Origin of the sequence: Streptomyces sp. SID3343 (assembly GCF_009865215.1) — a bacterium.
GTDB lineage: Bacteria > Actinomycetota > Actinomycetes > Streptomycetales > Streptomycetaceae > Embleya.
This window is the reverse complement of record NZ_WWJX01000771.1, coordinates 1-48,103: the sequence shown is the minus strand read 5'-3', so window position 1 is coordinate 48,103 and position 48,103 is coordinate 1. Positions and strand designations below refer to the sequence as shown.

Here is a 48,103-nt window from a genome sequence, read left to right as displayed (position 1 = left end):
CGGGCCGCCCGGTCGAGAGCGCCCGTGCCGGCGCCACGCCCCGCACCCTGCACGGACGCTTCTTCGCCCACGCCGAGGCCACCCCCGACCGCGTCGCGGTGATCGACGGGGTCGGTGGCGAGAGCTGGACCTACGGGCGGCTCGCCGATCGGGCCCGGCGCCTGGCCGGCCGGCTGATCCGCGACGGGGTGCGGCCGGGCGACACCGTCGCCATCACCGTCCCCAAGGGCATCGCGCAAGTCGTCGCGGTCCTGGGCGTGTTGGCCACCGGCGCCGCTTACGTGCCGATCGGTGTGGACCAGCCCAGCCGGCGCAGGACGACGATGCGGAACACCGCCGGCGTCCGGGTGACGGTCACCGACCGCGCGCACACGCACCTGGTGACAACCGGGCCGGACACCGTGGTGGTCGACCTCGAGACAACCGCCGAGGACGCGCCGGCGCCGGTCGTGGACGGCTCACCCGACGACGTCGCCTACGTGATCTTCACGTCCGGATCCACCGGCGTGCCCAAGGGCGTGGAGGTCGCGCACCGCGCGGCGGCCAACACGATCGACGTGGTCGGCGACCTCTTCGACGTCGGGGCACACGATCGCACGCTGGCCATGTCCGCCCTCGATTTCGACCTGTCCGTGTACGACATGTTCGCGTTCCTCTCGGTGGGGGGTTCGCTGGTCACCGTCGCGGAGGCGCACCGCCGCGACGCCGCCCACTGGGCCGAACTCGTGCGGCGACACGGCGTCACCGTGCTCTCGTGCGTGCCCGCGCTCTTGGACATGCTCCTCACCGCCGCGGCCGACGACGGCCTCGGCGGTGACCTGCGCCTGGTCATGCTGGGCGGCGACTGGGTGGGCCTGGACCAACCCGAGCGACTGCGTGCCGTGGTGCCGGGCTGCCGTTTCGTGGCGTTGGGCGGGATGACGGAGGCGGCCATCCACTCGACCGTGTTCGAGGTGCACGACGTGGATCCCGCGTGGCGTTCGATTCCCTACGGCGCACCGCTGCCCGGCACCCGGGCCCGCGTCGTCGACGCGCGCGGGCGGGACTGCCCCGACTGGGTCGCCGGCGAACTGTGGGTCGGTGGCGCGGGCGTGGCCGCGGGCTACCGGGGGGATCCCGAGCGCAGCGCCGAGCGTTTCGTCGAGCACGACGGCGTGCGCTGGTACCGCAGCGGCGACCTCGCCCGCTACCGCGACGACGGCGTCCTGGAGTTTCTCGGACGCGCCGACCACCAGGTCAAGATTCGCGGCCATCGGATCGAACTCGGCGAGATCGAGGCGGCGTTGGAGAGCCATCCCGCCGTCCTTCAGGCGGTCGCCGTCGTCGTCGAAGGCCCGGCGCGCCGTCTGGCCGCAGCCGTCTCGGCGTCGGGCCGGGTCCTGCCCGACCCCGCCGCGCTGCGCACCCGGGTCGGCGAACGCCTCCCGCCGTACATGGTCCCCGAGCACGTGCACGCGTGGGAGTCCCTGCCGCTGACCGCCAACGGCAAACTCGACCGGCGCGCGGTACAACGCGCCCTCGACCGAGCGACTCGCGACCGGTCCGGCGGGGGAGCTTCCCCCGAGGGCGACATCGAGACGGCGGTCGCCAAGATCTGGGGCGAACTCCTGGACGTCGCGGCCGTCACCCGCGACGACGGCTTCTTCGAGCTCGGCGGGGATTCGCTCGTGGCGACTCGCATGCTGGGCCGGTTGCGGGCCGCCGGCATCACCGGAGCAACCGTCGCTGCCGTGTTCACCACTCCCCGGCTGCGCGAATTCGCCGCTCTGCTGAGCCCGGGTCGAGCCCCCTCGCGGGCGATCGTCGCGGCCGATTCGGAGCACCGCAACGACCCGTTCCCCCTCACCGAGGTGCAGGCCGCCTACCTGAACGGACGCGCCCCCGAGTTCACTCTCGGCGGGGTCGGCACGTGGCACTACACCGAGTTCGACGACACCGACGTCGACATCGAGCGGATGGAACGCGCCTGGCGCACCCTGATCCGGCGCCACGACATGCTGCGCGCCGTCATCGACCCGGACGGCACCCAGCGGGTCCTGGCCGAGGTCCCCGACTTCGTCATCGACGTCGTCGACACCGACGCCGCGGGCGCCGAGTCCGCCTTGGCCACGCTGCGCGCCGAAGGCTCCCACCGTGTCCTCGACCCGGGCAGGTGGCCGCTGTTCGAGGTTCGGGCGGTACGCCGCCCCGGCGCCGACGGCCTGGTGCACACCCGCTTGTCCGTCGGTCTCGACTACATCGTGTTCGACGCCCTGTCGATCATGACCCTGTACACCGAACTCGACCACCTCTACGCCGACCCGGCCGCCGCCCTGCCCCCCGTCGAGGTGACCTTCCGGGACTACCTGCGGCACGTCGGCACCGATCCCCAGGCCCAAGAGCGTTCGCACACGCACTGGCGGGCGCGGATCGCCGAACTGCCGCCGGCGCCGAGTCCGCCGTTGGCCAAGCCGCTGTCCGAGGTGCTCGCGCCGCGCTTCACCCGGCGCACCTTCCGGCTGCCGGCCCAACGTTGGCGGGCGCTCAAGGAACACGCCCGCGCCGGCGGACTCACCCCCTCCACCCTGCTGCTGGCCTGCTATGGGGAGGTGCTCGCGGCCTGGAGCGGGATCGACGCGGTCACCGTCACGCTGACCCTGTTCAACCGCCGCGAGACGCACCCGCACATCACCCGAGTGCTCGGCGACTTCACCGCGCTCGCGCCCGCCGACTACCGACGCGCCGACGCTGCCCTGCTGCCCGCGGCCGTGGAACTGCAACGACGGCAGGCCCTCGATCTCGACCACCGCGACGCCTCCCCCGCGTGGCTGCTGCGCGAACTGGCCCGACGCGGCGATGGCGAGGGCGCCGTCCCGGTGGTGTTCACCAGCGCGATCGGCGTCGGCGACGGCGTGTCCATGGACCTGTCCGACACCTTCCCCACCCGTACGTGGGGGATCTCGCAATCGCCCCAGGTCTGTCTGGACAATCAGGTCACGGAGGAGAACGGCGGGCTTCTGGTCACCTGGGACGCGGTCGAGGAGGCGTTCGCCCCCGGAGTGCCGGCCGCGATGCTCGACGCCTACGGGCGACTCCTGGAGCACGTCGCCGAATCGGGGCCGCAGGCACCCGTCGTGGACCTGCTGCCGGCGGCCACCCGCACCGTCCGAGAGGCGGTGAACGCGACCGGGACACCCGTTGCCGCCCGTGCGCTGCACGCCGCCTTCTTCGAGCAGGCGCGCATCCGGCCACAGGCGAAGGCGCTGATCGCACACACCGGTGCCGGCACCTCGTACGGTGAACTCGCCGATCGGGCCCTGCGGGTGGCCGCATTGTTGCGCGGCCGGGGGGTCGGTAGCGGCGACCCGGTCGCGGTCACCGTCCCCAAGGGCGCCGACCAGATCGCCGCCGTGCTGGGGATCCTGGCCGCCGGGGGCGCGTACGTCCCGGTGGGAACGGAACAGCCGGCGTTGCGCCGCCGGCGCATCCTGGACGCGGCGGGCGTGCGGATCGTGCTCGACGAGCGAACGCTCGGCGAGGCGGTGGTCGCGGCACCGCTGTCCGAAGCGGTGGAGGCGGATCCCGGATCCCTCGCGTACGTCATCTTCACGTCCGGTTCCACGGGTGAACCCAAGGGTGTCGAGATGACCCACGCCGCCGCGTGGAACACCGTCGTCGACGTTCGCGACCGGCACCACCTCGGCGCGGCCGACCGGGTCCTGGCCCTGTCCGCGCTGGACTTCGACCTGTCCGTGTTCGATGTCTTCGGGCTCCTGTCGGCCGGGGGCGCCCTGGTCCTGCCACACGAGGAGGACCGACGCGAACCGGCTCGCTGGCGTGCGCTCGTGCGCGAACACCGGGTCACCGTGTGGAACACCGTCCCGGTACTCCTGGACATGCTCGTGGACGCCGACGAGCGGGCCGCCGACGGCGACTTCGCGCTGAGCGGACTGCGTGCGGCGTTGGTGTCCGGGGACTGGATCGGCTTGGACCTGCCCGCTCGGCTGCGCGAACGCACCGGCGGACGCTGCCGGTTCACCGCCATGGGCGGCGCCACCGAAGCCGCGATCTGGTCCAACGCGCTGACCGTGCACGCCGTTCCGCCGCACTGGACGTCGATCCCGTACGGCCACCCGCTGGCCAACCAGCGCTATCGGGTGTGTGACCGGCACGGACGCGACTGCCCCGACCTGGTCGCGGGCGAACTGTGGATCGGTGGAGCCGGGTTGGCCGTCGGCTACCGGGGCGACCCGCAGCGCACCAACGCGAAGTTCGTCACGCGCGACGGCGAGCGCTGGTACCGCACCGGCGACCTGGGTCGCTACTGGCCCGACGGGACTCTGGAGTTTCTGGGCCGCGCCGACGAACAGGTGAAGATCGCGGGCAACCGGATCGAACCCGGCGAAGTGGAAAGCGCACTGCTCGGCCATCCCGGGGTCGCCCGCGCCGCCGTGGTGGCGATCGGCGACCGCGCGGCCGTTTCCCTGGTCGCGTTCGTCACCGTCGAGGGTGCGTCGGGCGCGTCCCCCGACGACCTGATCGCCTGGACTCTCGACCGGGTCCCGCCGTACGCCCTCCCCGGCCGCGTGATCGTGCTCGACACGCTGCCCCTGACCCCCAACGGCAAGGTGGACCGCGCCGCCCTGCGCACCCTGGCCCGCGACGCGTCCCCGCACCGCGGCGGAGGCGAACCACCCGAAGACGGCCTGGAACAGGCGGTGGCCGCGCTGTGGTCCGAGCACCTGGGCAGTGCCGTCACCGACCGGCACGCCAACTTCTTCGGCCTCGGCGGGGACAGCCTCACCGCCATCCGGGTCACCGCGGCCGTCGAACGACACTTCGGCGTGCCCCTGACCACCCGACACTTCCTCGCCGCACCGACCGTGGCCGCCCTGGCCACTCGCATCGCGGCACACGTCACGACCGGGCCGGCCGACACCGCCGCGTCCGAGCTCGAGTTCGAGAACGGGGTCCTGTGAACATCACCGACCTGCTGGCCGAGTACACCGACGCCGGCATCACCGTGTGGGCGGACGACGGCCGTCTGCGCTACCGGGCCAGTCCCGGCGCCATGACCGACGCCCGTAAAGCCACCCTGCGGGCCCACCGCGAGGACCTGCTCACCCACCTGTCCCCCGCCGGCGACCCGGACCGCATCACACCGGACCCCACCGCCCGGTACGAGCCGTTTCCCCTCACCGACCTGCAGGCCGCCTACCTCGTCGGCCGCGCCGACGTGTACGAGTACGGCGGCGTCGCGTGCCACGCCTACCTCGAACTCGCCTACCCCGATCTGGATCCCGCCGGGGTCACCGCGACCTGGCGCACCCTGGTCGAGCGGCACGACATGCTGCGCGCGGTCGTCCACCCGGACGGCTACCAGGAGGTGCCTCGCGAGGTGCCCGAGCCGGTCGTACCGATGGACGACGTACGCGGACACGGGCCCGAAGCCGGCGCCGCCGCGATCGAACGCACCCGCGCCGCCCTGTCCCGGCGCGACGGCCGCGCTCGCCCGGGCCTGCCCCACACCGCGCACGTGACGCGCACCGACACCGGCGCCGTGCTGCATCTGTCCGTCGACCTGATGACCATCGACCACGCGAGCCTGCGCGCCCTGCTGGCCGAATTCCATACCGAGTACACCGCACCCGGCACCTTGCCCCCGGCTCCCGAAGTCACCTTCCGGGACTACGTCCTGGCCCGCCGGGCACGAACCGAGACTCCCGCCTACGCCCGCGACCGTGCGTACTGGCTCGACCGGCTGGACGACCTGCCGCCTGCCCCCGAACTGCCCATGGCCGAGACCTGGGCAAAGGGCCAAGCCGAATCCGGGGCACAAGCCGGGAGCGAATCGCGAGGGGCCGTCGACGCGCCGAGTTTTCGTCGCTTGGAGACCATCGTTTCCGCGGCCGACTGGGCCGCACTGCGCACGCACGCCGGCAGTCACGGCCTGACGCCCTCCGGGACGCTGCTCACCGCGTTCGCCGAGACCGTCGGGCGCTGGAGCCGCAACCCGCGTTTCACGCTCAATCTCCCTGTCGTCGACCGACCGCCGTTGCACATCGAACTCGGCTCCGTCGTCGGTGAGTTCACCTCCGTGGAGCTCCTGGCCGTCGACCTCACCGCAGGGCGCACGTTCACCGAGCACGCCCGCGCGATCGCCGAACGCCTCCTCGACGACTTGGCGCATCCGCGATTCGGCGGCGGCGAGGTACTCGCCGAGATCTCCCGCCGCGCGGGATCGCGCACCCTGATGCCGGTGGTGTTCACCAGCGCCCTCGGCGGCGAGCCGACCCCCGACGTCGGGTACGCGCGCACCCAGACCCCACAGGTGTGGATCGACTGCCAGGTGATGGAACGCGGCGACGGCCTGGCCCTGTCGTGGGACGTACGCGAGGGCGTGCTGCCCGAAGGGCTCGCCGACGCCGCCTTCGCGGCGTTCGCGGCGCTCGTGCGCCGCCTGGGCACCGACGGGCAGGCGTGGGAGAGGGCCGCGGAGGTCGAACTCCCACGGGTCCAAACCGAGCGTCGAGTCGCGGTCAACGACACGGCGGGCCCGGTTTCCAAGGAGTTGCTGCACGACGCGTTTCTGACGCAGGCCGCCGTGAAACCGCACGCCGTCGCCGTACGGGCCGTCGATCGCGACCTGACCTATCGCGAACTGCTCGACGGCGCACGAGAGGTGGCCGCTCGACTCGTCGCCCGGAAGGCCACCCCGAACGCACCCGTGGCGATCCTGCTGGACAAGGGCTGGGAACAGATCGTCGCGGTCTTGGGCACGCTCCTGGCCGGCGCCGCCTACCTGCCGATCGACCTCGCCCAGCCGAGCCTGCGCCGCGACACGATCCTGCGCGACGCCGGCGTCCGCCTGGCGCTCACCCGCACCGACCTGATCGAGACCGCCCCACTGCCCGACGGCGTCACCGCGATCCGTCTCGACCTTCCCGTCGGCCCCGCGGCCGACACGACGACGAACGCGGCGGCCGAACCGGTCGAGGCCGAGCGCGCCGACCCCGAGGATCTGGCCTATGTCGTCTACACGTCCGGCTCGACCGGGACACCCAAGGGCGTGATGATCAGCCACCGCGCCGCGCTCAACACCGTCGGCGACATCAACCGCCGCTTCCGCGTCACCGCGGACGACCGGGTGCTGGGTATCGCCGGGCTGGGATTCGATCTGTCGGTATACGACATCTTCGGCTCGTTGGCGGTCGGCGGCACGCTCGTCCTGCCCGGCCCACAACGCCGAGGCGACCCCTCGCACTGGGCCGAACTCGTCGCCGACGCGGGCGTGAGCGTGTGGAACTCGGTGCCCGGCCAACTGCGGATGCTGCTCGACTGGCTCGGCTCGGACACCACCGCTCTTCGATCGCTGCGGCTGGCCCTGCTGTCCGGCGACTGGATACCGGTCACCCTGCCCGACGACGCCCGCACGGCGGTGCCCGGCCTCGAAGTCGTCGCGCTGGGCGGCGCGACCGAAGGGGCGATCTGGTCGATCTTCCACCCGATCGCCGACGTAGACCCGCGCCGCCCCAGCATCCCCTACGGGCGCCCCCTCACCAACCAGACCTTCCACGTCCTCGACGGGCACCTGCGTCCGCGACCCGACTGGGTCGTAGGCGAGTTGTACATCGGCGGCCTCGGCGTGGCGCAGGGCTACCTCGGTGACCCGCAACGCACGGCCGAGCGCTTCGTCGACCACCCCGTGACCGGGGAGCGCCTGTACCGCACCGGCGACCTGGGCCGGTATCTGCCCGACGGCGACATCGAGTTCCTGGGCCGCGAGGACGCCCAGGTCAAGATCCGCGGCTACCGGATCGAACTCGCCGAGGTCGAGGCGGCCGTGCACGCGCACCCCGCCGTGGGCGGATGCGCCGTCGTCGTGGACGACCACGGCGGTGACGGACGACGGCTGGCCGCGTTCGTCGAACCGGCCCGCCGCGACCGGCCGTCCACCCCGTCGGGCGGCGCCGAAGCGGCCGACCGCGCGGCGACCCGGGCGATCCGGGAGGCGTCGGCGGAGATCGACGCGGATCGGCTCGCGGCCTTCCTCGGCGACCTCGACGAAGTCGCCCTGGCCGTGATGACCCGCACCCTGCTCGGCGCCGGCCTGTTCGGGGGCAACGACGCACACACCTTCGACCAGGTGTGCGAGGGACTGCGTGCCACCGCCCGGCACCGCCGACTGGTCCGCCGCTGGCTCGACGCCCTGGTCGCCGAGCGCCGCCTGCGGCTCCGGGCGAACACGTACTCGCACCTGCTCGCGGTCACCGCCGACGACCTCGCCGCAGCCTGGCGCAGGGCGGCGGCCGGCGAGCGGGAGGTCGGCTGGAGCACCGAGTTGCTCGACACGATGCGCACCTGCGCCGACCGGGTCGACACCCTCCTGGACGGTTCGTCGGACATTCGCGAACTGTTGTTCCCGGGTGCCTCGCCCGCCGCGATCGAGTCCGCCTACCGCGACAATCTCGCCATCCGACACCTCGGTCACGGCCTGACCGCGGCGCTGCGCGCCACGGCCGCCGCCCACGTGGGCGAACGCCGCCTGCGCGTCATGGAGGTGGCGGGCGGCGTCGGCGGAACCACCACCCGGCTGATCCCGGCCCTGGCCGAGTACGGCGTCGACTACCTGTTCACCGACGCCTCTCCGTTCTTCCTCGCCGAGGCCCGCGAACGCTTCACCGACCACCCGTGGGTGCGCTACGGCCTGTTTGACATCGACCGCGACCCGCGCGGCCAGGGCCACGCGCCGAACAGCTACGACGTCATCGTGTGCGCCAACGCCCTGCACGCGAGCGCCGATGCCGCCACCGCGGTCGCCCGGCTGTGTGAACTGCTTACGCCGGGCGGGCGGTTGGCGTTCGTCGAGAACACCCGCGACGCGCACTACCCGCTGATGGTCTCGATGGAATTCCTCGAACTCACCGGTGCGCCGTGGACCGACGTGCGGGCCGACACCGGCCAGTCGTTCCTCACCCGTGACCAGTGGCTGGGGCTGCTCGCCGATCAGGGCGTGCACGACACGCTCGTGCTGCCGGCCCCGGGCGACCCCATGACCGCCACCGGGCAACAACTGTTCCTGGCCTCGGTCAAGACCGACCGCGTCCGCACCGACGGGGACGAACTCGCCCGACACACCGCCAACCGGCTGCCCGAGTACATGGTCCCGGCGGCCTTCCATCTCGTCGACGCGCTGCCGCACACCGCCAACGGCAAGGTGGACCGGACCCGGCTGCTGTCGTGGTTGCCTGCCGAAGCCACCGTCGCGCCGGCGACGTCGGCCGCGCCGGCCGACGGGCTCGAAAGCGAACTCGCGGAGCTGTGGCGCGAGTTGCTGAGCGTGGAGGGGATCGGCCGGGACGACGACTTCTTCGCGCTCGGGGGCGACTCGCTCCTGGTCGCGCGCATGGTCGGCCGGCTGCGTGCGCTCGTGGCCGGCGCGGCCGAGTTGGAATGGGAATCCGTCCTGCGGCACCTGCTGCTCCGCCCGACGATCGCCGGGCTCGCCGCGCACCTGCGCGCCGCGGGCGGCGACCGGGCGTCCACCCCCGACGAGGGCCCGCGCACGCCGCTCGTCCACCTGCACGGGCCGCCGGCAGGCGAGGGCCCGGTGACGGTACTCGTACACGCGGGCACCGGAACCGTCATGCCCTACCGTGCGCTGATCACCGAGATCCGCCGACGCTCCCCCGGCCGAGGCACCGTGCTCGGCCTGGAGATCCCCGGACTCGACCGCTACCTCGACGCACACCCCGAGGGCCTGATCGAGGCACTGGCCGCCGACTACGCCAAGGCCCTCGCGGACACCGGGGCCGACACGTTCCACCTGATCGGCTACTGCCTCGGCGGACTGATCGCCACCGAAGTCGCCCGCGGGCTCTCCGAATCCGGCGCCGACGTCGCGAGCCTGACCGTGATCAGCAGCCACAGCCCGCGCTTCCGCCTCGACGACGAACTCCTGTCCGAGTACTCCTTCGCCGTGATGATGGGCATCAACCCCGCCGACCTCGGCTTCCCCGCCGACGAGAACGCGGTGGCCGCGGCCGCGGACGCGGTGCTGGCCGACAGTCCCGGTGTCCTGCCCGACGGCGCGATCGCGGCCTCGACCGGCGAACACGCGCACGTCGGCGTCCGCTTCCGCGCGCTCGGGGAGGTCTCCCGACCCACCCGCGTGGCCCGTATGTGCGACGCGGTGCCCGCCGCGGCCGGCACCTACGAACCGGACCACATGAACCGGCTCTTCGCCACCTTCCGGCAAAGCGTCTTCGCGATCACCCGCTACCAGGCGGAGCCGTACGCCGGCGACATCACCTTCCTGCGACACAGCGGCGCCTACCCGTTCCCCGGCAGCCGCGACGCGGTCACCGAACACTGGCACGACCTCGCCCTGGGCGACCTGCGCATCCTGGACATCCAGGGCGACCACTTCAGTTGCCTGTCCGTGGACCACGCGCCGGGAGTCCTCAAGGTCCTGGACGACCTGACCGACGGCGCGGTGACCCGATGACCCGGCCGCTCATCGGCGTCCTGGGCGCCACCGGATCGGTGGGCAGCGCGGCAGTGCGCACATTGACCGATCTGGGTTACCCGCGCCTGCGGTTGGGCGGGCGGCGCGGCCACGCGCTGCACGCGCTCGCGTCCGCCGGCGAACCGACCCTGAACGCGGAGAGCGTCGTGGTCGACGCCGACGACCCGCAGGCCCTGCGCGCCTTCGCGAAGGGCTGCACGGTCGTCCTGAACTGCGCCGGCCCCAGTTACCTGCTCGGCGACCGGGTCGCCCGCGCCGCGCTCGCCGGCGGAGCACACTACGTCGACGTCGCTGGCGACGACCCCGTCGCGGAGCAGCTCTCCGCCCGCGGGCTGCCGCCGGACGATCGCGTCGTGGTCTTGTCCGCCGGAGCCCTGCCCGGACTGTCCGGCCTGCTCCCACGCCTACTCGCCGGCGACTTCGAACACGTGAGCCGGATGAGCGCGCACACCGGCGGCATGGAGGACTGCTCCGCGACGGTGGCCGCCGACATGATGCTGTCGCTGACCACGGGCGGAGCCGACGGCGCCTCCTTCGGGGAAGCGCTCGCCGGTTGGCGCGCGGGCCGCCGTGCCGCGCGCGTGCTGCGCACCGACGAACGGGGGCGGGCACCGCACTTCTCGGGGGAGGTCGCGCTGGTCCCGTTCCTGAGCACGGAGACCGAGCGCCTGGCGACGGCGCTCGCGCTGGAGGAGGCGGACTGGTTCAACGTCTACCCGGGGCCGCAGGTACGCGCGGTCCTGGGCCGGCTGCCCGGCCGGCTGGACGCGGGCGCCGACCCCGACACCCTCGCCGGCGAGATGATCCGGGCCGCCCGACTGGATCTGGCCGGACGCAGCCCGTTCTACACGATGACGTTCACGCTCACCGGCGTCGCCGAGGGCAGGGTGCGCTCGCGGACCCTGGTCCTGCACACCCCCAGCAGCTACCGGCTCACCGCCGCGGTCGGCGCCTTGGCCGTGGACGCCGTTGTGGCCGGTCGGGTACCACCGGGCGTCCATTTCGCCGCCGAGGTACTGGCGCCGGGGCCCGTGGCGGCCCGGCTGCGCGACTTCGGGATCTGTACGCGCCTGGAGATCCACGACACCGACGCCGCCGGCGCGAGCGAGGACGAGGAGGGCGAACTGTGAGCCCGCGACGCGTGGTGGTGTGTGGGACCAACTTCGGTCGGTTCCACGTCGACGCGATCCGGCGCCGCCCCCACGATTACGAACTCGCCGCGATCGTGGCCAAAGGCTCGGCCGCGTCGCGCGCCTACGCGGACCGGCTCGGCGTCCCCTTCCACACCGACGTCGACACTCTCCCGGACGACATCGACCTGGGCTGCGTCGCGGTGGGCTCCGCGATCTCCGGTTCCGTCGGGACCGAACTGGCCCAGGCGCTGCTGCGCCGCGGCGTCCACGTACTCCAGGAACACCCGCTTCACCTCGCCGAGTTCACCCAATGCCTGCGCGTGGCGCGCGCGAGCGGCGTCCAGTATCACGTCAACACCCACTACCGCCACGTCGAACCGGTGGCCCGATTCCTGGCCGCCGCACGGCGGTTGCGACAGCGGCAGGACCCGCTGTTCGTCGACGCCGCGACGCCCGTCCACCTCCTGCATCCGCTGGTCGACATCCTCGGCGCGGCCCTGGGCGCGGTCCGGCCCTGGCATATCGGCGACCCCGCACCCGCGCTGCCGGGGCATCCCTTCCGCAGTGTGCACGCGACCATCGCGGGCGTCCCGCTCACCCTGCGCGTCCATCACCAACTCGACCCGGCCGACCGGGACAACCACGCGCTGTTGTGGCATCGCGTGGCGATCGGCACCGAGGGCGGCGTACTCACCCTCGCCGACACCCACGGCCCCGTGCTGTGGCACCCGAGGCTGCACGCCGACCGCGACGCGCGGCACCGCTTCGTCCTGGACGGACCCGACACCGGGCACCTGGACCTGCCCACCGCGTCCGCCATCGGGGCTCCGAGTGAGGGCACCTTCCGGGACGTGTTCGCCACGCTGTGGCCCGACGCGATCGCGCACGCCCTGGACGGGCTCCGCGACGCGGCCGCGGCGAACGCCGACGTGCTGCGCAGTGCGCAATTCGACCTGACGGTATGTCGTATCTGGTCGACGATCGCCGAACGCCTGGGACCACCCGACATCGTTCGACCCCGCGCGCCCGAGCCGCTCGCCGTCTCCGCCCTCGAACCCCCGCCCCGGCCGGCCGGTGCCCCGCTCGGCACGGCCACGCCGATCGCTGCGGCCGGTCCCCACGCTTCCGTCGGCTACTCGGCCTCGGCGGAGTTCTTCGACCTGGTGGCCGCCCCGCACACCGCCTCCGGATCGGTGCCCGCGATCGTCGCGGCGCTCGCGCACGTCGATCCCACGCACGGGCCGATCCTCGACCTCGGCGCCGGTACCGGGTTGGTCACCGAGGCCATCGGGCGGGCGTACCCGCGGGTGGAGATCATCGCCGCCGAACCCGCCGTGGGCATGCGAGCCGCGTTGACCTCGCGCGTCTTCGCGGACGAGGACCTGCGCCGACGCGTCACCGTGACCGACGGCGCCGCCCCGGACCTCGACCTGCCCGAAACGTTGAGCGCCGCCGTGCTGTGCGGGATCCTGGGCCACCTCGACGCGGACGCGCGCGCGACCCTGTGGCGACGCCTGGACGAACGCCTGGCACCGGACGCCCCGATCGTCGTCGAGCTCATGAGTCTGGACCGGCCCACGACGCTGCCCGAACTCCGGCTTGCCCACGGCATGGTCGGAGGCCACACCTACGCGTGGTGGTGCTCCGGCGAGCCCGAGTCCGCCCCCGAGCCCGAGCCGCGATCCGGGCCCGGGTCCGATTCGGGACCCGGGTCCGAGTCCGGACCCGGGTCCGCCGGCGCGGACCGCATGCGCCTGTTCAGCCGCTGGACCGTGCACGACGGCGACATCCTCCTGCGCGAAGTCCACGACACGCACACCTGGTTCACCTTCGACCTGGACCGCATCGCCCGGGAGAGCGGACACACGCTCGAACACCTCACCACGCGCCCCGGCGGCCCGCCCCTGGCCGTCCTGCGCCGCCGCCCGGCCGACCACCCCTTGAGCACTGCCCCCCACCAAGCCGTCCCCCACTGCGTAGAGGACCCCACGTGAGCACCCCACCCGCCTTCGCCTTCCCGATACCCCGCACCTGCCCGTTCGCCGTTCCCGACGAGTACGCCGGGCTGCGCGAGGAACAACCCGCCGCTCGCGTCGTCCTGCCCACCGGCAAGACCGCGTGGATCCTGACCCGATACGCCGACGTGCGCGCGGTCCTGGCGAGCCCGAACATCAGCGCCGACATCCGACACCCCAACTTCCCCGCGATGGGCGCGGGTGAGCAGGAAGCCGGGGCCAAGTCCCGCCCCTTCATCCGCACCGACCCGCCCGAGCACACCAGGTACCGGCGCATGCTGCTGCCGGAGCTGACCGTCAAGCGAGTGCGCGCGATGCGCCCCGCCGTGCAGGAGATCACCGACGGCGTCCTGGATCGCATGCTCGACGCCGGCCCCGGCGTCGGATCCGGCGTCGACCTGGTGCCCGCCTACGCCAACGCCGTCTCCACCTCCACCATCTGCGAACTCATCGGCCTGCCCAAGGACGACCTGGAGTTCTTCCACGACATCACCCGCATCTCGGGTGGCCGGGCCAGCACGGCCGCCGAGGTCTCCGCGGCTCTGGGCGCCCTCTTCCAACTCCTGGGCGAACTCATCGCGCTGCGCGAACGCGAACCCGGCGACGACCTGCTGTCGAAACTGGTCGTCGACCACCTGCGCACCGGCAACGTCACCCACCGCGAACTGCTGTCCACGATCGGCATCACCGTCATCGCCGGACGCGAGACCACCACCAACATGATCTCCCTGAGCACCCTGCTGCTGCTGCTGCGTGAACCGGACCGCATGGCGGAACTGCGCACGCAACCCGAACTGATCCCGGCAGCGGTGGACGAGCTCCTGCGGGTGCTCTCCATCGCCGACTCCATCCCACTGCGCGTGGCGGGCGAGGACATCGACATCGCCGGCACCGTCATCCCGGCGGGAGACGGCGTCATCGCGCTCCTGGGCGCGGCCGACCACGACCCCGACGTCTTCCCCGACCCCGCGACCGTGGACTTCCACCGGGGAAACCGCCACCACGTCGCCTTCGGCTACGGCATCCACCAGTGCGTCGGCCAACACCTGGCCCGCCTGGAACTGGAGATCGCCCTGGAGACGTTGATCCGCCGCGTGCCCACCCTGCGCCTGGCCGTTCCCTTCGAAGACCTGACGTTCAAGCAGGAATCCGCCACCTTCGGCGTCACCTCGCTTCCGGTGTCCTGGTGACGCCGCCGACGTCACCCTCGACCGTCGACCCCGCCCGCTGGCTGCGATGCTGGACCCCACGACCCGCGGCCCGACTGCGCCTGGTGTGCCTGCCGCACGCCGGGGGCGGCGCGGGCGGCTACCGATCGTGGGACGCGATCATGCCGCGCGCCGTGGAACTGGTCGCCGTCCAATACCCCGGACGCGAAGACCGGTTCACCGACCCCCTCGTCGACACCATGGACGACCTCGTCCGGCACATCGCCGACGCCGTCACCGCGCTGAGCGAGCGACCCTACGCCCTGTTCGGACACAGCATGGGCTCGGCCGTGGCCTGGGAACTCGCCCACGAACTGCGGCGTCGCGGCCTGGGCGAACCGCTGCGGCTGTGCGTGTCCGGCCGCGAGGCGCCGGTGCGGGCCCGCACGGGCACCGTCCACCTGCGCGACGACGCGGGCATGTGCGCCGAGCTCGAACGCCTGGGCGGCACCCACCGCGACGTGCTCGCCGACCCGGACCTACGCCGCGCGGTGCTGTCCTACGTCCGCAACGACTACCGCCTCGTGGAGACCTATCGGCCTCGGCCCCGGGCCGCGCTGAGCTGCCCCATCGAGGTGTTCACCGGCGACGCGGACCCCGAATTCGCCCCCGAACAGGCCCGACCGTGGGCCGCGCTCACCACGGCCGACACCCGTGTCCACGTCTTCCCCGGCGGCCACTTCTACCTCACCCCACGGCGGCACGACGTGGTCACCACCCTGGTCGGCCGGCTCGACCCGAGCCTGACCGCGGTGAACTCCCCGTGGCCGAGCACCCCGTGACACCCATCCCCCCGAGGAACCCAATCCGATGATCGACTACTACTCGACCTCCGCGGAGTTCTACGACCTCGTCGCGGCCCGCCACGTCACGAGCAGCGGACCCGCGCTGAGCGCCGTCCTGGCCGACGTCGACGCGACCGCGGGCCCGGTCGTGGAGATCGGCGCCGGCACCGGACGCGTCACACAGGTCATCGCCGCGGCCCTGCCGCACGCTCGGATCGTCGCCGCGGAACCCTCCGCGACCATGCGCGCCGTACTCGCCTCCCGTGTCGCCCGAGACCCGGACCTGCGACGCCGAGTGAGCATCACCGACGGCACCGCCCAGGACATGGCGTTGCCCGAGAAGATCGGCGCCGCCGTGATCTTCGGCGTCGCCGGCCACCTGGATCGGCGCGAACGTATCGCACTGTGGCGCCGGTTGGCCGCTCACCTGGCCCCCGGAGGGCTGGTCGCGGTCGAGCTGATGGGCACCGCCGCCCCCCGGCCGATGCCACCCACGCTGTCGCTGAGCGAGCGCATCGGCCGCCAGGTGTACGAATGGTGGATCGCCGCGGAACCCGTCGCCGCCGACCGTACCCGCTTCAGTACCACCTGGAAGGTCCTCGACGACGACGGACGCCTGGTGCGCGAGGTGACCGACACCTACGACTGGCACGCCTACGACCTCGACCGACTCGCGGCCGAGTCCGGCATGACCGTCCGCCGGATCACCCGCGTCGGCTCCCACGTCGTCCCCCACATAGGAGTCCTCGTCGCATGACACCTCCCGGACACGCACCGAAGAAGCCCGGTCCGCTGCGCCGGGTGACCGAGGGCGGACACGGCCGACTCACCCTCGCGGTGGGCCTCCAGGCACTCGCCGCGCTGGTCGGGATCGTCCCGTTCATCGCCGTGGGCGAACTCGCCCGCCGACTGCTCGACGATCCGGCTCCGTCCGGTGCCCGCGTGTGGCCGCTCGTGTCGACCGCGGCCGGCGCGGCCCTGCTCGCGCTCGTGCTCGCTTACGCGGCCGCGACACTGAGCCACTACGCCGACAACGCGCTGCAACTGCGGCTGCGTCGCGAACTCGCCGAGCACGTGGGCCGGTTGCCGCTCGGCTGGTTCACCTCCCGCGGCACCGGGCGGATCACCGCCGCCACCCACGACGACGTGCACGCGCTGCACCATCTGGTCGCCCACACCCTGCTCGACGTCACCACCGTGCTGGTGGCGCCGACCGCGGCGCTGGCATACCTGCTCACCGTCGACTGGAGGCTCGCCCTGGTCGCCGTCCTACCGGCGGTGGCGGGAATGCTGTTGTTCCGACGTGCCATGGCCGGGGCCGGTGAGCAGATGGTCGAATACCACCGCGCGCAGACCCGGATCACCTCCGCCGCCGTCGAGTTCGCCGACGGCATCCCCGTGGTGAAGGCCTTCGGCCGCGAGCGCACCCCCCATGGACGATTCACTCGCGCGGCCGACGACTTCGCGGCGTTCTTCGCCGCCTGGTCACGCCGCACGCTGGTGGTCAGCACCGCGGCGTTCCTCGTGGTCGCGCCCGTCGTCGTCCTCACCCTGGTTTTGGGTGTCGGCGCGATCCTGGTCACCCAGGACGTGATCGCACCGGCGACGTTGATCCCGTTCACGTTGTTGGCGCCCACCCTCGCGGCTCCCGTGGGCGCGGTGGGCACGCGGCTGCAACAGATCCAAAGCGGACGCGCCGCCGCCGCCCGCATCACCGACCTGCTGGACGAACCACCCCTCTCCCAGCCCGAGTCGCCGCGTACACCGGTCGGCCGGCACGTGAGACTGCGCGGCGTACGGGTCTCCTACGACGGCGAGCACGACGTACTCCACGACATCGACCTCGACCTCGCCCCGGGAACGGTCACCGCACTCGTGGGCCCCTCCGGCTCCGGGAAGTCCACCCTTGCCGCACTGCTGCCCAGATTCCACGACGCGAACGCCGGAACCGTCGACATCGGTGGCGTGGACGTCCGCGACATCGCGGCCGGCGACCTCTACCGCACCGTCGGCTTCGTCTTCCAGGACGTCCGGCTCCTTGCGGACAGCGTCGCCGACAACATCCGACTGGGCCGGCCCGAGGCCACCCACGAACAGGTGATCCGCGCCGCCACGGCGGCCCGCATCCACGAGCGGGTGCTCGAACTCCCGCGCGGATACGACTCGGTGGTGGGCCAGGACGCGCAGTTCTCGGGCGGCGAGGCCCAACGCGTCTCGATCGCCCGAGCCCTGCTCACCGACGCCCCGATCCTCGTCCTGGACGAGGCGACCGCCTTCGCCGACCCCACCGCCGAGGCGCACATCCAGGACGCCTTGAGCGAACTGGCGACCGGACGCACCGTGTTGGTGATCGCGCATCGCCTGGAAACCGTGCGCGAAGCGGACAACATCGTCGTCCTCGACACCGGACGCGTGGTCGAACAAGGCCGCCACGATCAACTCCTCGCCGCCGACGGGCCCTACGCCCGGCTGTGGCACCGTCGCGCGCGCGTGCGCGCCACCGCCGATCCGGAGAACGTGTGACCACCATGCTGCGCCACCTGTTTCGGGCCCTGGGAGCCGAGCACGCGCGTGCCCTGCGGCGGCTGATCGCCACGATGGTCGTCGCCGCGGTCCTGCAGGGACTCGCGTTCGGCCTCACCGTCCCGGTGCTCACCCGCCTGCTCGGCGAGGACCCGGACGCGGCCGTGCCCTACCTGGGTTGGCTGTGCCTGTGCGCCGGGGGCTACGCGATCGTCCAGGCGGCGAGTATCGCCGGCGGCTTCACCACCGGCGCCCGGCTGTCCCGAGCGCTACACCATCGGATCGCCGACCACGTCGTGACGCTCCCCCTGGGTTGGTTCACCCGGGCCCGCTCCGCCGAACTCGGCCGGTTGGCCAGTCAAAGCGTCGTCCAGGTGATGAACGTGCCGGCGCACCTGTTGCGGCCACTGACCAATGCCGTGGTCACCCCGCTGACCATCCTCGGCGCCTGCTGGATCTTCGACCCGCGCGTCGCCTTGACGCTCACCCTGGCGACACCCGTCCTCGTCGCCGCGTACCTGGCCAGTGGCGCCATCGTGCGACGCCTTGATCTGGGGCGGGATCGGGCCATCGACGACGCGGCGGCGCGCATCGTGGAGTACGCGCAGAACCAGCCCGTCCTGCGTGCGTTCGGTCGCACCGTGGACGGGCACTCGGCGTTGGACGCGGCGCTGGTACGCGAGGCCGCCGCCGACCGTTCGATGATCACCCGGGGCGTACCGGGGCTGGTCTCCTTCGCGTTCGCGGTCCGACTGACCTTCGCCGCGGTACTGATCGTCGGCATCGATGCGGTGCTGGGCGAAGCGATGGGCGCGCCCACACTGCTCGCGCTCCTGGTCCTCACCGCTCGGCTTGCCGAGAGCGTGTCCGCGGCGGCCGATCTGGGCGCGAGCATGCGCCTGTCGGCCAACAGCCTCGCCCGGATCACCGCCGTGCTGGACGCCGAGCCGCTGCCGCTCCCTCGCGCGCCGCTGACACCGAAACACGCCGGGGTCGAGTTTCGCGGGGTGCGCTTCGGCTACGGCCCACGGCCCGTGCTGGTGGACGTGTCCTTCCGGTTGCCGCAACGGGGGATGACCGCGCTGGTCGGGCCCTCGGGGGCGGGCAAGACGACGATCGCCCGACTGCTCGCCCGGTTCTGGGACGTGGACGCGGGCGAGGTGCGCATCGGCGGCGTCGACGTGCGCGACCTGGACGAGCGGACGTTGTCCGACCACGTGTCCACCGTCTTCCAGGACACCTACCTGTTCGAAGGGACGCTGGAGGACAACGTCCGGGTCGGCGACCCGGACGCGAGCCACGAACGGCTGCTGCGCGCGGCGAACCTGGCGGGACTCGACGACGTCGTGGCCGAACTGCCACACGGTTGGCGCACCCGCGTGGGCGAGCGGGGAGCGACCTTGTCCGGCGGACAGCGACAACGCGTGGCCATCACGCGGACACTGCTCAAGAACACGCCGATCGTCGTGTTCGACGAGGCGACCGCGGCGCTGGACGCCTCCACCGAGGCCGCTCTGACGCGCACGATGCACACGCTCGCCCAGGACAGGACGCTACTGGTCATCGCGCACCGACTGGCGACCGTCTCGGCCGCCGACCGGATCCTCGTCCTCGCCGAGGGGCGGATCGACGAACACGGCACACATGAGGAACTGATCGGCCGTGACGGCCTGTACGCGACGTTCCGGCGCGACCGAGAACGCGCCGGGGGTTGGCGTCTGGCGGGTTCGGCCGCATCCACACCGGGCTCGGCGGGGTGTCGTCACCATCCCCACGATCACGGTGTCGAGTGAGGCCTCCGCGGCTGCCCGGGCGGTGGCACCCTGGCGACCACGGCCGAGGACGCCGGGCTGCTGCCCCCCAGACGCGGATCGAGCTGTAGGGCAGGCCCGGTTCGTCGCCGACGAGGACGACGAGGCCGGCGTGTCCGCGTTCACGTAGCGACGCGGCGACCTGGAATCCGCCCTGGCCGGCGCCGGCGATCACGACGGTGGCGTCGGGGTTCGTGTCGGGCTCCTCGGGACGGTCACGATCAACGGGTCGTCGGTGGGGAGTTGACAGCTCGGTCGGCCGGCGGCGGTTTGCGGCGCGTCGGTGCGGGCGAGCATCCGGTCCTCGTCGTCGGTCGCCGGCCACGACGAGAACGACGGCCGCCAGGCGGCGAAGCCCGTGAAGCGACGGGACCGGTTCATCGCACAAGACACCTTCCGAAGCGACCAAAGCGGGCCGCTCCCGCGCTCGGCGATCACGGCCCGGAGTCTTGGTGCGGCCCCGACCGGGGATCGCGCGGTCGGGATCAGTCCACGACCGTCAGGACGATCTTCCCCGTCGTGCGCCGCGTGTCGTTCATCTCGTGGGCCTTCCCGGCCTGTTCCAGCGGCAGCACCGTGTCGATCTCGGCTCGCAACGCTCCCGCCTCGACGAGCGCCGTGATCTCCTTGAGGCCCGCGTGGTCGGGTTCGACGATCGTGAAACCGCCACGTCGGCCGACCGCTCGGGCCTCCTCGGCGAGGTACGCCTCCGCCGCCGACGCGATCGAGAGCAGGATGCCGCCTTGGCGCAGCGTCGTGAGCGAACGCGGGCCGTACTCGCCACCGACGCAGTCGAGCACGATGTCGACATCACCCACGACCGTCTCGAACGCGACACTCGTGTAGTCCACGACCTCGTCCGCGCCCAGGCCGCGCACGAATTCGTGCTTGTCGGCGCGGGCGGTCCCGATCACATAGGCGCCGCGCGCCTTGGCGATCTGTACCGCGAGATGCCCCACTCCGCCCGCCGCCGCGTGGACGAGGACACGCTGTCCCGCCCGCACGTTCGCGGTGTCCACGAGGGTCTGCCACGCCGTGAGCGCGGCGAGCGGTAGCGCGGCGGCCTGCACGTGCGAGATTCCGGCCGGCTTGCGGGCGAGGTGGCGTGCCGGGGCGACGAGGTATTCGGCGTACGCGCCGGCCTCGTACGGCAGGCGCGGCATGCCGTACACCTCGTCGCCGGGGGCATACAGCGTCACGCCGAGTCCGACGGCCTCGACGACGCCGGATACGTCCCAGCCCAGACGTATCGGTCCGCTGTGCATCAGTCCGCCCGTGGCGCGATGCCACGAGTCGGTCGGGTTGACCCCGGCGGCATGTACCCGCACGAGAACCTCGGAGGGGCCGGCCTCGGGTCGCTCCACCTCGACGATCTTGAGTACCTCGGGCCCACCCAGCGTGTCCTGACCGATCGCGCGCATGCTCGTCTCCCCTGCCGTAGGACCGTCTTCGCGCCGCGACCCGACCGGCCGGCGACGTGTGCCCCACACTCGCCGATCGCATGCGTTCTCATCGAGTGGCCGTATAGCCAATATGTGCAAGGATTCGGCCATGCATCGAGTCGTGGTACTGGCCCTCGAAGGCGTCTATCCCTTCGAGCTGAGCATTCCCTTTCGTATCTTCGGCAGCGCGTTGTCCGAGAGCGGCGAGCCGCTGTACGAGGTCCTGACGTGCGGCATCGACCGCGGCTCCGTCCGCACGAGCGCCGACTTCAACGTGGCCGTCGAGCACGGCGCGGAGGTGATCCCCACTGCCGACACCCTCGTGATCCCACCGTTCGCGTGCGGACCGACGGAGGTGCGCGACTGGCTGCCGGCGCCCCTCGCGGAGGCGCTCGCCGGCGTACGACCGGGCACGCGCATGGTGTCGATCTGTACCGCGTCCTATGTCCTGGCCGCCGCCGGACTGCTCGACGGCCGCTCCGCCACGACGCACTGGAACGAGACGGAGCACTTCCAGCGAATGTTCCCGCGCGTCAAGGTCGACCCCGACGTGCTGTTCGTGGAGGACGGCGACATGTACACCGCGGCCGGCGTCGCCGCCGGGATCGACCTGAGCATGCATCTGCTGCGCCTGGACCACGGCAGCGAGGTCGCCAACCGTGTCGCCCGTCTGTGCGTCGTCCCGCCGTGGCGCGAGGGCGGCCAGGCGCAGTACATCGAACATCCGGTCCCCGAGCCCGACGCCGCGACCACCTCGGCGACGCGCGTGTGGGCGCTCGAACACCTGCATCGTCCGTTGTCACTGGCCGAGTTGGCCGGACACGCCCGCATGAGCGTGCGTACGTTCTCGCGGCGCTTCCGCAACGAGGTGGGCATGACGCCGGGCCGGTGGCTGACACGACAGCGCGTCGAGTACGCGCGCCGACTGCTGGAAACCACCGATTGGCCCGTGGACCATGTCGCCGATCGCTCCGGCTTCGGCACGGCCGCGTCCCTACGCCAACACCTCGTCGCGACGATCGGCGTGCCGCCGATGACGTATCGGCACACGTTTCGCGCGGCCGAACGCGTTCCGGCGGGGGCCCGCTGAGCACGGGGCACCATACGCGTCCTCGTTCGTGGACGTACTGGCTACAAACGATTCGTACGGAAAGGCGACTCTGCGCTTCATGGCCGGAATCGAGATTCTGCCGCCGACGTTCGACTGCTTCATTTTGCCGGCGCAAACGATTTCCGTCGTGAAGGGGCCGCTCAAGGAGACCGCCGGGCATCCCGCGTACGTGACGGACGCCCGCGGGCGGGCGGGCCGCAGTAGGGCGGGTCGGCATTGCCGCGAAGATTGCCGCGAAGGACGTGGAGGCCGTCGTGGTGGGCGAGTTCGGCCAGCCGCCGAGATCGCCGCCATGTGGGACGAGGCCGCCCGCGAAGCCGTCGCGTGGACCTGGGAGCATGAACCCGGCGCCGAACACGTCGTCGGCGGCCTGGCACCGCGCGTCCGCGCCGACGTCGATGCGTTCGCGCAACGTTTGGCCGATGCTGCCACCGTCCGCTACGTCGGTGACCCCACCGACCACGATTCCGGCGTGTCTGGGATCCGTGATCACGCCGATGGCCGCCTGATCATCGGATACCTGGAACACCGACGCCTCGCCGTTGTGCTCGCGCTCCGCGTCCAACACCGGCCGGATCCCGAAACGGCTTGACGCACGGCGAGCCCCCTTCGTCAGGTGGGCGGCCGGCAGGCACGGCGGCGCGCCGTGTTCAGCGGCCGGCTGATCGGTTGACGACACCCACGCCGAGCGTCGGCCTGCTCGCGGGGGGCGCGGACGGGTACCGGGCGCTGGTCTCCTACGGCGAGATCGTCCCGGGCTCCGGCAACCGGGGCGATCCTGGCCGTCGAGCAGGGTGCTCGGCCGAACGTGCCCCCGGACCCGACACCGTGCCGGTCTCCAACGCGATCCCGCAGCCGACGCCGGCCGCGGCGCTGCACCCATCCGCGGCGATCGCCCTGGTCGGGATCGTCCGCGCCGCGGCGATCGTCCTCCTTTCCGCGGTCTCCGGGATGCGGGCGTCCGAGCTGATGGAACCGCGCGTCGGCTGCCGCCGCCCCGTCGAGGAACCGATCCCGGGCCTTCGCCGGTTCCGGATCGCCGGCAAGATCGTCAACGTCCAGCCGCTGGGCGGCTCCGCCGACGAGTGGATCGTGACACCGGCCGTGTCAAAGTCCAGCCCTGCGGCCAGTTGAGTCCAGGCGGATGGCCACAGGAATTCCCAGCCTGCGTCAGCGCCCGCTCGGGGGGCTTTGCGGCCCGAGGGGACGGGCCCCTCGAAGGAACTGCGAGACCGCGGAGTCGACGAGCCCATCGAGCCGCTCCGCACCGATCATCCCGCTGTTGACCATGGTGGTGATGCCTTGCACGGTGGCGTAGAGGATGATTCCGACCTCTTCAGGATCGCCCTGCTCCAGTGCGCCATGCGCTTGACCCTCCGCGATCAGGTCGATCATTTGGCCGAACGCTGCCGCAGCGGCCCGGGTGACCAGGGTCGCTCCCGGGTGGTGCTTGCTGGAGTTCATCAGCTCGTACAGCGCAGCGTTGTCGACCGCGAAGTGGGCGTATGCCGACACGGCGTCCCGCACGCGCGTGGGGAAGCCGCGCTCGCCATCGCTCCCGGCAAGGGCGGTGTGCAGCGTAGCGGCCAGGCGCACGAATCCGACCTCCGCAAGGGCGTCGAGCAGGGCCCGGCGATCCGCGAAGTGTCGACGTGGCGCAGCGTGGCTGACGCCGATCTCCCTGGCCAGATCCCGGAGGGAGAGTTGATCGGCTCCACGTTCTCGCAGGCCGCGCTCGGCTGCGGCGAGGAGCGAGGTGCGGAGATCTCCGTGGTGATAAGGGCGCTGTTCGGCAGGTCCGGGCATGAGTACGAGAATATCGAGCTAATGTTGCCATTGACAACTTTGTTGTCACTGACTACATTGAGGACATGTCCCATTTCTCCCTCTCGGACATCCCCTTCATGACCGACCACACCGTTGTTGTCACCGGCGCGAACAGCGGTATCGGCCACGCCACGGCCCGCATATTCGCTGAGCGAGGTGCGCGCGTGGTCCTGGCTGTGCGTGACACCGACAAAGGGCGTGCCGCCGGCTCATGGGGATGCGGGGCGCACCGAAACTCGTCAGGCCCGCGGCCAAGGCGCGAAACGTATCCACAGCGCCTCGACTGTGGGAGGTCTCCGAAAGCTGACCGACGTCACCTTCCCCCTCGCAACCGCGCACACCTCCTGAACGGACCACACTCATGACATATCCGCACAAGAAGGAACTCATCGTCGTATCCGGCGCCGCCACGGGCATCGGCGCCGCGACGGCACACGAACTCGCCTCGATGGGATACCACGTCCTTGCCGGCGTACGCACCGACCATGAGGCCGACGCCATCCGGGCCGCAGGCATCGAACCAGTCACCTTGGACATCACCGTCCCCAAGCACATCGAAGCCCTCGCGGAGCGCCTCGCCAACGACCCGGAGCAGCGCCCACTGCGTGCTCTGATCAACAACGCCGGCATCGAGATCAACGCACCCGTTGAGGTCCTGCCGCTCGAGCGATGGCGCGAACAGTTCGAAGTCAACCTGTTCGGGCATATCGCCGTCATCCAGTTGCTCCTGCCATTTCTCCGACGAAGCCGAGGCAGGATCGTCAACATCAGCTCGGTAGGTGGGGTAGCCGCACTACCGATCTTCGGTGCGTACGCGGGAACAAAGTTTGCACTCGAAGCAGCGAGCGACTCCCTGCGCCGAGAGGTCGCAGCGCAAGGTGTGCAGGTCGTAGTGGTCCAACCCGGCGGCGTCGCGACCGAGATGGCCGCCCACAGCGGAGCCATCTCCCTCGAACTCGCCGACAGGATGAACGCCGAACATCTGCGTCTTTACGGCGATCTCGTCAAGTCGACAGTCGCCTCGAACGCCGCCTTCCTCAAGCGCGCCGCACCCGCGGCAAAAGCCGGAGCCAAAATCGCCAAAGTGGCCACGACAGCCCGACCGCGAACGAGATACACACTCGGCAAGGACGCCGCATTCATCATCCCCCTCGCCCGCTTCCTTCCCGGCCGCGTGATGGACAAGATGCTCTCGGCGAGTCACCGGTCCCAGCCGAACACGTCCGCTCGCTGACACCCATCGCGCGAGACAGAAGGGTGTAGGTGCCCCGGGGGACTTCCATGTCGCCGACACGGTCGTCGTGCCCCGTGTGCCCACGACGAAGTGGTGGTCGCCCAGCAGGCGGCCGGTGGCGGTGTTGACCAGCTTGATCTTCCCGGCGTGCGCACCTCACCCGACCACGACCCGCCGCCGCACACCTGGTAGCCGATGGCAGTCCACCGGCTGAGGGACCGTCTCGGGGACGGTCTCGGCGCGCAGGATCTTCCCCAGCGTGCTGAGGTCGTACTGGTCGACCCGGCCCGCATAGGTGACGGTGTCCTTCAGGGGGTTGTAAACCGCGTGACGCTTGGTCCAGTCGGCCGCGACGATGGCCGCACCGCGCGCCTCGATCTTCATGGGGTCGCCCCAGCCGCCGTGGTCGCGTCCGAGACGGCAAGGGCTGGAGCCAGGACCGCGTCTTCCCCGCGCACCACGGCACGCACTCCCCCGCGCCGGCCACCGACGGCAGGGGCAACGTCGCCTGCGTGCACCTCGGGCGCGTCGACGACGACCGGCTGTACCTGACGCTGTACAAGGACGGGAAGTGGAGCATCGACGAGCCGCTTCCCGAGGCCCACAGGACCCACGCCACCCCCGCGGTCGCCTGGGCGTGAACGGGCCGATGACCGCCGCGCACGACGTGACACAGGCCGGGAGGCCGTGGACGGTCGTGCCCACGAGTCCGATGCCGGATTGGGCGTAGGGCGTGATCGAGATCTCGGACTGCGAACGTACGCCGTTCGCCGCCCGCGTGAACACGTGCTCGACCCTGACGTAGTCGACGGTTCCGATGGGCAGTCTGGTCTGGATGTCGTAGATCGTGTATCGGCCCCAGCCCGTGGCACACGCGTCCCGACGCTCGAACCACCACTGGCCGTTCATGTGCGCGGGGTCTTCGCACCGGTCCGGGAGGGACAGTCCGGTGGCGAGCCCCGGGCCGGGGACGTTTCGCAGGGTGGGCACGATGCGCTTGGCCGCGTCCTTGGCCCGGGCGTCGGGGGTGATCCCGTTCTCGACACAGCCCACCGTGGCGGCGCCTGCGGCCCTGGCCTTGGCCACTTCTGCATCCGGGTTCGCGCAGCTGTCGTCGGGCGCGGTGGGGCTGACAACGGCCCCGGGTCCGCCCTCGGTATCGGAGGCGGCGTGGCCGGTGCCACGACGGGCCGGGACACGGGTCTACCGGATGGTGTCCGGTTCGGTGAACGACCGAGAGTTGATTCGCCAACTCCCGCAGATCCACAGGACGTTCGATCGGCCGACCATACTTGTCTGGGACAACCTGGGCAGTCGTCGCAGCCGCCGGATGCGGGCCTTCGCGGAGCGGGTCGACCGGCTGAGCCTGGTCTTCCTGCCTCCGTATTCCCCCGATCCCAACCCGGTCGAAGGCGGCTGGGCGCACCTGAGAAACGGCCGGCTGGCCAACCTCGGCGCCCGCACTCTCGACGAACCGGTCACCGTCGCCCGCCGAGGCCTGCGGGACATCCAACATCGCCCCGCCCTCCTCAGCGGCTTCCTTGCAGCAACCGACCTGACGTGGTGAAACCAATATCAACCCGATCCGCAAAGGTCAGGGACGGGACCTGAGTCCGTCGACGACGACGTCCAGCATGCGATTCAGCTGGGGGTGCTGCTCGGGTGCGCCGGCCACGGAGAGCAAACCGGCGAGGATGCCGCCCACCTCGACCGGGTCGATGTCGCTGCGCAGTTCTCCTGCTGTGGCGCCGGCTTCGAGCACCATCGCCAGGACCTGCTGGACCTCGTCGCAGACCGGTCCGGTGCCGAAGCGGCCGGAAGCGCTCATCGCGACCAGGGCCTCGCAGATGCCGCGTCGTTCACCGGCCCAGTCGGCGAATCGGAGCATCCACGCGTGGAGGGCCTGCGCGGGCGGCTTGGTAGCGAGCAGGGTGCGCGCATCTTCGCGCAAGGGCCGGATCTGGTCCCGGTAGACCTCTTCGACCAGATCCTCTCGGGTGGGGAAGTGCCGGTACAGGGTGGCGTTCCCCACTCCCGCGCGTTTGGCGATCGCGTCCAGCGAGATCGCGCGTCCGGACGCGAAGGCTTCGGCGGCCGTGGCGATCAGCTGCTCGCGGTTGCGCTGCGCGTCGGCGCGCAGGGTGCTGCGTGGAGGTGTCATGACCTTCGCGATCGTGAGTGTCGGATGAGGCTCGGGAACGATTCGGGGATGTCCCCGTTTCAGTGTACGGTGAGACAAACGGGGAGCTCCCCGATTACGGGTGGTCTCACCCTCCCTTCAGCGACGAAAGGTTTGCCATGCCTACAGCTCTCATCACCGGGGGGACGACCGGGATCGGCAGAGCGACGGCCGTGCTGCTGCACGCCCGCGGCTACCAGGTCGCGGTCACCGGACAGAATCCCAAGTCCCTCGCGCGGGCGCAGTCCGAGCTCCCCGGCGACGTGCTCGTCGTCCGATCCGACGGGCGCGTGCTCTTCGACACCGACGCCGCCGGCTACATCACCGGCCAGGACATCACCGTGGCCGGCGGCTACGAGCTTGGGGCCTGAGACCCGGGCGAGTCGACCCCCGATCCGCACCTCTCGAACGCCACGAACCGCACCTCACAGGAGAACACGATGGCACTCACTCTCGACACTTATCGGCTGCTGGGCCGTTCCGGACTTCGGGTCTCACCGCTGGCGCTGGGCACGGCGACCTTCGGCACCGAGTGGGGCTGGGGCGCCGAGCGCGACGAGGCGCGCAAGCTCTTCGACCGCTACACCGAGCTCGGCGGCAACTTCTTCGACACCGCCAGCACCTACACCAACGGCAGCTCCGAGCGACTGCTCGGCGAATTCGCCCGCACCAACCGCGACAAAATGGTGCTGGCGACGAAGTACTCGACGCTGCGTCAGCCCGGTGACCCCAATTCCGGGGGTACCCACCGCAAGAGCATGCTGGCGTCGGTGGAAGCCAGTCTGCGGCAGCTGAACACCGACTACATCGATCTGCTCTACGTGAACGTATGGGACTTCAGGACGCCGGTGGAGGAGATCCTGCGGGGCCTGGACGACCTGGTGAGGCAGGGCAAGGTGCTGTACGTGGCGATCTCCAGCGCCCCGGCCTGGCAGGTGTCGCGCATGCAGGCGATCGCCGACCTGCGCGGCTGGTCGCCACTGGTCGCACTGGAGACCGAGTACAGCCTGATCCGGCGCACCACAGAGCGTGACCTGATCCCGATGGCACGCGAGATGGGACTCGGCGTGGTCCCCTTCTCCCCGTTGGGCGGCGGAGTGCTCACCGGCAAGTACAGCCGGGAGGACCAGAACCAGGCGGGCTCCGTTGTCGGCGAAACCGCCGGCAACCGCAAGAGCCTCAACGTCGCCCTGGGATGGGTCACCGACCGCAACCTTGCCATTGCCGATGCGGTGAAGGAGGTGGCCTCGGAGCTGGGCCACACACCCGCCCAGGTCGCACTGGCCTGGACCCTGAACGCCCCGGGCGTGACGGCCCCCATCATCGGCGCCCGCACCGTCGCGCAGCTGGAGGACAACCTGGGTGCCCTGCAGGTCGACCTCACTCCTTCCCAGCTGGCCCGCCTCGACGAGGTCAGCGCCATCGACCTCGGCAATCCGCACGACCTGCTCGCCAGCGATCACATCCGCACGGTCACCACAGGCGACATGAAGATCGAAACCCTCGGCTGATTCCGTTCATGAACGGCGACATCCAGATGTATCGACACGTTTTTGGTGATGGAACGGAGCAATCTCGGTATGGGTAAGTACAGCGACAAGAATGTGGTGATCACGGGTGGCAGCAGCGGCATGGGGCTCGCCCTGGCGGAGCTGCTGGTGCAAGGCGGAGCCCGCGTGGTGATCACCGGCCGTTCTCAGGCCAAGCTCGACGCGGCACGCGAGCGGCTCGGCGAGAATGCCGTGGCGGTCCGGGCGGATGTGGCCTCACTGTCCGACCTGGATATGCTCGCCGGCCGTGTAAAGAGCGAGCTCGGCTCGATCGAGGCTTTGTTCGTCAACGCCGGCATCTCACCCCTCACGCCCCTCGAGTCGACGACCGAGGACGTGTACGACGAGCTGTTCGCGATCAACGTCAAGGGCGCCTTCTTCAGCGTGCAGAAGCTCGCTCCGCTGCTGAGCGCGAACGCCGGTATCGTCCTCACCACCTCGATCGCGAACGTCATCGGCATGGCGGACACCAGCGTCTATGCGGCCGGCAAGGCGGCGCTGCGCTCGATGGCCCGCTCCTTCTCCCGCGAGCTGCTTCCGCGGGGAATCCGTGTCAATGCGATCAGCCCGGGTCCCATCGACTCGGGGATTCTGGAAACGATGAACTTGTCCGAAGAGGCCGCTGACCAGTTCAGGGCGGAGCGGACCGCGAGCAACCCCATGAAGCGCTACGGCACCGTCGAAGAGTTCGCCAAGGCGGCCGCATTCCTCGCCTTCGATGCCACGTACACCACCGGCATCGAGCTGGCCGTGGATGGTGGCGAAACCCAGCTCTGAGCTGTCTGCCGTCCCGCCACGGACCGTAAGGCCCTCTACCACGGCGGTTTCAGGGGGCGCTGCAATACGTGGTGGTGTCGATCAGGCCGCGAGCAGTTTGTGCAGGCGCTCGGCTGGGGTTCCCCAGCCGAGCGTTTTGCGTGGGCGGCCATCGAGTTCGGCGGCGACGGCGACAAGATGCTCGCACCAGGAGGTTGTCGCGGCCCACGAAAGCACGCCCACTGAACCATCCCCCGTGAAGTGACACCTGTTTGTGTCGTTATGCGGCGAGGGTGCTGGTGACCCGATCCTCGGCGAGGGCCGCAGCCCGATCGCTCATCCAGCGGTGCAGGGCTCTCACGTTCCCGCCCAGGTCCGCCAGGCACGACCAGAGCGCCTCGTCCAGCGTGAACCGGTCACGTCCCGGCGGGTCCACCCGGCCCGAGGCGCGCCGCCGCCAACCACCGCCACACCGTGCGCTCCGACACCCCCACCGCGTCCGCGGCGACCGCCACGTGCGCGCGGGTGACACCACCCGCTTCCGCCAAGGCCGGCAGACGCCGCACCGCCAACGGCCGCATCACCGCAGCCGTACCCGAGGAACCCTCAGCAGGATGTACCGAACCCGAAGAACGACTCCTCGCCATGACAGCCGGCACACCCGCACCACAGGAGCCCTGACACAGGAATGAGCAACCCCCGTGACACAACAACCCGCTTGTGTCAGGCACCCGACGTCAGTCGATGGTCACCCCCGTGACAGTCGAACGATCACGCTCATTCACACCCCGACCGGCACAAACACCCCCACGACAACCCGTGGCCTACTGACGACCAACCACCGCCAGCACAACGCACACTCACAAGGATCGGCGGACGTGGTCCAGCCGGGCGCTGCCCCGCCGCCCCGGTGCGCCTGCGGATCGTTGCCGGCGCTCGGGCGCGAGGTGTGCAGCGCGACCAGTTCGATGCGGTAGCCGGCTCGTCCGGCCAGGGTGATCTCGTGCGCGAAGGCGGTGGCACTGCCCGGTGAGATCTCGACAACCATGTCGCCGCGGCCGACGCGGACGTGGGCGGCCTCGGCCTGTTCGCGCCAGGCATGGTAGTCGACGCGGACGCGTTCGCCGGCGGTGCGCGGTGAGTCCTGGAAGAGTTGGAAGTAAGTTGGGATGGGATGCCTTGAAGTCCTCGGCGACGATCCGGGTGGGCCGGCGGTAACGCAGGGCGCGTTGGACCAGGCGGGCCGCGCGGGTCCTGCCGGCACCGGCGGGGTAATTTCGGAGGGGGTTCGCGCGAGCGCGATCCGTGCGCCGAGGCTCGTGTTCAACGGATCGACGTCGATGGACCGTCTCGGGTGTGTCTCGATTCAACGTCGTGGTCGTCCCAGGCCGAGGCTTCCGATCGCCGCAACCGTGTGTTCTTTCGCCGCGCAGATCCACTGGGCGCGGCCGTCGACGATCCGGGCATGGAGCCCGAAGCCGTGGCTCGGGCACAGTGGCCACACCAAGTGGCGTTGCGTGGCGAGTAGTTCCTGCATGGCGTCGGCGGTCTCGCACAGGGACTCGACGGCATCGAGGTTCACCAGAGCGGTGCTCCCCAACAGGACGTGTGGGACGCCGACACGTTCGTCCTCGAGCCCCGGATCGGTGGGGCCCCCGGTGCGGCCGAGGTCTTTCAGGACGAGTACGAGGGAACGCGCGGCGGCTGCTCGTCTGTGGCCTTCCAGCACCTCCCGGGTCCGGGCCGCGGAGATGGCCCCGTGGGCCCGATGGATGGCACGAAGCCAGTCGTGGTCACCCGGTTCGGTGTCGTAGAAGTCGACGTCCATGCAAGGGCCTTCCGTCAACTGGTCGAGCCATGCCGCGAAGAGCGCCTCGTCGTCGGGGGGCTCCTCGGCGTTCAAATTCTCTCCTATGGCATTTTCTTTCGATGGGGCAACCGTCCTGGCCCCGGGGATGACTCCCCGGACCCAGGACGATGACGACTCGGCCGATCATGTTTTCGCCGCGGGCTTGGTCGCGTGCGCGATGCCCGCACGGCTACTTCCAGTAATAACCCACCGTGAAACCGTAGACGCGGCCTCCCAGGTAGAACCTTCCGTGGGCCTCGAAGACGAGGTTGCTCCAGGGCTGCAGATGGCAGTTCCCCCTGCTTCTCCAACCGCAGCCGTATCGGCCTCGGCCGTGCTTGGCAGCGCCATCCTCGGTGTACCAGAACGCGTGGTACGTGTAGCCGGTGAACTCCTGATGACTGTAGAAACCTTTACCGATGGAAACGCCATAACTGGACAGGGACCAGGGGAAGGTATCGAGGAGAGCGCCCCGCAGACTCGGTTCGTGATTCTGAAGTACCAGTCCACGGAGCGCCATTGACGGTCGTCACAGACTTTGCGAAGGCCGACGCCGTAGTTCGAGTAGCAGGCGTCCCGGTGGTGCGCGCTCCACTTGCCGGTGAGGTCGATCTGGTTGATCGGGTCCTGATCGGCGTAGTCGTACGCGGTCGCGGACCCGCCGGGCACCGGGTCCGTCGACAGGAACCGGCCGGCTGCGGGGTCGTACATGCGTACACCCATGAGAAGGTCGTGCAAGGGCGTCTCGGACGATCGCTGGTTGGCGCCCAGCCAACCGTAGCGGGCGGTCGGGTCGCCATCGAGTACGGTTCCGAATTCGTCGAAGTCCCGTACGACGGGCGACTGGGGCGCGCTCAGTGGCAGGGAGACCACGACGTCGCCGTGGAGATTCGCGAGTTGCAGGACGGCTCCGCCGGTCTTCTCCGTGGTGGCCGCGAGTTCGCTCAGCGGGGACAACACGTTGCGTGTGATCCTGCCGGCGGAGTCCTCTTCGGTCCATCGCGGATTGTCCGAGTCGCTGCCGTAGTGGTTCAGTCGCGTGCCGTCGGCGTCCAGGTGCCGGAGCCTGCGGTCTCCGTCACCGAGCCCCGCAGTCGCTGTGCGGCGTCCAGCGTCCACGTCTGCCGCACGCACCCGGTGCTCTGCCGGCGAACGAGGTCGTTGGCGAAGTAGTCGTTGACGACCCCACCGGGCTGGTCGACGGTGCGCCCGCGCGTGCCGCTCGGGGTCGCCGGCGTGCCGAACGTGCAGCGCCAAGGCCAGGTTGAGCCGATGGTCGGCCCGGCCCGGGGCTTGGGCGGAGATCGCCGCGGCAGCCTGTTCGGCCAGTCGGATCGCCTCGTCCAGGTCGGCGGTGATCGAGCGCAACCGGTATGCGTCGACCGTCGATCCGAGCGGGTCGGCCGTTCGCACGATCAGCTCGTAGCGAGTGCGCAACGCCCAGGGCCAGGTTGTTCTGACACAGGTCGAACAGGGGTTGGTTCGGCCCGGTGAGCGCCAAGGCGGCCCGCGCACCCTCGCCTCGGCCCAGAACCGGCTGGAACAGCGGTCGCCCGTCGGCACGGCACACGGCCTCCGGCACCGGCGTCGGATCCCCTCCTGTCGGGTCCGCCACGTGCGACGCGGCCGGCGCCACCCGGGCGTAGTTCACGGCCGGGGACGCCGCGCCGAGGCGATCCAGCTTCCGGACGGCTTCACGACCCATACTCCCGAAGGCGTAGTTGACCGCGACCCTGTTCGCCGCCCCCGGTACCCGATGGACGTAGCCGAGGAAGTATCCGAGCCCGCGAATATACGCCTGGACCGATCTGTTGGTGGACCCGGCGGCATCCAGTGCCCGGCCCCTTCTCCCAGCGATCGAGCGCACGCACCACCAAGTACTGGGGATCGGGTCTCGTGCCCATCCCGGCCTCCCGCTCTGCCGAACGTTCTCGCCACGCCACACCTCAAGTGCATTGCTACGGCGTCGCGTTCGGTGGCGCAGGAGGTCCGCCGAATCTGCCCCGGACGGGTTCGACCCGGCGCGCAGCACGGCGCGCCCGCGCCGGCGCCGCCGGGTTCGTACTCAGTGGTACTCGGCGGTACTCACAGGCCCGGCCGTACCTCGACCTTCGCGCCGGTCGGCACGGCCGTCGGCCCGGCAGGGTGACCGTGGGCAACGTGCCGTCCACGCGGAGCTTCGCGCGCCTCATCGGGGGTGTGACGAGCCGGTCCGGCTCGGTGGTGGCGGGGTCGGAGAGTTGGATCTCGTGGATCGGCCCTTGCCGAGGGTGGCCGCGCTCGGCGCACCAGGCCAACGTGGCGTGGGCGGTCTATCTGATCGTCGCTTCCCTCGGCGGCGCGGACAAGCACCCGCTGTGGTACCTCAACCTCGAGGCGAACCCGCAGGTGCGACTGCGGGTGGCAACGGAGCGGTTCACCGCGACGGCACAGACCCTGTCGAGCAGGGCCCGAACCCTGTTCTCCTCCAACCCTTTTCGAGGTCGGCCGCCGCCCCCAACCGGCGCCTCGTCGGCAAACGCCGACAATCGGTCACCCTCGAGGACGCTCCCCCCACGGTCCGACGGCGACAACCCAAGACCCGGTGGCCATGACGTGAACGGCAACCGACACCGGTCCAGCGTGAAGGTCGCTCGTCGACACAGACCACCCATGGGTCGGATGGCATCAAGGCCGAGCACATCACTCCGCACCTCACCAGGAGCCTTGCCGATATCCACTCGGCGCCCGTCCGTTCCCGCACTGCGTTGCCGACCTGTCGCGACTGACCCGACGCGTGCGGGCGTCGGCGGGAGTGTGCCCGACGACGGCGCCGGCGCTCGGACTGCGAGCAGCTTCGAGCCCGGTGGTCCACGGCGTACGCCCGAGACCGTCGGGTCCGGGTACGACCACATCGGGGCGGACGGTGCATGCCGCCCCATTCGAGTACAGGGGCTACTCGCGCGTGCCCACGAAGCCAATCGCGCGCCCTCGTGTCGTTCGCCGGGTGGAGGCGACCGCAACCACCACCGCGACGAGGGCGCACAGCATTGCGGTCTGCCCGATTTCGCGCCAGGGGCGGTGAGTTGCGCGTTGTCTACGATGCGGTCGAGCGACAACCACTGGGCGGCGATCACCGCTGCCCCAGCCCCGGCTGACGGCAGTACGCCGATCAACACCGCGATCAACGACTCGGCGCCCACGACGCACAGCATCCGCGCCCGGGTCGCCCCGAGCAGTTCGCCACCCGGTCCCAGTCGCCGTCTGCCGGCGTCCGGTTCGCCACCAAATCCTCTGGCGCCCACTCTTGTCGCACGCGTGCCCCTTTGGCCTCGATCACCCGATCGAGACCAACGACGGGGCCCAGGGCGCGGAGTCGGGGCGCGCTCGGCTACTCGCGACCTACTTTGCGGCTGGTGTCCGAGCTGGGACACCAGGGCCGTGACAGTGAGGGCCGCTTGGTGCTGGAGCGTGTCATCCTGCTTCGCGACACCCCGTGCTCAACCGACCCGCGCTGCCACACGCTCCTTCCCCGGAGCGGGATACACGTCACGGCACCCTCACTGGTCCAGCGAACCCGTTCGGGCGAACGCCACGCAGAGATGACAAAGTATGTGATTCCTCCGAATAACGTCGACTCGGCGGTTTCGCGATTCGGCAAGCCGGGCGCCACCGAGTGGTCCCCCGGCACTGCCGGCGTCACGTATCCGCCGGTCCTCAACCGACGTACAGGAGGAGACATGAAAGCGTCCATGCGTGCGCAGGCCATGCCCGTGGCGGTGGTGTTGCTGACCATCTTGGGCGGGGCTTCCGCACCGGCCCACGCCGCCGACTCCGCGCTGAAGTGTTCGGCGAAAACGATCTGCCTGTGGTACCAGGAGTACGGCGAGGGCGATCTGTACCAGTGGAAGGGCGGCTACGTCGACCTGCCGGCGAAGTTTCGCGACCATGTGTGGTCCTTCCGGGCCAACCGATCCGGTGCCTTCATCGACTGGAGCGGCGGGAAGAAGACCTGTCGTTCGGTGAGTCCGGGCGACGAATGGAACGTCTACAGAGAGGACTTCGGATCACGAATCGACGCGGTGGCGGACAAGTGCTGACGGGCTGAGCCGAACGACGCGTCCCGCGCCGCCCAGGACGACGGCGGTGGTCCTCAGGGCGACGGAGCCGACGCCGGTCCACAAGGTCAGCGCGTCGCCCTGTCCGCGTCGGCCCAGGTCCTGTGCGGGCAGGGCGAGACCTACCGAGAAGCGGAAGGCGTCGTCGTGGCCGCGGTGGTCGGGTACTCGGTCGGTGTGGTGACGCTTCCGATCGTGCCGGTCCTGGTGGGGGCCCTGGCGGCCTCGCGGTCCTTCGCCGGGGCGGAACGCCGACGGGTGGAGGCGGTCACCGGCCGGGAACTGCCGCCGCACGGCTACCGACGCTCGAAGGCCACCGGCTTCACGGCTGGTTGCACGCATCGCGCGACCCACATGGCGCGATCCGGCATCAGGCAAACCGTGGGCACCGCCCGGTCGAGGGACAGAGCGCCGCGAAGGAGCAGTTCGGCGAAGCGCTCGATGAAGGTGGGCCTGACGCCGCGGTTGAGCGACGCCGAGCTGGTCACCCTCGCCGTGATGCAGGCCCTGCTCGGGTTCACCTCCGAGGCCCGACGGCTCCGCCATGCGGGCTCCCACCTGCGGCAGCTGTTCCCGTATCTGTCGGGACAGTCGGGCTGGAACAAGCGCCTGCGACACGCGGGAGAACTCGTCCGACACGTCATCGGTGTCCTCGCGGCGGACACGACGTGGTGGAGCGACGACGTGGGACGGTCGACTCCACCCCAGCGGAGTGGGGTCGTTCCCGGGAGACCACGAAACGCTCGGACCCGGCCGGATGGGCCGAATACGGCTGCCGCGCACACCACTGGCGCTACTTCCGGGGACTGCGACCTCACCGGGTCTGCACGCTGCACGGCCTGCCCATGGCGTTCGCCCTCACCGGCGCCAAGGCCTACGAACGCACCACCCTGTTCGACCTGTTCCGCCGCCCACGACCCGGACCTGCTCGCCGCCCGACCGGGACAGGTCCTGATCGCCGACCGTCACCACTACGGCCGCGACTTCGAACGCGGACTCGCGGATCGGGGCGGGCGAGTGTCCAGGTCGCACCGGTGTATGTGAGTCCGAGATCGACAAGTCGGCGGAGGTTGAGTGCCGCGACTCGGGTGTGGAGCCAGGTGTCGTCCGCGATGACGCCGCGGTAGGGAACCTTGCGGTTGCCTCCGGCGACAAGCCAGGCGACGGCGCGTTCGACCGGTGGTCTCCCACGGCGCTACTCGGCCTCCCGTTCCGGATCGTCGGCGACTTGGCCTCGGGCGGGCGTCGAGGACGTCGTGACGGGGATGGACGGTCACCACGCGTCCGGTCCTCGATGTCGTGCAGCGTGCGCGGAGGGGGCAGTCGCGACAGAGGTTCTTGAACTGTTGAAGAACTTCCGGCATCGGCAGATGGCGGCCCGCCCGTACGAGAATCCGCCCGGTGCAACAGCCGTTGTCGCTCGGTCGTGTGGGGAGTCGGACCGATGCTCAGGCTGACTGTGCGGGGTTTCCTCGCGCAGCGATTGCGGCTGTTGACGTCCGTGCGCGCGGTCGCACTGCCCGTGGCGTTCGTCGCGGCGACCCTGATCCTGACCGACACGATCGGCGCGGCCGATGCCGCCGAGGTGCGCTCGACGGCCGCCGACGCCACGGTGTCGCCCGTCGCCGCCGACGACGGCGGTCCCCTGCGTGTGCCGACCCTGCCGCTCGCGCTCGTCGACCGCGCCCGGCGAGTCGCCGGCGCCGCGGACGCGCACCCGACGGTCAGCGTTCACGACGCCGTCGTCGTGGACCGGGCGGGGCATCGGCTCAGCGACCGCTTCACGGTCGCGGATTATGGGAAGTCCGCGGCGGTCTCCGTGGTCGCGGTTCGCGCGCCGGCCGGTCCCCGCGACGTGGTCCTGGACCGGGCCTCCGTCGAGGCCGCCGGCGTGCGGCTCGGTGATCCGGTGCGGGTGGCTGCCGCCCCGGCACGATCTCGGTGACCGAGGTCGGCTTGGTCGCGCCGCCGGTCGACGACGGGCAGCCCGGCGTTCCTCATCCCGTCCATCACCGCCAACGCCAAGACGTTGCGCAGCACTTCCCCGCGAGAAACTGCTGTCCTCCCGTGCACCACCAAACACGCGCCACGCGCGCCTACCCCTTCGCGTGCGGCCCGGAGCGTAACCCCAACCGCACGGCGGACATCGACTTCGCCACCGACGGTGCTGCACACCAGCTCCGCCGGTCCCACGCGAAGCACCGGCGAAGAAGGCGAATGGCCCGGCCGATCGGGTCGGGTACGAGGCCGGCGACCTGTCGAGTGCCTCGAATGCCGCCTCAACCGGGCCGGCCTCCGCAACAATCTCTGTCAGCTAGCCACTGGTACCAGGATGTAGCTATGCTCGTGGGCATGGGTAAGCAGACGAACATCCGGCTCGACGAGGCCGTCAAGGCCGCCGCCGAGGAGCGGGCCAAGCGCCGTGGGCTGAGCCTGCAGGGCTACGTGGCCGATCTGATCGAGCAGGACGTGAACGAGTCGCGCGCCGCGTTCATGGCCGGCGCCGCGACGTTCCTGGCGGCGTACGCCGACCGGTTCGAGGCGGAGGTCGGCGAGGACCGCTATCCGGGTCTCGCGGCGGAGTCGGCGCGGACCGCGCCGCGGGACGCCGCGTGAACCTGCGGATCGACCTCGCGTGGATCCTGGCCGTGGCCCAACAGATCCCCGGAGACCCCCAGGTCGTCGACTACGGCGTGCCGATCGCGGCCGAGGCACGACACCGCGCGGAGATCCTCGACCACGAGGTCTACCCCGAGCCCCACCACAAAGCCGCCGCGCTGCTGTGCGAGCTCGCCCGGAACCCCAGCCTCGAGACAAGGAACCTGCTGTTCGCAGCCACCGTCACCGCGGCCTACCTCGCCGTGTGCGGCCTCCCGGTGAGCCCCGGCCTCGACACCGTCCTTCCCCTCGCCCACGCGGCACGCGAAGGCCTCCCGGTGCGAGAAGTCGCCACCCAGCTCAAAACCTGGACGAATTGATCCACGCCACCCTCCGACGCTCACCCGCCCGGGCGAAGACCGCCACCAAGCCGGATGACGACATGCGGATGTCCGGGAGAGGTTCGAATTCGGGATCAGGCCAGGGGCAGTGTCGGCCCGGGTGGTCGGGGCAGCGCGATGCGAACGAGACGCCGACATCGAACTCACCGCGGCCGCCGAGCCCTACAGGCTCGGTGCCTGTCTGCGCTGGGCCTGGACCGGCGCGGCCGGGGCCGACGGCGACACCCCGGCCCACATCCTCACCAACCACCGACGCGTCCCTTTGGCCGACCCACATCCCTGGTAGGACCCCGACCTCGAACGCCGCCTCCAAAACACGATGCGCCTCCATTCCTGCGTACGCGCCCTCGGCTGCGTCGACGTCACGCCCGGCGCCGACCTGCACGACCGCCCGTAGCGGCTCGAGTGACGGGCAGCCCCGAGTTGTTGCCGCACCATGGAATGTCAACGCGTGTCGCGCCGACTTCGCAACCCGCCTCGCCCAGGAACGACGACGCAAGGCAAGCACCACACCGGACGGTGACCGCCGAGAAACCCTTCAGCGCGCCGCCGGCCAGTACGAGCAGTTGGCGTTCGACGACGCTCTCGAACTGCGTGCCTACCGCCTCGCGACACGCTCGAAGCCTGCGCCAAGGGTAAGTTCCCCTGCCTGCCTACGAGACCCGACGTCGATACAGCACCGGCCAGGCGCTGACCTGCCATCTGACCGTCGCCGAGTGGCTCCACACGTGGCTCGCCGGATGCAAGGAAATCAGTGATTCCCTACGGTTCGCGTGAACACATGCGTCCCCCGGCGAGTCGCGGGACGCATGTCGACCAGGAGTTGCCGGTAACTGCGCTAGAGGAAGCGCAGGCGTTCAGTGTCCAGGTTCGGCCCGGGTCGGCCAGTTGTCGGCCTGCACGGCGGCGTCCAGGGTCGGGTAGGAGCCTTGGTCGGGTTTGCGCAGGAGGTCGGCGGGCGGCCGGTACACGTGGTCGCCCAGGCGCCGGGCGATGACCGTGTCCAGGGCGGCGGGGCCGCGGTGGACGGCTTGGGCGAAGCCGTTCTTCAGCTCGATCTTGACCACGATCGGTTCGTGGCCGGGGTGGGCGTCGAGCCAGATCCGCAGGCCGTCCAGACAGGTGCCGAGGTCGCGGTCGTCGGCGCCGGTGCGCAGGTCGGCGGTGGTTCGGGCGGCGACGCAGTTGTCGTCGTTGCCGGCCATCCGCCGGTGGCTGACCGTCCACGCGCCCGCCGCGGGATGCGACCAGGTGTCGAGTTCGATCAGCGAGCCCCCGGCGTCCACCGCCCGCGTCAGGTAGGGGTACGCGGGCTGGTCGTGGGTGTTGTGCGTGCCGACCGCCGTGACGGCCGCCAGACGCGCGTCCGACGCGGCCATGTGCTCGACGGCACCGGCGCCGACGCCGGGAAGGAACGCGGGGGCCGGCGCGGCCGCCACCACGGCCACAGGTCGGCGAACCCATCCACGCACGGCTCACGGTCCACCTCCCCTCCGGGAATCGCTCTCCACGCTACGCCGCCGGTACCGGGAAAACGGCTGGGGCTGCCCCGGGGCAGTAGGCGGTGAGGTGTCTCCGGGAGTCGCCTTGCCTTCGTCGGGCGTCAGCTTCCGTAAGAGCGCACCAGTCGGGCCGGTTGCCGGCCCGCCGCGTGCAGGGGTTCCTCGCTGCGGTTGACCTGGGCCGTGACTTCGGCGCCTTCCAGGGCGCTGACGCCCGTGGTGGCCAGTTCCCGGGCGTCCCGGACGCCGAGGCCGGCGCGCGGCAGTTTGTCGAGGGCCGTCCGCTCCCAGCCTCGCGGCGCGCCGGCGCGCGCCTGCCGGATCTCCGAGGCGGTGAACGAGAATCTCGACAAGGCGCGCAGCCGGTCGGAGACCTCCGCGTGCTGCCGATCCTGCAGGACCACACCCGCCCGGTGATCACACTCGGCGACGGGTCCCGCCTGGGGGTCCCGGACCTGGTCGCAGGGAACTTCGGCGCCGATCGGGTCGCTCGGGCCGGCGGTGGGCGATCTTGCCCGCGCGGACGTCATGGTGCCGACGCCGTAAGCGGGGACTTGCCCTTGTCGAACTGCCCGAAGATGCGCGGGGCCGCGTCCGGGACGTCGTCACCGGTGCGCCCGGTCGGATGCAACCGGCTGCCGTACGCGGCCGGCGGCCTTTACTGCGCGTGGCTTTCACGGGCGCCGGCGTTCCCGGGATCGAAGGACCGCCGCCAAGGGCAATTGCCGATCCTTGGCCGCTTTCGCGGAGGCCTTTGCCTCGACACGTTCCGAACGCGGGTGGATCGGTCCCGCCCGCTTTGCCGGCTTCCATCCCCTATCGCAAAACACACCGTGGGAGCAGTCCGGCGCGACAGGGCGCCAACACACCCCTAGCGTCTCTTATGTCCGCACTCCTCCTATTTTGGAGAATCAGACCGTGAAGAAGATTTTCGCCCGAAGCGCCGCCGTGGCCTTCCTTTCCGCCGCTGTTATCGTCCCGTTGGGCGGCGTCGCCCAAGCCGGCACGGAACACAAGTCGTCCGACCGCGACAAGCGCTCCTCCGCGGACTGCCACAAGCACTCGCAGCACGACAAAGGCCGCGAGAACGGGCACGACAAGCGCCAGGACAAGCAGGACGACACGTACGACATCGCCAAGCTCCTGAAGGCGTTCTCCTACGGGAACTACGGAACCTACGGCAACTCTTACGGCAAGAGCGGAAACTACGGTCTGACAGGATCGTTCCTGTAGGTCACAGCCCCGCAGTAGCGGCATCCGCGTGACCAAGGAAAGTCCCACCGGCGCGCCCGGCCTCGTTCCACGAGGCCGGGCGTCGCCACGTCTGCCGAACCACGAAGTCGACGTTCTCGGGTCGTCCGCCGTGGTGCTTGGCAGGAATGGAATGCCGAGGTTGACGGTGCTGGGCCGAGGGATGCGTTCGTCGACCTGGGCGAGCTTCCGACGGCTCCGGTCGGCAATTCGATCACGGGGCTCAGGAACTCGAGCAGGGGTGCGTCGACGGCCAACTCGTCCCGGAGGTCGTATCAGATCGTCGAGTCCGCGGACGGTGCGGTGTTCGAAGGGTCGGCCGTCCCATCACAGTTCGTGCCGGGTCTGCCCATGCGCGGGCGTCGCCACGCGGACCGGCGAACCTCGGTGCCGACCGTTTCCCGGCTTAGAGCGGAAGCGCCGCACGACTCACCGGCGGGTGCCGCCCACGGGCGCGATGTCGCAGAGACGGCCGCACGCCGGCCACGACATTCCCCCGCGGTATCGGGCGCCGTCGGTGTTCGTCCCTGCGGACGGTGTCGAGGCGTTGCTCCTGTCGCAGGACCGAAACAGCCCCGGCGCTCCCGGAGCGGATGCGAGAGACAGCTCTTGTCCGTGCCCGAACTCGTCGCACGGACGAAACGGTGGCGGTCCGGTGTCCGCGGCTCGCCGGTCAGGGACGGCGTGACGCTCCACTGATCCGCGTGGGCGGGATGAACCCGTTCGGCTCAGTGGCCTGAGGGGAGCCGCCTCGTTGGACCGGTGACGGGGGTCGACGTAGGCGGACGGGCACTTGGGTGGGCGAGGTCGGGTGGTGAGGTGGGCGGGGTCGGGGCGGGTGGCGTGGGGCCGGTGATGACGTGGGTCGGCGGCGGCGCGGTGGCGGTGCGGGAGGTGGTCGTTCCCGGGCCTGGGACGGTATATCGCGGCCCCAGCTCACGCCACCGCCCACACGCCAACCACCACCTTCGGAATCACATCTGCGGCTGCACCGGCGTCTGACCCGCTTCGCTACGCCGTTTCCGATCGAGTGCCCCTTCACGTCTTCGTCCGGCAATCGGTTGCGTCACTCGCCGATGTCGACGACTCGCACAACTCCGCCGCGCCCCGTGGTTCATGGTTCAGCCGCGCAGAACACCCTTGTCTCGCGCGACGGCCAGCCAGGTCGGGAACTCGTCGAGCAGCCGGTCGTAGAGCTCGTCGTCGGTCAAGGTGTCCACATCCGAGATTTCGAAGAAGTCGGTGTTGTCCACGATTCGGCCGGTGAGATCGTCGAGCCGGGCGAGCGCGCCGAATGAGGCTTGACCGCCGATGCCGACGAACTGCCAAAAGACCGGTCGGTCTGCCGCGTCGCGAATCAGCTTCTCGATGCCGTGGTTGAAGATGATGCCGCCGTCGGAGAAGAACAGGACGAGTAGTGGCGGTCCGTCCGGGCTCGGCACGTAGTGCGTCAACAACGCCTGGATCACGGCGGGTTCGTTGTTCTGGACGCCGATGTCGGCGCTGATTTCGGCGAGCGCGTCCCAGTCGCGGACTTGGGCGAGCCACGCGGGAAGGTCCGGGATCCGCACCGAGGGCAGCCGCCACGGCACGTCGGCGAACAGCCACGCGTCCAGAACCCCGTCCGTGCACATCCGGGCCGCGATCGGAGCCAACCGCTCGACCACCCGGGCCACCGTGCCGTTCTGGTACGTGTCGTGCATCGAGCCGGACTTGTCCAGTACCAGGACGACCTCGGCGCGCAACCCGGCCATGCCCTTCTCTTCCAGGCACACCGTGACGCGCTCCTTGCGCAGTGAGATGCGTTCGCGCATCTCCGGCGGCAGGGCCGCGAGATCGTCGATCGATACGTCCGCGCCTGGCGCGGGATCGGCGCCGATGTCGACGCCGTAGTCGGTCGCGAGGCCGGCCAGACCGGACGCGTACCCCTGCCCGACCGCGCGCAGTTTCCAGACGTCGCCGCGGCGATACACCTCCGCGAGTACCGACGCGGCCGTCGCGTCGCAATCACCCGTCGGGATCGTCGCGATCAATCCCGCCCCTCCGTCGACCCGCGCCTGCAGCCCGGGCACCGCATCGAACGTCGAGTCGTCCAGCGAGGCGACGACGACCACGCGCTCGACTGTCGAGGGCAACGCGGCGGGAACGATCCGCAGCGCGGCCACGCCGGACGTGGAGCCCCCGTGGACGACCGCCTCTCCCGCGCCGGACGGATTGTTGTAGAAGACGAAGTCCTCGTCGCCGCGCACCCGTCCGTCCGCGCCCAGGAACAGTGCACATACCTCCACCGTGGGACCTGCGGCGACGACTGGCCAGGTCAACACGATGTCTAGGGGCGTCTCGGGTATCGACATGTTCGCACCAGGCGCCAGATTCGTCATGACGGCATCCTGCCGGATCCCGCATCGTCTGACCCCTCGTTCCTCACGCGGTCCGTGCTCGGGGTCGTGCCACGGCTGATGAACGGGCGGCTTTCCGCTGCCCCGACCGCGTTGCCGGCCTTCCGAAACCTCCCCGAAAACCTCGACACGACGGGCCGGCGATTCGGGGAGGGCCGGGGCGTCGCAATTCAATCCGCGGGGAGAACATCTCCATCCGTGAGCCGCCTGCTCTTCCAGCGGGCGGACCAGCGGCGGCGGGCCCGGCCTGGATCCCGGCCGCGAACACCCGGCCCGCCACAACCGTGAGCCGCCACGTCGATCTCGCGTGGCCGCCCCCGCTCTCGCCGAACCCGGTGGCACACAGGAAATGGCGCAGGCGTCGATTCGGCATGGCCGTTCGACGCCACACCACCGATTGGGTCACGAACAGCGGGACAACCTGGACCCCGGCGCTCCATCAAGCCCGGTAGGAACAAGGACCAGCACACCTCGGTCGCCTCGGTGTACCGGGCACTCGCCGAAGCCGAACAGCCGAACGACGACGCCGTGCCGGTAGCGAGGACATCCCGCTGCGGCCCGTACGCGCCCGCATCCGGCGCTCCGATCAGTCCCCACCCCGGAGCGGATCGAACTCCGCGAACGCCTCGTCGCCCAGCGGCTCAACGACCCGGACCGGGCTCGCCACAAGCAGGCCTGTCCTGCTGTCTCCATCAGGAGGTCAGAATTCGAAGATCGCGCCGGTATGCGCGTGCAGCTTGCAGTTGTTGTCGTACTCCCGCTTGAAGCTGGTTGCCTTGCCCTTCCACCTGCCCTTGGCCTCCGCGATCACCGGGGCGTACTCCATGGTGCACACCCTGCCGGGCGCCTCCTGCGTGAACTGGCCCTTTCGGGCGCTCAGTTCCTGGCATGCTTTCGCCGGCGTGGGATGGCCACCACCCGGGGGGTCGCACGAGAGAGTGACCTCACGCTTGTCGGTGGTAGTCGATTCCGGGTGCTCCAAGGTCAGCGTCAGGTCGGTGATTGCCGGAGTCGCGCCCGGCGCGGTGGGTTCTGCCTCAGCGCCGTGCACGGTGCCGGCCGGGCCCGCGCTCAGTACGACGGTCACCAGCGTGGCAATGAGCTTCTTCATGCTCAAATCAACGACCCAGGCGGACCCAGGGCACCGGATCCCCGGCACCTCCTTGGCGCCGACCGAAGCAAAAGCGATCGGCGGTCCCCCGGATCAAAGCCCACCTCACCACGCGCCACTCGCTATGTGTGACATTCTCGATGCGCACAGTTCCGGTCGGTGAAAGGGAGACTTCGTGGCCACCATCGAAGAGCGCGTGAAGACGGTTGTGAGGAAACAACTCGGCCTCGGCGAAGAACAAGTGAGGGCTTCTTCGGACTTCTTCGCCGATCTCGGCGCGGACGAAAACGACGGGCACCAACTCGTCATCGACCTGGAGGAGGAGTTCGACCTCGAGATCCCCGCTGCCGAGGCCGAGAAGATCACCACTGTTCAGGACGCGATCGACTACGTCACCGCCTCCCGGAGGTAGCGCCTCTTCAGGCCTCGCCGGCCGCGCGCACCGGTGTCCCGCTCCCCGGAGACGGGGCACCGTGCCCGGTGGTTCGGTTCGGTCGACCGGGCGGTCCCGGACGGCCTCGACGTCCGTGGCGGACAATCCGGTTCGGGTCCCGTTCGATCCCAGTCCCGACCTGCTCCCACCCGCGGACACGGACGAACCTCGAACTCTCGCCCCCGCGAGAGTTCTCTCGGGCGCCCACCCGGATCCGACAACGACCTTCCGGCGCTGCGCGGGCCGTGTTCGGGGCGGGCGCCGGCTTTCGCTGACGCCACACGGGGCCCGCTCGACGGTCGGCTGGTCGATCCCGCGCAGTGCTCGAGGCGGGCGCGGACGCGACGGTATGAGGTGTTGTGTTGTTGTTTCAGTCGGGCAGTTCGTTCTGGCCGCGCTCGCGTCGAGGCGGGACGAGGACGCCGGTGCCGCGGTAGCCGCCGTCGCCGATCGTGCGTGCGGTGCCGACTGCGGATTCGGCGCCGGACAAGCCCCAGGCCTTGCAGTCGTTGCGGTTGCCGGTGACGGGCCGGCGTGCACGTTCGTGCTCGTCGGGGCCATGCACTGATCGGGTGAGGGAAGTCCCCCGGACACAGGGCCTGGTGCTGCGGCAGCCTGACGGCCCGTCACGTCGGCCGAAGAACGCTGGTCGGATACGTATTTTCTCGGGAAGGATTCGTTCCTCATGCGTTTTCGCATCCGCTTCGCCGCCGCCCTCGTTCCCCTCCTCGTGGTGGCCACCGCGTGCGGCGGGTCGGAGGACGAGAAAGACGACACGAAGGCATCTGGCGCCGGCAGCACCGCGGACGCGACCCCCGGCGCATCGGGTGGTGGATCCGCGAGCAGCGGTGACATCGCCGCAGGCACCAAGGGCTACAAGCTCGTCGTCCCGGAGTCGGTCGACGCCTACACGAAGTCGAGTTCGGGCACCACGCCCGACGAGAAGGAGGGCGAAGGCCTCGGAGTGAGCAACGCCCGGGCGGTGTCCGGCGTCTACAACGCGCCCGGCACCGATCCCGGCAGCCCGGGGAAGATCGGCGGCACGCGGCTGACCTTCGAGGGCTTCCACGGGGAGATCGCCGACCCCGCCAAGGCACTCGACCAGTACCTGGCCGACGTCGGCAACAAGGGCCTGAAGGGAACCGGGAAGCCACCGGGGATGGAGATACAGCCAGTCGCAAGTGCCAGGACCGTCGAGCCCGCCGGCTTCGAGGGCGCGCTGATGAAGTGCCAAGACATGCAGGTCACCCTCAACAAGGGCGAAGCAGCCCCGAAGGGCGTCGCAGATTTCCGGTTCCCGGTCTGCGCCTGGGCAGACTACTCCACCCTCGGCGGCGCCAACGTCGTCGTCTTGGCGGACATGACGATCGGCGGTAACGGCGTCTCCCAGGGCGAGGTCGCCGCGTTGACCGCCAAGCTCTACAACACGGCCCGCCAAAAAGCCTGACATACAGTGGGCGAACAGGTCGACCGAAGCATTCGGCCGGCCCCCGCTCCAGCGCCAGGGGCGCTTCCCCACACGGGTGAAGGTGCCAACCGGTCCGTGCCGAGTGCCGAACGGCCCGGCACACGGCGACGGCAGCCGCGCCCTCGCACAGCTGCCCCGAGGCCGCAACGCACACCCGGACCCACTTGACCCCCATGCGGCGACAGGCGGCGGCGGTGGTATTCCGCCGCCGGCGCCGGCCCTGCGCATCCTGGCCCACCGACCGGCGCTGTTTCATCCGATGGCCGTGAGGTGGGCGGAGGCGACGGTGTCGTCCCGGTAGCCGCCGCGGTGGCGGTCGTAGGTTCCGCCACAGGTGATCCGGCGGGGTTCGGGGCGGGGTGCGGCGCGGTAGACGCGGTCGTTGGGAAACGCGTTCTTGGGGTGGTTCTCGACTTTGTCGACGGTGAAGATCGCGGTGTGGCCGTCTTCGCGGTCCACGGCCACCTTCGGCCGGGGGTGAGCGCGGCGAGGTGGAGGGGGCGGCGGGGCCGGTGGGGGTGTCGACGTGGGCGGTGACGATCGCGGTGCCGGTCTCGCCCGGGTGGCGCCGGCGGCGTACCAGCCGGCGAGGTTGCGGTCCGTGGACGCGGGCGGGCGCAAGGCGCCTGCGGCGTCCAACTCCAGGGGGACGAAGGGGGCGTCGACCTGGAGGTCGGCGATGCGGATCCGGGTCGGCCGTTGGGTGCGCGCTCGGTGCACGCCTGTGACGAGCCGATCGACCCGGACACCGGGGCGCTGCTGTTGGGATGGGTGGCCGGGTGCGGGGGGCGCCGAGGACAGCCTGCTGGGGTGCGCAGTGCATTTGGGGGAGGTGCTGGTGGTGTGGGATCCGGGCAAGTGGCAGGGCATGGGTTCGCCCGGGACGACCGACGACACGGCGGCAGTGGCGCAG

General features: G+C 70.6%; 40 protein-coding genes and 5 pseudogenes. 29 read left to right on the top strand and 16 right to left on the bottom strand.

The genetic code is table 11. The features are described 5' to 3' along the window. From GT354_RS23810 to GT354_RS23770, 9 genes are all read left to right on the top strand, one after another. On the top strand, nucleotides 1-4,958 hold a 4,958-nt coding region (locus tag GT354_RS23810), incomplete at its 5' end, for a non-ribosomal peptide synthetase (protein ID WP_161358408.1). Beyond that, entirely contained in the window at nucleotides 4,955-10,486 is a 5,532-nt protein-coding gene (locus GT354_RS23805) for a non-ribosomal peptide synthetase (protein ID WP_161358407.1), read from the top strand. The genes GT354_RS23810 and GT354_RS23805, both read left to right, overlap by 4 nt. Continuing rightward, the gene (locus tag GT354_RS23800; RefSeq protein WP_161358406.1) at nucleotides 10,483-11,637 is read left to right on the top strand and encodes a saccharopine dehydrogenase NADP-binding domain-containing protein; all 1,155 of its coding nucleotides are present in this window, start codon (nucleotides 10,483-10,485) and stop codon (nucleotides 11,635-11,637) included. Before GT354_RS23805 ends, GT354_RS23800 begins: the two co-directional genes overlap by 4 nt. Beyond that, nucleotides 11,634-13,634 carry a Gfo/Idh/MocA family oxidoreductase gene (locus GT354_RS23795; RefSeq protein WP_161358405.1) on the top strand — a complete coding sequence of 667 codons (2,001 nt, stop codon included), beginning with the start codon at nucleotides 11,634-11,636 and terminating at the stop codon, nucleotides 13,632-13,634. Before GT354_RS23800 ends, GT354_RS23795 begins: the two co-directional genes overlap by 4 nt. Continuing rightward, nucleotides 13,631-14,845 (top strand): cytochrome P450, encoded by a 1,215-nt coding sequence (locus GT354_RS23790; protein ID WP_346012145.1) that lies wholly within the window; start codon nucleotides 13,631-13,633, stop codon nucleotides 14,843-14,845. The genes GT354_RS23795 and GT354_RS23790 overlap by 4 nt, the downstream gene beginning before the upstream one ends. After that, nucleotides 14,842-15,645, top strand: coding sequence for an alpha/beta fold hydrolase (locus tag GT354_RS23785; protein ID WP_346012144.1), 804 nt, complete (start codon nucleotides 14,842-14,844; stop codon nucleotides 15,643-15,645). The genes GT354_RS23790 and GT354_RS23785 overlap by 4 nt, the downstream gene beginning before the upstream one ends. A gap of 28 nt (nucleotides 15,646-15,673) precedes the next feature. Beyond that, the gene (locus GT354_RS23780) at nucleotides 15,674-16,405 is read left to right on the top strand and encodes a class I SAM-dependent methyltransferase (protein WP_161358404.1); all 732 of its coding nucleotides are present in this window, start codon (nucleotides 15,674-15,676) and stop codon (nucleotides 16,403-16,405) included. Further along, on the top strand, nucleotides 16,402-18,171 hold the full coding sequence (locus tag GT354_RS23775) for an ABC transporter ATP-binding protein (RefSeq protein WP_161358403.1): 1,770 nt from the start codon (nucleotides 16,402-16,404) through the stop codon (nucleotides 18,169-18,171). The genes GT354_RS23780 and GT354_RS23775 overlap by 4 nt, the downstream gene beginning before the upstream one ends. 5 nt (nucleotides 18,172-18,176) lie before the next feature. After that, entirely contained in the window at nucleotides 18,177-19,964 is a 1,788-nt protein-coding gene (locus GT354_RS23770; protein ID WP_161358412.1) for an ABC transporter ATP-binding protein, read from the top strand. Between the two features lie 189 nt (nucleotides 19,965-20,153). Here the strand turns inward: GT354_RS23770 and GT354_RS23765 are convergent, their stop codons facing one another. After that, entirely contained in the window at nucleotides 20,154-20,363 is a 210-nt protein-coding gene (locus GT354_RS23765) for a hypothetical protein (protein WP_161358402.1), read from the bottom strand. 104 nt (nucleotides 20,364-20,467) lie between these two features. Continuing rightward, on the bottom strand, nucleotides 20,468-21,403 hold the full coding sequence (locus GT354_RS23760) for an NADP-dependent oxidoreductase (RefSeq protein ID WP_161358401.1): 936 nt from the start codon (nucleotides 21,401-21,403) through the stop codon (nucleotides 20,468-20,470). Nucleotides 21,404-21,533: 130 nt separating this feature from the next. Here GT354_RS23760 and GT354_RS23755 point away from each other — a divergent pair, with 130 nt between their 5' ends. The 3 genes from GT354_RS23755 to GT354_RS52730 all read left to right on the top strand — a co-directional run bounded on the left by GT354_RS23755 (nucleotide 21,534) and on the right by GT354_RS52730 (nucleotide 23,669). Further along, complete coding sequence (locus GT354_RS23755) at nucleotides 21,534-22,514, top strand: helix-turn-helix domain-containing protein (protein ID WP_161358400.1); 981 nt, start codon at nucleotides 21,534-21,536, stop codon at nucleotides 22,512-22,514. A 313-nt stretch (nucleotides 22,515-22,827) separates the two neighbouring features. After that, on the top strand, nucleotides 22,828-23,127 hold the full coding sequence (locus GT354_RS23750) for a hypothetical protein (protein ID WP_161358399.1): 300 nt from the start codon (nucleotides 22,828-22,830) through the stop codon (nucleotides 23,125-23,127). 77 nt (nucleotides 23,128-23,204) lie between these two features. Continuing rightward, on the top strand, nucleotides 23,205-23,669 hold the full coding sequence (locus GT354_RS52730; RefSeq protein WP_202512215.1) for a hypothetical protein: 465 nt from the start codon (nucleotides 23,205-23,207) through the stop codon (nucleotides 23,667-23,669). Between the two features lie 36 nt (nucleotides 23,670-23,705). On the opposite strand, the gene GT354_RS23740 is transcribed toward GT354_RS52730, so the two are convergent. Then, complete coding sequence (locus tag GT354_RS23740) at nucleotides 23,706-24,341, bottom strand: TetR/AcrR family transcriptional regulator (protein WP_161358398.1); 636 nt, start codon at nucleotides 24,339-24,341, stop codon at nucleotides 23,706-23,708. A gap of 65 nt (nucleotides 24,342-24,406) precedes the next feature. Here GT354_RS23740 and GT354_RS54425 point away from each other — a divergent pair. After that, nucleotides 24,407-24,568 (top strand): annotated as a pseudogene (locus tag GT354_RS54425) (SDR family NAD(P)-dependent oxidoreductase); the annotation flags it as partial. Nucleotides 24,569-24,723: 155 nt separating this feature from the next. Next, entirely contained in the window at nucleotides 24,724-25,596 is an 873-nt protein-coding gene (locus tag GT354_RS23730) for an SDR family NAD(P)-dependent oxidoreductase (RefSeq protein WP_161358396.1), read from the top strand. Between the two features lie 156 nt (nucleotides 25,597-25,752). Here the strand turns inward: GT354_RS23730 and GT354_RS23725 are convergent, their stop codons facing one another. Continuing rightward, a complete protein-coding gene (locus GT354_RS23725; RefSeq protein WP_161358395.1) occupies nucleotides 25,753-25,980 on the bottom strand; it encodes a hypothetical protein in 228 nt (75 codons plus the stop codon). Nucleotides 25,981-26,108: 128 nt separating this feature from the next. Between GT354_RS23725 and GT354_RS55890 the strand changes: the two genes are divergently transcribed. Next, nucleotides 26,109-26,237, top strand: coding sequence for a hypothetical protein (locus tag GT354_RS55890; protein ID WP_272923873.1), 129 nt, complete (start codon nucleotides 26,109-26,111; stop codon nucleotides 26,235-26,237). A gap of 350 nt (nucleotides 26,238-26,587) precedes the next feature. Further along, on the top strand, nucleotides 26,588-27,163 hold the full coding sequence (locus GT354_RS23720) for a transposase (protein WP_237535384.1): 576 nt from the start codon (nucleotides 26,588-26,590) through the stop codon (nucleotides 27,161-27,163). A gap of 27 nt (nucleotides 27,164-27,190) precedes the next feature. On the opposite strand, the gene GT354_RS23715 is transcribed toward GT354_RS23720, so the two are convergent. Further along, complete coding sequence (locus GT354_RS23715; RefSeq protein WP_161358393.1) at nucleotides 27,191-27,757, bottom strand: TetR/AcrR family transcriptional regulator; 567 nt, start codon at nucleotides 27,755-27,757, stop codon at nucleotides 27,191-27,193. Between the two features lie 137 nt (nucleotides 27,758-27,894). Between GT354_RS23715 and GT354_RS23710 the strand changes: the two genes are divergently transcribed. From GT354_RS23710 to GT354_RS23700, 3 genes are all read left to right on the top strand, one after another. Beyond that, on the top strand, nucleotides 27,895-28,146 hold the full coding sequence (locus tag GT354_RS23710; RefSeq protein ID WP_237535381.1) for an SDR family NAD(P)-dependent oxidoreductase: 252 nt from the start codon (nucleotides 27,895-27,897) through the stop codon (nucleotides 28,144-28,146). Nucleotides 28,147-28,215: 69 nt separating this feature from the next. Further along, nucleotides 28,216-29,286, top strand: a complete 1,071-nt coding sequence (locus GT354_RS23705; protein ID WP_161358392.1) for an aldo/keto reductase — start codon at nucleotides 28,216-28,218, stop codon at nucleotides 29,284-29,286. 69 nt (nucleotides 29,287-29,355) lie between these two features. Beyond that, the gene (locus GT354_RS23700; RefSeq protein ID WP_161358411.1) at nucleotides 29,356-30,102 is read left to right on the top strand and encodes an SDR family oxidoreductase; all 747 of its coding nucleotides are present in this window, start codon (nucleotides 29,356-29,358) and stop codon (nucleotides 30,100-30,102) included. Nucleotides 30,103-30,497: 395 nt separating this feature from the next. Here GT354_RS23700 and GT354_RS23695 read toward each other — a convergent pair whose 3' ends face one another. The 4 genes from GT354_RS23695 to GT354_RS56615 form a co-directional block, all read right to left on the bottom strand. After that, complete coding sequence (locus GT354_RS23695; RefSeq protein ID WP_161358391.1) at nucleotides 30,498-30,662, bottom strand: helix-turn-helix domain-containing protein; 165 nt, start codon at nucleotides 30,660-30,662, stop codon at nucleotides 30,498-30,500. Nucleotides 30,663-30,862: 200 nt separating this feature from the next. After that, nucleotides 30,863-31,408 carry a hypothetical protein gene (locus tag GT354_RS23690; RefSeq protein WP_161358390.1) on the bottom strand — a complete coding sequence of 182 codons (546 nt, stop codon included), beginning with the start codon at nucleotides 31,406-31,408 and terminating at the stop codon, nucleotides 30,863-30,865. A gap of 39 nt (nucleotides 31,409-31,447) precedes the next feature. Further along, the gene (locus GT354_RS23685; RefSeq protein ID WP_161358389.1) at nucleotides 31,448-31,984 is read right to left on the bottom strand and encodes a hypothetical protein; all 537 of its coding nucleotides are present in this window, start codon (nucleotides 31,982-31,984) and stop codon (nucleotides 31,448-31,450) included. A 90-nt stretch (nucleotides 31,985-32,074) separates the two neighbouring features. Beyond that, nucleotides 32,075-33,343, bottom strand: coding sequence for an RHS repeat-associated core domain-containing protein (locus GT354_RS56615; RefSeq protein WP_202512214.1), 1,269 nt, complete (start codon nucleotides 33,341-33,343; stop codon nucleotides 32,075-32,077). Between the two features lie 900 nt (nucleotides 33,344-34,243). On the opposite strand from GT354_RS56615, the pseudogene GT354_RS23675 reads away from it, so the two are divergent. Beyond that, nucleotides 34,244-34,375: pseudogene (locus GT354_RS23675) on the top strand (nitroreductase/quinone reductase family protein); the annotation flags it as partial. Nucleotides 34,376-35,649: 1,274 nt separating this feature from the next. Further along, complete coding sequence (locus tag GT354_RS23670) at nucleotides 35,650-36,009, top strand: hypothetical protein (RefSeq protein ID WP_161358388.1); 360 nt, start codon at nucleotides 35,650-35,652, stop codon at nucleotides 36,007-36,009. Between the two features lie 314 nt (nucleotides 36,010-36,323). Here the strand turns inward: GT354_RS23670 and GT354_RS54415 are convergent, their stop codons facing one another. Further along, nucleotides 36,324-36,515 (bottom strand): hypothetical protein, encoded by a 192-nt coding sequence (locus GT354_RS54415; protein WP_237535387.1) that lies wholly within the window; start codon nucleotides 36,513-36,515, stop codon nucleotides 36,324-36,326. On the opposite strand from GT354_RS54415, the pseudogene GT354_RS54410 reads away from it, so the two are divergent. From GT354_RS54410 to GT354_RS23645, 5 genes and pseudogenes are all read left to right on the top strand, one after another. Next, nucleotides 36,475-37,038, top strand: a pseudogene (locus tag GT354_RS54410) (transposase); the annotation flags it as partial. The gene GT354_RS54415 and the pseudogene GT354_RS54410 overlap by 41 nt on opposite strands. Nucleotides 37,039-37,471: 433 nt before the next feature. Beyond that, nucleotides 37,472-37,972 (top strand): hypothetical protein, encoded by a 501-nt coding sequence (locus GT354_RS23660; RefSeq protein WP_161358386.1) that lies wholly within the window; start codon nucleotides 37,472-37,474, stop codon nucleotides 37,970-37,972. 407 nt (nucleotides 37,973-38,379) lie between these two features. Next, entirely contained in the window at nucleotides 38,380-38,643 is a 264-nt protein-coding gene (locus tag GT354_RS23655; RefSeq protein WP_202512213.1) for a hypothetical protein, read from the top strand. Further along, complete coding sequence (locus GT354_RS23650) at nucleotides 38,640-39,005, top strand: hypothetical protein (RefSeq protein ID WP_161358385.1); 366 nt, start codon at nucleotides 38,640-38,642, stop codon at nucleotides 39,003-39,005. The genes GT354_RS23655 and GT354_RS23650 overlap by 4 nt, the downstream gene beginning before the upstream one ends. 121 nt (nucleotides 39,006-39,126) lie before the next feature. Next, entirely contained in the window at nucleotides 39,127-39,312 is a 186-nt protein-coding gene (locus GT354_RS23645) for a hypothetical protein (RefSeq protein ID WP_161358384.1), read from the top strand. Between the two features lie 571 nt (nucleotides 39,313-39,883). Here GT354_RS23645 and GT354_RS56610 read toward each other — a convergent pair. Then, complete coding sequence (locus tag GT354_RS56610) at nucleotides 39,884-40,498, bottom strand: Ca2+-dependent phosphoinositide-specific phospholipase C (RefSeq protein WP_161358383.1); 615 nt, start codon at nucleotides 40,496-40,498, stop codon at nucleotides 39,884-39,886. 131 nt (nucleotides 40,499-40,629) lie between these two features. Beyond that, nucleotides 40,630-40,863: pseudogene (locus GT354_RS23635) on the bottom strand (TetR/AcrR family transcriptional regulator); the annotation flags it as partial. A gap of 583 nt (nucleotides 40,864-41,446) precedes the next feature. Between GT354_RS23635 and GT354_RS52720 the strand changes: the two are divergent. Next, nucleotides 41,447-41,761: a hypothetical protein gene (locus GT354_RS52720; RefSeq protein WP_202512212.1), complete on the top strand. Its 315-nt coding sequence runs from the start codon at nucleotides 41,447-41,449 to the stop codon at nucleotides 41,759-41,761. A gap of 1,139 nt (nucleotides 41,762-42,900) precedes the next feature. Here the strand turns inward: GT354_RS52720 and GT354_RS23630 are convergent. Together GT354_RS23630 and GT354_RS23625 are read right to left on the bottom strand one after the other, a co-directional pair. Beyond that, nucleotides 42,901-44,160 carry a VWA domain-containing protein gene (locus GT354_RS23630; RefSeq protein WP_161358382.1) on the bottom strand — a complete coding sequence of 420 codons (1,260 nt, stop codon included), beginning with the start codon at nucleotides 44,158-44,160 and terminating at the stop codon, nucleotides 42,901-42,903. 718 nt (nucleotides 44,161-44,878) lie between these two features. Next, on the bottom strand, nucleotides 44,879-45,289 hold the full coding sequence (locus GT354_RS23625; RefSeq protein ID WP_161358381.1) for an SSI family serine proteinase inhibitor: 411 nt from the start codon (nucleotides 45,287-45,289) through the stop codon (nucleotides 44,879-44,881). 175 nt (nucleotides 45,290-45,464) lie between these two features. Here GT354_RS23625 and acpP point away from each other — a divergent pair, with 175 nt between their 5' ends. Further along, nucleotides 45,465-45,701, top strand: coding sequence for an acyl carrier protein (gene acpP, locus GT354_RS23620; protein ID WP_161358380.1), 237 nt, complete (start codon nucleotides 45,465-45,467; stop codon nucleotides 45,699-45,701). Nucleotides 45,702-46,042: 341 nt separating this feature from the next. On the opposite strand, the pseudogene GT354_RS23615 reads toward acpP, so the two are convergent. Next, nucleotides 46,043-46,254, bottom strand: a pseudogene (locus tag GT354_RS23615) (IS5/IS1182 family transposase); the annotation flags it as partial. A gap of 153 nt (nucleotides 46,255-46,407) precedes the next feature. Between GT354_RS23615 and GT354_RS23610 the strand changes: the two are divergent. Next, nucleotides 46,408-47,169 (top strand): hypothetical protein, encoded by a 762-nt coding sequence (locus tag GT354_RS23610; RefSeq protein ID WP_161358378.1) that lies wholly within the window; start codon nucleotides 46,408-46,410, stop codon nucleotides 47,167-47,169. Between the two features lie 273 nt (nucleotides 47,170-47,442). On the opposite strand, the gene GT354_RS23605 is transcribed toward GT354_RS23610, so the two are convergent. Beyond that, the gene (locus tag GT354_RS23605; RefSeq protein WP_161358377.1) at nucleotides 47,443-47,910 is read right to left on the bottom strand and encodes a class F sortase; all 468 of its coding nucleotides are present in this window, start codon (nucleotides 47,908-47,910) and stop codon (nucleotides 47,443-47,445) included. Nucleotides 47,911-48,103: the final 193 nt, after the last annotated feature.

What these genes read in the sequence shown, in the direction of transcription:
- GT354_RS23755 (WP_161358400.1), top strand. Translation starts at nt 21,534, where the DNA reads ATGCATCGAGTCGTGGTACTGGCCCTCGAAGGCGTCTATCCCTTCGAG.
- GT354_RS23750 (WP_161358399.1), top strand. Translation starts at nt 22,828, where the DNA reads ATGTGGGACGAGGCCGCCCGCGAAGCCGTCGCGTGGACCTGGGAGCAT.
- GT354_RS23715 (WP_161358393.1), bottom strand. Translation starts at nt 27,757, where the DNA reads ATGACACCTCCACGCAGCACCCTGCGCGCCGACGCGCAGCGCAACCGC.
- GT354_RS23695 (WP_161358391.1), bottom strand. Translation starts at nt 30,662, where the DNA reads ATGCGGCCGTTGGCGGTGCGGCGTCTGCCGGCCTTGGCGGAAGCGGGT.
- GT354_RS23700 (WP_161358411.1), top strand. Translation starts at nt 29,356, where the DNA reads ATGGGTAAGTACAGCGACAAGAATGTGGTGATCACGGGTGGCAGCAGC.
- GT354_RS23740 (WP_161358398.1), bottom strand. Translation starts at nt 24,341, where the DNA reads ATGCCCGGACCTGCCGAACAGCGCCCTTATCACCACGGAGATCTCCGC.
- GT354_RS23780 (WP_161358404.1), top strand. Translation starts at nt 15,674, where the DNA reads ATGATCGACTACTACTCGACCTCCGCGGAGTTCTACGACCTCGTCGCG.
- GT354_RS23770 (WP_161358412.1), top strand. Translation starts at nt 18,177, where the DNA reads ATGCTGCGCCACCTGTTTCGGGCCCTGGGAGCCGAGCACGCGCGTGCC.
- GT354_RS23720 (WP_237535384.1), top strand. Translation starts at nt 26,588, where the DNA reads ATGCGCTTGGCCGCGTCCTTGGCCCGGGCGTCGGGGGTGATCCCGTTC.
- GT354_RS23725 (WP_161358395.1), bottom strand. Translation starts at nt 25,980, where the DNA reads ATGAAGATCGAGGCGCGCGGTGCGGCCATCGTCGCGGCCGACTGGACC.
- GT354_RS23730 (WP_161358396.1), top strand. Translation starts at nt 24,724, where the DNA reads ATGACATATCCGCACAAGAAGGAACTCATCGTCGTATCCGGCGCCGCC.
- GT354_RS23625 (WP_161358381.1), bottom strand. Translation starts at nt 45,289, where the DNA reads ATGAAGAAGCTCATTGCCACGCTGGTGACCGTCGTACTGAGCGCGGGC.
- GT354_RS23630 (WP_161358382.1), bottom strand. Translation starts at nt 44,160, where the DNA reads ATGACGAATCTGGCGCCTGGTGCGAACATGTCGATACCCGAGACGCCC.
- GT354_RS23710 (WP_237535381.1), top strand. Translation starts at nt 27,895, where the DNA reads ATGCCTACAGCTCTCATCACCGGGGGGACGACCGGGATCGGCAGAGCG.
- GT354_RS23610 (WP_161358378.1), top strand. Translation starts at nt 46,408, where the DNA reads ATGCGTTTTCGCATCCGCTTCGCCGCCGCCCTCGTTCCCCTCCTCGTG.
- GT354_RS23660 (WP_161358386.1), top strand. Translation starts at nt 37,472, where the DNA reads ATGCTCAGGCTGACTGTGCGGGGTTTCCTCGCGCAGCGATTGCGGCTG.
- GT354_RS23705 (WP_161358392.1), top strand. Translation starts at nt 28,216, where the DNA reads ATGGCACTCACTCTCGACACTTATCGGCTGCTGGGCCGTTCCGGACTT.
- GT354_RS23800 (WP_161358406.1), top strand. Translation starts at nt 10,483, where the DNA reads ATGACCCGGCCGCTCATCGGCGTCCTGGGCGCCACCGGATCGGTGGGC.
- GT354_RS23765 (WP_161358402.1), bottom strand. Translation starts at nt 20,363, where the DNA reads ATGAACCGGTCCCGTCGCTTCACGGGCTTCGCCGCCTGGCGGCCGTCG.
- GT354_RS23775 (WP_161358403.1), top strand. Translation starts at nt 16,402, where the DNA reads ATGACACCTCCCGGACACGCACCGAAGAAGCCCGGTCCGCTGCGCCGG.
- GT354_RS23655 (WP_202512213.1), top strand. Translation starts at nt 38,380, where the DNA reads ATGGGTAAGCAGACGAACATCCGGCTCGACGAGGCCGTCAAGGCCGCC.
- GT354_RS23760 (WP_161358401.1), bottom strand. Translation starts at nt 21,403, where the DNA reads ATGCGCGCGATCGGTCAGGACACGCTGGGTGGGCCCGAGGTACTCAAG.
- GT354_RS23670 (WP_161358388.1), top strand. Translation starts at nt 35,650, where the DNA reads ATGAAAGCGTCCATGCGTGCGCAGGCCATGCCCGTGGCGGTGGTGTTG.